General features: G+C 46.0%; 56 protein-coding genes, 1 tRNA gene and 1 pseudogene (1 of these 58 running past the window's edge). 43 read left to right on the top strand and 15 right to left on the bottom strand.

Going from position 1 to position 57,671, the window contains the following annotated elements; genetic code table 11:
- Together NA59_RS06205 and lpdA are read left to right on the top strand one after the other, a co-directional pair.
- On the top strand, nucleotides 1–250 hold the 3' end of the coding sequence (locus NA59_RS06205; protein ID WP_044409621.1) for a dihydrolipoyllysine-residue acetyltransferase. It extends 1,088 nt beyond the left edge of the window; 250 of the gene's 1,338 nt are visible here — the last part of the coding sequence; its start codon lies off the left edge, out of view; its stop codon occupies nucleotides 248–250.
- Nucleotides 251–264: 14 nt separating this feature from the next.
- Complete coding sequence (gene lpdA, locus NA59_RS06200) at nucleotides 265–2,028, top strand: dihydrolipoyl dehydrogenase (RefSeq protein ID WP_044409618.1); 1,764 nt, start codon at nucleotides 265–267, stop codon at nucleotides 2,026–2,028.
- Nucleotides 2,029–2,106: 78 nt separating this feature from the next.
- Here lpdA and NA59_RS06195 read toward each other — a convergent pair whose 3' ends face one another.
- Nucleotides 2,107–2,370, bottom strand: a complete 264-nt coding sequence (locus NA59_RS06195; RefSeq protein WP_044409615.1) for a helix-hairpin-helix domain-containing protein — start codon at nucleotides 2,368–2,370, stop codon at nucleotides 2,107–2,109.
- 300 nt (nucleotides 2,371–2,670) lie between these two features.
- On the opposite strand from NA59_RS06195, the gene NA59_RS06190 reads away from it, so the two are divergent.
- From NA59_RS06190 to NA59_RS06155, 8 genes are all read left to right on the top strand, one after another.
- Nucleotides 2,671–3,156, top strand: a complete 486-nt coding sequence (locus NA59_RS06190; RefSeq protein ID WP_096777590.1) for a CinA family protein — start codon at nucleotides 2,671–2,673, stop codon at nucleotides 3,154–3,156.
- A gap of 131 nt (nucleotides 3,157–3,287) precedes the next feature.
- The gene (gene recA, locus NA59_RS06185; protein WP_044409608.1) at nucleotides 3,288–4,334 is read left to right on the top strand and encodes a recombinase RecA; all 1,047 of its coding nucleotides are present in this window, start codon (nucleotides 3,288–3,290) and stop codon (nucleotides 4,332–4,334) included.
- Nucleotides 4,335–4,342: 8 nt separating this feature from the next.
- Complete coding sequence (locus NA59_RS06180; RefSeq protein WP_044409605.1) at nucleotides 4,343–4,816, top strand: regulatory protein RecX; 474 nt, start codon at nucleotides 4,343–4,345, stop codon at nucleotides 4,814–4,816.
- Between the two features lie 69 nt (nucleotides 4,817–4,885).
- A complete protein-coding gene (gene alaS / locus NA59_RS06175) occupies nucleotides 4,886–7,477 on the top strand; it encodes an alanine--tRNA ligase (RefSeq protein WP_044409602.1) in 2,592 nt (863 codons plus the stop codon).
- Between the two features lie 246 nt (nucleotides 7,478–7,723).
- Nucleotides 7,724–8,941, top strand: a complete 1,218-nt coding sequence (locus NA59_RS06170; protein ID WP_044409599.1) for an aspartate kinase — start codon at nucleotides 7,724–7,726, stop codon at nucleotides 8,939–8,941.
- 71 nt (nucleotides 8,942–9,012) lie between these two features.
- Nucleotides 9,013–9,105: transfer RNA gene (locus tag NA59_RS06165), tRNA-Ser, on the top strand.
- 206 nt (nucleotides 9,106–9,311) lie between these two features.
- Nucleotides 9,312–9,518, top strand: a complete 207-nt coding sequence (locus NA59_RS06160) for an Arm DNA-binding domain-containing protein (RefSeq protein WP_044409596.1) — start codon at nucleotides 9,312–9,314, stop codon at nucleotides 9,516–9,518.
- 26 nt (nucleotides 9,519–9,544) lie between these two features.
- Entirely contained in the window at nucleotides 9,545–9,715 is a 171-nt protein-coding gene (locus NA59_RS06155) for a hypothetical protein (RefSeq protein ID WP_232504045.1), read from the top strand.
- A 93-nt stretch (nucleotides 9,716–9,808) separates the two neighbouring features.
- On the opposite strand, the gene NA59_RS15065 is transcribed toward NA59_RS06155, so the two are convergent.
- Both NA59_RS15065 and NA59_RS15060 read right to left on the bottom strand, forming a co-directional pair.
- The gene (locus NA59_RS15065; protein WP_157792558.1) at nucleotides 9,809–9,982 is read right to left on the bottom strand and encodes a hypothetical protein; all 174 of its coding nucleotides are present in this window, start codon (nucleotides 9,980–9,982) and stop codon (nucleotides 9,809–9,811) included.
- Between the two features lie 130 nt (nucleotides 9,983–10,112).
- Nucleotides 10,113–10,280, bottom strand: a complete 168-nt coding sequence (locus NA59_RS15060) for a hypothetical protein (RefSeq protein ID WP_157792557.1) — start codon at nucleotides 10,278–10,280, stop codon at nucleotides 10,113–10,115.
- Nucleotides 10,281–10,971: 691 nt separating this feature from the next.
- On the opposite strand from NA59_RS15060, the pseudogene NA59_RS15805 reads away from it, so the two are divergent.
- From NA59_RS15805 to rfbD, 12 genes and pseudogenes are all read left to right on the top strand, one after another.
- A pseudogene (locus NA59_RS15805) lies at nucleotides 10,972–13,385 on the top strand (type I restriction-modification system subunit M).
- A 209-nt stretch (nucleotides 13,386–13,594) separates the two neighbouring features.
- Nucleotides 13,595–13,813 (top strand): antitoxin MazE family protein, encoded by a 219-nt coding sequence (locus tag NA59_RS06145; RefSeq protein WP_044409590.1) that lies wholly within the window; start codon nucleotides 13,595–13,597, stop codon nucleotides 13,811–13,813.
- Nucleotides 13,804–14,139, top strand: a complete 336-nt coding sequence (locus tag NA59_RS06140) for a type II toxin-antitoxin system PemK/MazF family toxin (RefSeq protein WP_232504042.1) — start codon at nucleotides 13,804–13,806, stop codon at nucleotides 14,137–14,139. Before NA59_RS06145 ends, NA59_RS06140 begins: the two co-directional genes overlap by 10 nt.
- Nucleotides 14,140–14,262: 123 nt before the next feature.
- Nucleotides 14,263–15,138, top strand: a complete 876-nt coding sequence (locus NA59_RS06135; RefSeq protein WP_044409584.1) for a PDDEXK nuclease domain-containing protein — start codon at nucleotides 14,263–14,265, stop codon at nucleotides 15,136–15,138.
- Complete coding sequence (locus NA59_RS06130) at nucleotides 15,138–16,469, top strand: restriction endonuclease subunit S (RefSeq protein ID WP_052501498.1); 1,332 nt, start codon at nucleotides 15,138–15,140, stop codon at nucleotides 16,467–16,469. The genes NA59_RS06135 and NA59_RS06130 overlap by 1 nt, the downstream gene beginning before the upstream one ends.
- Before the next feature lie 397 nt (nucleotides 16,470–16,866).
- The gene (locus NA59_RS06125) at nucleotides 16,867–18,087 is read left to right on the top strand and encodes an RNA-binding domain-containing protein (protein ID WP_044409581.1); all 1,221 of its coding nucleotides are present in this window, start codon (nucleotides 16,867–16,869) and stop codon (nucleotides 18,085–18,087) included.
- 47 nt (nucleotides 18,088–18,134) lie between these two features.
- Nucleotides 18,135–19,607 (top strand): ATP-binding protein, encoded by a 1,473-nt coding sequence (locus tag NA59_RS06120; RefSeq protein ID WP_044409579.1) that lies wholly within the window; start codon nucleotides 18,135–18,137, stop codon nucleotides 19,605–19,607.
- Between the two features lie 155 nt (nucleotides 19,608–19,762).
- Complete coding sequence (locus NA59_RS06115; protein ID WP_044409577.1) at nucleotides 19,763–22,861, top strand: type I restriction endonuclease subunit R; 3,099 nt, start codon at nucleotides 19,763–19,765, stop codon at nucleotides 22,859–22,861.
- A 9-nt stretch (nucleotides 22,862–22,870) separates the two neighbouring features.
- Entirely contained in the window at nucleotides 22,871–23,608 is a 738-nt protein-coding gene (locus tag NA59_RS06110; RefSeq protein WP_232504041.1) for a M48 family metallopeptidase, read from the top strand.
- Nucleotides 23,580–24,329 (top strand): biotin--[acetyl-CoA-carboxylase] ligase, encoded by a 750-nt coding sequence (locus tag NA59_RS06105; RefSeq protein WP_083944989.1) that lies wholly within the window; start codon nucleotides 23,580–23,582, stop codon nucleotides 24,327–24,329. The genes NA59_RS06110 and NA59_RS06105 overlap by 29 nt, the downstream gene beginning before the upstream one ends.
- Nucleotides 24,319–24,903: a dTDP-4-dehydrorhamnose 3,5-epimerase gene (rfbC, locus tag NA59_RS06100; protein ID WP_044409569.1), complete on the top strand. Its 585-nt coding sequence runs from the start codon at nucleotides 24,319–24,321 to the stop codon at nucleotides 24,901–24,903. The genes NA59_RS06105 and rfbC overlap by 11 nt, the downstream gene beginning before the upstream one ends.
- On the top strand, nucleotides 24,896–25,819 hold the full coding sequence (gene rfbD / locus NA59_RS06095) for a dTDP-4-dehydrorhamnose reductase (protein WP_044409567.1): 924 nt from the start codon (nucleotides 24,896–24,898) through the stop codon (nucleotides 25,817–25,819). The genes rfbC and rfbD overlap by 8 nt, the downstream gene beginning before the upstream one ends.
- Nucleotides 25,820–26,000: 181 nt before the next feature.
- On the opposite strand, the gene NA59_RS06090 is transcribed toward rfbD, so the two are convergent.
- Entirely contained in the window at nucleotides 26,001–26,648 is a 648-nt protein-coding gene (locus tag NA59_RS06090; protein ID WP_044409564.1) for a DUF5610 domain-containing protein, read from the bottom strand.
- A gap of 154 nt (nucleotides 26,649–26,802) precedes the next feature.
- On the opposite strand from NA59_RS06090, the gene prfB reads away from it, so the two are divergent.
- A protein-coding gene (gene prfB / locus NA59_RS06085; protein WP_096777589.1) for a peptide chain release factor 2 occupies nucleotides 26,803–27,898 on the top strand; the annotation gives its coding sequence in 2 pieces (ribosomal slippage) (nucleotides 26,803–26,874 and nucleotides 26,876–27,898; 1,095 coding nt in all).
- A 20-nt stretch (nucleotides 27,899–27,918) separates the two neighbouring features.
- Nucleotides 27,919–29,427: a lysine--tRNA ligase gene (lysS, locus tag NA59_RS06080; RefSeq protein WP_044409561.1), complete on the top strand. Its 1,509-nt coding sequence runs from the start codon at nucleotides 27,919–27,921 to the stop codon at nucleotides 29,425–29,427.
- Between the two features lie 163 nt (nucleotides 29,428–29,590).
- On the opposite strand, the gene NA59_RS06075 is transcribed toward lysS, so the two are convergent.
- From NA59_RS06075 to purM, 6 genes are all read right to left on the bottom strand, one after another.
- The gene (locus tag NA59_RS06075) at nucleotides 29,591–29,974 is read right to left on the bottom strand and encodes a hypothetical protein (protein ID WP_044409558.1); all 384 of its coding nucleotides are present in this window, start codon (nucleotides 29,972–29,974) and stop codon (nucleotides 29,591–29,593) included.
- On the bottom strand, nucleotides 29,961–30,170 hold the full coding sequence (locus NA59_RS06070) for a hypothetical protein (RefSeq protein ID WP_044409555.1): 210 nt from the start codon (nucleotides 30,168–30,170) through the stop codon (nucleotides 29,961–29,963). Before NA59_RS06070 ends, NA59_RS06075 begins: the two co-directional genes overlap by 14 nt.
- A gap of 123 nt (nucleotides 30,171–30,293) precedes the next feature.
- A complete protein-coding gene (gene dcd / locus NA59_RS06065; RefSeq protein ID WP_044409552.1) occupies nucleotides 30,294–30,875 on the bottom strand; it encodes a dCTP deaminase in 582 nt (193 codons plus the stop codon).
- Nucleotide 30,876: 1 nt separating this feature from the next.
- Nucleotides 30,877–31,593 carry a DUF3108 domain-containing protein gene (locus NA59_RS06060; RefSeq protein ID WP_044409548.1) on the bottom strand — a complete coding sequence of 239 codons (717 nt, stop codon included), beginning with the start codon at nucleotides 31,591–31,593 and terminating at the stop codon, nucleotides 30,877–30,879.
- Nucleotides 31,586–32,248 carry a phosphoribosylglycinamide formyltransferase gene (purN, locus tag NA59_RS06055; protein ID WP_044409704.1) on the bottom strand — a complete coding sequence of 221 codons (663 nt, stop codon included), beginning with the start codon at nucleotides 32,246–32,248 and terminating at the stop codon, nucleotides 31,586–31,588. The genes NA59_RS06060 and purN overlap by 8 nt, the downstream gene beginning before the upstream one ends.
- A gap of 7 nt (nucleotides 32,249–32,255) precedes the next feature.
- Entirely contained in the window at nucleotides 32,256–33,302 is a 1,047-nt protein-coding gene (purM, locus tag NA59_RS06050; RefSeq protein WP_044409545.1) for a phosphoribosylformylglycinamidine cyclo-ligase, read from the bottom strand.
- 127 nt (nucleotides 33,303–33,429) lie between these two features.
- Here purM and NA59_RS06045 point away from each other — a divergent pair, with 127 nt between their 5' ends.
- From NA59_RS06045 to NA59_RS06010, 8 genes are all read left to right on the top strand, one after another.
- Nucleotides 33,430–34,491 carry a DUF2066 domain-containing protein gene (locus tag NA59_RS06045; RefSeq protein ID WP_083944988.1) on the top strand — a complete coding sequence of 354 codons (1,062 nt, stop codon included), beginning with the start codon at nucleotides 33,430–33,432 and terminating at the stop codon, nucleotides 34,489–34,491.
- A gap of 8 nt (nucleotides 34,492–34,499) precedes the next feature.
- Nucleotides 34,500–35,219, top strand: a complete 720-nt coding sequence (locus tag NA59_RS06040) for an HdaA/DnaA family protein (RefSeq protein WP_232504040.1) — start codon at nucleotides 34,500–34,502, stop codon at nucleotides 35,217–35,219.
- 29 nt (nucleotides 35,220–35,248) lie between these two features.
- Nucleotides 35,249–35,776, top strand: coding sequence for a peroxiredoxin family protein (locus NA59_RS06035; RefSeq protein WP_083944987.1), 528 nt, complete (start codon nucleotides 35,249–35,251; stop codon nucleotides 35,774–35,776).
- A gap of 70 nt (nucleotides 35,777–35,846) precedes the next feature.
- Nucleotides 35,847–36,365 carry a thioredoxin family protein gene (locus tag NA59_RS06030; RefSeq protein ID WP_052501497.1) on the top strand — a complete coding sequence of 173 codons (519 nt, stop codon included), beginning with the start codon at nucleotides 35,847–35,849 and terminating at the stop codon, nucleotides 36,363–36,365.
- 9 nt (nucleotides 36,366–36,374) lie between these two features.
- The gene (locus NA59_RS06025) at nucleotides 36,375–37,667 is read left to right on the top strand and encodes a TolC family protein (RefSeq protein WP_044409539.1); all 1,293 of its coding nucleotides are present in this window, start codon (nucleotides 36,375–36,377) and stop codon (nucleotides 37,665–37,667) included.
- Between the two features lie 13 nt (nucleotides 37,668–37,680).
- Nucleotides 37,681–38,175, top strand: coding sequence for an efflux RND transporter periplasmic adaptor subunit (locus NA59_RS06020; protein WP_157792555.1), 495 nt, complete (start codon nucleotides 37,681–37,683; stop codon nucleotides 38,173–38,175).
- Nucleotides 38,175–38,444: a hypothetical protein gene (locus NA59_RS06015; RefSeq protein WP_198401062.1), complete on the top strand. Its 270-nt coding sequence runs from the start codon at nucleotides 38,175–38,177 to the stop codon at nucleotides 38,442–38,444. Before NA59_RS06020 ends, NA59_RS06015 begins: the two co-directional genes overlap by 1 nt.
- Nucleotides 38,445–38,460: 16 nt before the next feature.
- Nucleotides 38,461–39,303, top strand: a complete 843-nt coding sequence (locus NA59_RS06010) for a PilZ domain-containing protein (protein ID WP_044409533.1) — start codon at nucleotides 38,461–38,463, stop codon at nucleotides 39,301–39,303.
- A gap of 40 nt (nucleotides 39,304–39,343) precedes the next feature.
- Here NA59_RS06010 and NA59_RS06005 read toward each other — a convergent pair whose 3' ends face one another.
- From NA59_RS06005 to nadB, 3 genes are all read right to left on the bottom strand, one after another.
- On the bottom strand, nucleotides 39,344–41,056 hold the full coding sequence (locus tag NA59_RS06005) for a proline--tRNA ligase (protein ID WP_044409530.1): 1,713 nt from the start codon (nucleotides 41,054–41,056) through the stop codon (nucleotides 39,344–39,346).
- A 121-nt stretch (nucleotides 41,057–41,177) separates the two neighbouring features.
- Nucleotides 41,178–42,248 carry a CAF17-like 4Fe-4S cluster assembly/insertion protein YgfZ gene (gene ygfZ / locus NA59_RS06000; RefSeq protein ID WP_044409527.1) on the bottom strand — a complete coding sequence of 357 codons (1,071 nt, stop codon included), beginning with the start codon at nucleotides 42,246–42,248 and terminating at the stop codon, nucleotides 41,178–41,180.
- Nucleotides 42,249–42,259: 11 nt separating this feature from the next.
- On the bottom strand, nucleotides 42,260–43,852 hold the full coding sequence (gene nadB / locus NA59_RS05995; protein WP_083944986.1) for an L-aspartate oxidase: 1,593 nt from the start codon (nucleotides 43,850–43,852) through the stop codon (nucleotides 42,260–42,262).
- Between the two features lie 307 nt (nucleotides 43,853–44,159).
- On the opposite strand from nadB, the gene NA59_RS05990 reads away from it, so the two are divergent.
- From NA59_RS05990 to acpS, 10 genes are all read left to right on the top strand, one after another.
- On the top strand, nucleotides 44,160–45,143 hold the full coding sequence (locus tag NA59_RS05990; protein WP_044409524.1) for an RpnC/YadD family protein: 984 nt from the start codon (nucleotides 44,160–44,162) through the stop codon (nucleotides 45,141–45,143).
- A 386-nt stretch (nucleotides 45,144–45,529) separates the two neighbouring features.
- Nucleotides 45,530–45,973 (top strand): SoxR reducing system RseC family protein, encoded by a 444-nt coding sequence (locus tag NA59_RS05985; protein WP_052501496.1) that lies wholly within the window; start codon nucleotides 45,530–45,532, stop codon nucleotides 45,971–45,973.
- Nucleotides 45,970–47,400, top strand: coding sequence for a DegQ family serine endoprotease (locus NA59_RS05980; RefSeq protein ID WP_052501495.1), 1,431 nt, complete (start codon nucleotides 45,970–45,972; stop codon nucleotides 47,398–47,400). The genes NA59_RS05985 and NA59_RS05980 overlap by 4 nt, the downstream gene beginning before the upstream one ends.
- Before the next feature lie 144 nt (nucleotides 47,401–47,544).
- Nucleotides 47,545–49,356 carry a translation elongation factor 4 gene (gene lepA / locus NA59_RS05975; protein ID WP_044409521.1) on the top strand — a complete coding sequence of 604 codons (1,812 nt, stop codon included), beginning with the start codon at nucleotides 47,545–47,547 and terminating at the stop codon, nucleotides 49,354–49,356.
- On the top strand, nucleotides 49,353–50,123 hold the full coding sequence (lepB, locus tag NA59_RS05970; protein ID WP_044409518.1) for a signal peptidase I: 771 nt from the start codon (nucleotides 49,353–49,355) through the stop codon (nucleotides 50,121–50,123). The genes lepA and lepB overlap by 4 nt, the downstream gene beginning before the upstream one ends.
- On the top strand, nucleotides 50,123–50,818 hold the full coding sequence (gene rnc / locus NA59_RS05965; RefSeq protein ID WP_044409516.1) for a ribonuclease III: 696 nt from the start codon (nucleotides 50,123–50,125) through the stop codon (nucleotides 50,816–50,818). Before lepB ends, rnc begins: the two co-directional genes overlap by 1 nt.
- Entirely contained in the window at nucleotides 50,815–51,768 is a 954-nt protein-coding gene (gene era / locus NA59_RS05960) for a GTPase Era (protein ID WP_083944984.1), read from the top strand. The genes rnc and era overlap by 4 nt, the downstream gene beginning before the upstream one ends.
- A gap of 33 nt (nucleotides 51,769–51,801) precedes the next feature.
- Nucleotides 51,802–52,518 (top strand): DNA repair protein RecO, encoded by a 717-nt coding sequence (recO, locus tag NA59_RS05955; protein ID WP_044409513.1) that lies wholly within the window; start codon nucleotides 51,802–51,804, stop codon nucleotides 52,516–52,518.
- A 48-nt stretch (nucleotides 52,519–52,566) separates the two neighbouring features.
- Nucleotides 52,567–53,316 carry a pyridoxine 5'-phosphate synthase gene (gene pdxJ, locus NA59_RS05950; protein WP_044409511.1) on the top strand — a complete coding sequence of 250 codons (750 nt, stop codon included), beginning with the start codon at nucleotides 52,567–52,569 and terminating at the stop codon, nucleotides 53,314–53,316.
- Complete coding sequence (gene acpS, locus NA59_RS05945) at nucleotides 53,282–53,698, top strand: holo-ACP synthase (protein ID WP_322785781.1); 417 nt, start codon at nucleotides 53,282–53,284, stop codon at nucleotides 53,696–53,698. Before pdxJ ends, acpS begins: the two co-directional genes overlap by 35 nt.
- A 21-nt stretch (nucleotides 53,699–53,719) precedes the next feature.
- On the opposite strand, the gene NA59_RS05940 is transcribed toward acpS, so the two are convergent.
- The gene (locus tag NA59_RS05940; protein ID WP_052501494.1) at nucleotides 53,720–55,735 is read right to left on the bottom strand and encodes a cache domain-containing protein; all 2,016 of its coding nucleotides are present in this window, start codon (nucleotides 55,733–55,735) and stop codon (nucleotides 53,720–53,722) included.
- A gap of 47 nt (nucleotides 55,736–55,782) precedes the next feature.
- Nucleotides 55,783–56,973: a sensor domain-containing phosphodiesterase gene (locus tag NA59_RS05935; RefSeq protein ID WP_044409508.1), complete on the bottom strand. Its 1,191-nt coding sequence runs from the start codon at nucleotides 56,971–56,973 to the stop codon at nucleotides 55,783–55,785.
- Between the two features lie 439 nt (nucleotides 56,974–57,412).
- Here NA59_RS05935 and NA59_RS05930 point away from each other — a divergent pair, with 439 nt between their 5' ends.
- Entirely contained in the window at nucleotides 57,413–57,628 is a 216-nt protein-coding gene (locus NA59_RS05930; RefSeq protein WP_044409505.1) for a hypothetical protein, read from the top strand.
- Nucleotides 57,629–57,671 lie beyond the last annotated feature (43 nt).

The following is a 57,671-nucleotide window of genomic DNA, read 5'->3' as shown; positions in this document are numbered from 1 at the left end:
CAGTATTTCTAGTTTAGGCGGCATTGGCGGTACACAGTTTACGCCGATTGTGAATGCGCCTGAAGTGGCGATTATGGGTGTGTCCAAAGCGGCCATTCAGCCGGTTTGGGATGGTGCAAGTTTCCAACCTCGTTTGATTATGCCGTTCAGCGTGTCTTATGATCACCGTGTGGTTGATGGTGCCGAAGGGGTTCGCTTTACCCAGTTTGTTGGCCAGCATTTGGCGGATATTCGCCAATTATTACTCTAAGCAAAGGAGCAGGTATGAGTCAGGTTGTTGAGATTCGTATTCCCGATATTGGCGACTTTGCTGATGTGGATGTGATTGAAGTGCTGGTGTCAGCCGGTGATGAGGTGTTGCAAGATGATTCGATGCTAACCTTGGAGTCGGATAAGGCCACAATGGAAGTACCTTCACCTTATGCGGGTAAGTTGGTTGAGTTGAGTGTCGCCGTTGGCGATAAGGTGCGTCAAGGCACTGTCATTGGCAAAATGGAAATTGCTGATGAAAGTCCAGCTAAGTTAGCTGACGCGCCGGCGGCTAAAAAAGAAGTGCAAGTGCAAACAACCCCAACGCCACAAGCGGTATCCGCCAGTGATCTTCCACCGGCTGATAAAACCGCTGAAGTCGTGGTTTTGGGCGGTGGGCCAGGTGGATATACAGCGGCTTTTCGTGCGGCAGACCTGGGTAAAAAGGTTACTCTGATTGAGCGTTACCCCGTGATCGGTGGTGTGTGTTTGAATGTCGGCTGTATCCCGTCTAAAGCCTTATTGCATATGTCGGTCATTTTGAATGAAACCCAAGAAATGGCGGCGCATGGTATTGATTTTGGTAAGCCCAAAATTGATTTGGATAAAATGCGCGATTATAAAAACAGTGTCATTAAAAAACTCACCGGTGGCTTAGGTGCGCTTGCTAAGCAACGTAAAGTTGAGGTGGTGACCGGTTACGGTAAATTTACCTCGGCTAATACCATTAGTGTGACAGCTGAAGACGGTTCCGTTCAAACGGTGGCATTTGAAAACGCGATTATTGCCGCCGGCTCGCGTGTGATTAAACTGCCGTTTATCCCGCACGATGATCCGCGTGTGATGGACTCAACCGATGCGCTGGAGCTTGAAGAAGTGCCTAAGCGTTTGCTGGTTATTGGTGGTGGTATTATCGGTTTAGAGATGGCTCAGGTTTATGATTCCTTGGGGTCAAAAGTAACTGTAGTGGAGCTGGGCGATAACATTATCCCAGGTGCCGATAAGGATTTAACCCGCCCGCTATTAAAGCGAATCAAATCACGCTATGAAAATATATACCTTAAGTCCAAGGTTACCCATGTTGAAGCGGCAAAAGGCGGATTGGTCGTATCGTTTGAAGGTAAGGATTGTCCAACTCAAGATACCTTTGATCGGGTATTAGTCGCGGTAGGGCGTACACCGAATGGTAAGCTCATTGATGCCGATAAGGCGGGTGTGGCCGTTAATGATTGGGGCTTTATCGAAGTCGATGAGCGCCAAAAAACCAATGTCGATCATATTTATGCGATTGGTGATCTAGTGGGTCAGCCGATGCTCGCCCATAAAGCGGTGCATGAAGGTAAGGTAGCGGCGGAAGTCATTTGTGGTTTGCCGAGTGCCTTTACACCTATGGGCATTCCATCGGTTGCTTATACCGACCCGGAGGTCGCGTGGGCGGGTAAAACCGAAGACCAGCTTAAAGCCGAAGGCGTTGAGTACGAGAAGGGTGTCTTCCCTTGGGCGGCTTCGGGGCGCAGCTTAAGTATTGGTCGTGATGAGGGAATGAGTAAATCCTTGTTCTGTGCTAAAACCCATCGCCTATTGGGTGCGGGTATCGTTGGGCCGAATGCGGGCGAGTTGATTGCTGAGGCAATGTTGGCGATTGAAATGGGGGCGGATATGCAAGATATCGGTCTAACCATTCACCCTCATCCTACTTTAAGTGAAACCTTTGCTTTTGCGGCGGAGATGGCTGAAGGGACCATTACGGATTTAATTGCACCTAAGAAAAAGAAATAGGTTTAAGTCGAAGATTTCAACTTGTTTATGTCAAAAAGCCAGATAATTATCTGGCTTTTTTGTTGGTGATGGCCATTTTTACTCGTCACTAAACTTAATTTTGTCTGCATTCCGTTCTAGTGTTCTTGGGCCGATTCCTTTTACACGCGCTAAGTCTTTTAATGTTTTAAACTCGCCATGCTCTTCGCGATGTCGAATAATATCCTCTGCTTTGCCCATGCCTATTCCAGAGAGGTTGTTTGCCATAAGTCTGGCGTCAGCGGTATTGACATTAATTTGTACCGACCAAGCACTAAATGAAAGTAGCATTGAAAATATAAAAGTCATTAATTTTTTTCTCATGTGTATCTCCTTATTTAAATAAGATTAATTACCTTGGTTTTAAGGTGTGTATTAATTTAGTGGGTTTTAATTGAGGTGTAAAATAAAACTTTTTTATGTTTTATTTATTAGCATAAGTATTTATTATGGTGTTCTGTTTTTTATTGAAAGGTATTTAGTCGGGTGTATAAAAATTATATATATTTTGACGGGGATCGAGTTAAGAGGCTCTCGTAGGGAGGAAATTATGCGGTTGATGCAATTATGTTTAAAAAAAGGTATTCTATACAAACTTTATAAGACATGTTGAAGGATGGGTATATGGAAATGTCAGCCTTAGTTAAGCAGGTGGGCAGTGTGTTAAATCAGCACAAAACCATGGTGGTGACAGCGGAATCCTGTACGGGGGGAATGATCGCCGAAGCGTTGACGTCAGTAGCGGGTAGTTCAAGCTGGTTTGATAGAGCTTATATCACCTATAGTTATGAGTCGAAAAAAGAAATGTTGGGTGTCCATGAAACTACCATACAGCATCATGGCTCTGTAAGTAGAGAGTGTGTAACTGAAATGGTGCTGGGTGCTTTACAGCAGTCACATGCGCAAGTTAGTGTGGCTTGTAGTGGTATCGCAGGCCCTGGTGGTGGGTCAGCCGATAAGCCGGTTGGTACGGTCTGGTTAGCATGGGCAAAGCAAGGCCATCCTGATATCGTGACTAAATTGGTGCATTTTGCCGGTGATCGTGAAGCTGTGCGTGAGCAAACAACGATAGCCGCTTTAGAAGGTATTTTAGCTATACTCAAAGCCTAAAATCGCTGTTATGTCATTTCTAATTATGAGATAATCATTTACCAAAATTTTATTAAAGAGCTTTGTTTGACTTATCAAACAAAGCTCTTTTGTTGTAAAGATTTGTTTGTAATACAAAATAAGGAATCCTAATGGACGAGAATAAGCAAAAAGCATTGGCAGCGGCATTGGGCCAGATTGAAAAGCAGTTTGGTAAAGGCTCGGTGATGCGCATGGGCGACTCCACAGCGTCGCGGGATATTGAGGCTATTTCGACAGGTTCATTAGGATTGGATATTGCGCTTGGTATTGGTGGTTTACCAAAAGGCCGTGTGGTTGAAATTTATGGCCCGGAGTCATCAGGCAAAACAACCCTGACCCTTCATGCGATTGCTGAAGCGCAAAAAGCAGGCGGAGTGGCGGCTTTTATTGATGCAGAACATGCGCTGGATCCCGGTTATGCTGAAAAGCTAGGTGTTGATGTCGATAACCTTTTAGTCTCACAACCGGATACCGGTGAACAAGCGCTGGAAATTGCCGATATGCTAGTGCGTTCTGGTGGCGTTGATATCGTGGTGATTGACTCGGTGGCTGCCTTAACACCAAAAGCCGAAATTGAAGGCGATATGGGTGACTCACACATGGGGCTTCAAGCTCGCTTGATGTCTCAAGCTTTGCGTAAACTAACCGCCAATATCAAACGTACCAATACGCTTGTTATTTTCATCAACCAAATTCGTATGAAAATTGGCGTGATGTTTGGCAGTCCTGAAACCACAACCGGTGGTAATGCCTTGAAGTTTTATGCCTCTGTGCGTTTGGATATACGTCGTATAGGTGCGATTAAAAAAGGCGACGAAATTTTAGGTAATGAAACCCGCGTTAAGGTGGTAAAAAACAAGGTTGCGCCGCCATTTAAACAAGTTGAATTTGATATTCTATACGGTCAAGGTATTTCGCGAGAGGGCGAGATTGTTGATTTAGGCGTACAGCAGAAGTTAATTGATAAGGCCGGCGCTTGGTATAGCTACAATGGCGAAAAGATTGGCCAGGGTAAGGATAATGCGCGTCAATTCTTGCGTGACAATCCACAAATTTCAATTGATTTACAAAAACAACTCAAAGAATTGCTAATGCCAAAACCAGGTAGCAAAGCTTCGTCGAAAGCGGAGTTTGATTTGGATGAAGTGGCTGATTAGTTTTATCTATGATTGAACAGGATGATCTCCAGCGCTTATTTAAAGCGCTGGTCAATCGGGCGCAATATCTGTTAGCGATGCGTGAGCATGGTGCGAAAGAATTAAAAGCTAAGTTAGAGCAAAAGTTTCCAGAAGCCCTATCACAACCAGGCCTGGTTGAAAAAGCGGTAGAATTTTGTCAACAACAAAATTGGCAATCTGATGCGCGCTATATTGAATCCTATGTGCGCCAGGCGATTGAAAAAGGTCAGGGTGCCTTGAAAATACGCCAAGCTTTAATGCGGGCTTGTGATGATACATTGCTGATTGCGGATGCTTTGGCGTTGGGTGATGATGTTTGGATTGAAGTGGCGCGGGCCCTTCTGGATAAAAAATACGGTGAAACGGCCAAGCCTGCCGAATCCAAAGAACAGGCGCGGCGTTTGCGATTTTTACAAAGTCGAGGCTTTAGCGCCTCGCAATGCTATAAAGCATTTTGCTAAATAGATGAATATAACTGAGGCTCGTTATGAGTCAACTAACAAATTTTGATTAATTAGGTTTATTTGAAGATGACCAGTGCAGAACTAAGACAGGCGTTTATCGATTTTTTCGCTGAAAAAAACCATACGCCGGTACATTCCAGCCCAGTAATACCGGCTGAAGACCCTACGCTTTTGTTTACCAATGCCGGCATGGTGCAATTTAAGGATACCTTTTTGGGTCTTGAGCAACGTGACTATCATCGCGCGGTGAGTGTGCAGCGCTGTATTCGTGCGGGTGGTAAACACAATGATTTGGAAAACGTGGGTTATACCGCACGTCACCATACCTTTTTTGAGATGTTGGGGAACTTTAGTTTTGGTGATTACTTTAAGCGTGAAGCGATTGCGTTCGCTTGGGAGTTTCTAACCCAGCGTCTCGGTCTGCCGGAAGATAAATTATGGGTCACCGTCTTCGAAGAAGATGATGAAGCAGCGGATATCTGGTTAAAAGAGTTGGGTGTCAGTGCGCAGCGTTTTTCACGTTGTGGCGCGAAGGATAATTTCTGGTCAATGGGCGATACCGGGCCTTGTGGGCCGTGTACCGAAATTTTCTATGATCATGGTGCGGATGTAGCGGGCGGCCCGCCCGGCTCACCGGATGAAGATGGCGATCGTTATATCGAAATTTGGAACTTGGTCTTTATGCAATTTGATCGTTCTGCCGATGGCACGCTAACGCCTTTACCTAAACCGTCAGTTGATACCGGCATGGGCCTAGAGCGTTTAGCCGCGGTATTGCAGGGCGTTCACAATAACTATGATATTGACCTGTTCCAAAGCCTAGTTAAAGCCGCATCAGACGCGACAGGCGAAAAAAATCTATCAAATAGCTCATTGCGTGTTATCGCAGACCATATTCGTTCTTGCGCCTTCACGATAGTCGATGGGGTGTTGCCGTCGAATGAAGGCCGTGGTTATGTATTGCGTCGTATTATTCGTCGCGCGATTCGCCACGGCTATAAGTTGGGTCAGAAGGGCGTGTTTTTCCATAAATTGGTTGCGCCTTTGGTGGCTGAAATGGGCGAGGCTTATCCAGAGCTTAAAGCCAAGCAAGCCGAAGTGGAACGTGCCTTATTGTTAGAAGAAACCCGTTTTGCCGAAACCTTAGAAAATGGTATGGGGTTGCTTGAAGAGGTTATTGCAGGATTAACGAGCCAAGACATTCCCGGTGAAGCGGTGTTTAAGCTTTATGATACTTATGGTTTTCCACTGGATTTAACCGCCGATATTGCGCGTGAGCGAGATTTAAAGCTCGACGAAGTTGGGTTTGAGCGTGCGATGGAAGCACAGCGTGAACGTGCGCGTGCTGCCAGTAATTTTGGTTCACAAGGACAGGCACGCGTTAATTTTGAGGGTACGACCTCGTTTATTGGCTATGACCAAGACAGTGCTTCAGTTAATATTTTGGCGATCTATCAAGACGGCCAAGCGGTTGCGCGTTTAGAAGAGGGTCAACCAGGCCTGGTTATTCTTGATAAAACGCCTTTTTATGCGGAATCGGGCGGTCAGGTCGGCGATAGCGGCTCATTGACAGAAGGCATGCACAGCTTCCATGTTAATGATGTACAAAAGCAAGGCGGTTTGTTTTTGCATTTTGGCGAAATGACAGCGGGGCATTTGACAGTCGGTCAAACGGTTGAAGCGAGAATTGATATTCAAGCACGCCGTGCATCGGAACGAAATCACTCTGCTACGCACCTGTTACACGCGGCCTTACGTCAAGTGTTAGGAACGCATGTCGCTCAAAAAGGCTCGTTAGTCGCGGCGGATCGTTTGCGTTTTGACTTTGCCCATTTTGAACCCATCAGTGCTGACCAATTGCGTCAAATCGAGCAACTAGTTAACCATAATATTATGCTCAACTTGCCGGTAGGCACTCAGCAAATGGATATCGACTCGGCCAAACAAATGGGTGCGATGGCGCTGTTCGGTGAAAAATATGGCGACGTGGTGCGTGTTGTCGATATGGGTGAGTTCTCGATTGAGCTGTGTGGCGGAACGCATGTTAAGTCAACCGGTAATATTGGGCCATTCCGTATTCTATCTGAAGGGGGCGTGGCTTCGGGTGTGCGACGTATCGAAGCGATTACCGGCGAAGGCGCTTGGCAAACCATTTATCAGCTTGAATCGGTGATAAACGCTGTCGCCTCAAACATCAAAGCCGATAAAACGCATGTTGTTGACAAGGTGACCCAATTAGTCGCTAGTCAAAAAGAGCTTGAAAAACAATTGCAACAGTTGCAATCTAAGCTCGCGGCGAATCAAGGTGAAGAAATTCTGCAACAGGTCAAGCAGGTTAACGGTATTAACCTCTTGGCGGCTGAAATGACTGGGGCGGATGGTAATTTGTTACGTGAAACCCTAGACAAATTAAAAGATAAACTGGAACCGGCTGTTATTATTTTAGCCGCGGTTGATGGCGAAAAAGTTAGCCTAGTAGCAGGTGTCAGTAAATCGGCAACCAGCCGTTTTAAAGCGGGTGAGCTAGTGAATCATGTCGCTCAGCAAGTGGGCGGTAAAGGCGGCGGTCGTCCAGATATGGCGATGGCTGGCGGTAAAGAACCTCAACATCTTGCAGCGGCGCTGGCGTCGGTGCAAGCATGGGTGGAATCCAAATAAACTCTGTTTAAGCTGTCTTGGGTTCCAGTAAACCCGGATGTTTCATAAATTCGCGTGATGATCGCGCAGGATATTGGTTTCCCAGTGCTTTTTTCGAAGGAGCGCTGTAGTTATTCATACAGCCGACTGAGAAAAAAGTGCTGGGGAATCAATAGACAAGCGAGGGCGCGTGAACTTTATGAAATATCCGGGTTATATGAAATAAAGGCAGTGAAAACAATAAAAAAAACGAAGGGCATAGATAATATGGCTTTAATTGTCCAAAAATACGGTGGCACCTCGGTTGGCTCGTTGGAACGTATCCAAAATGTAGCTAAAAAAGTGTCAAAATTTGTTGATGAAGGTCATCAGGTCGTGGTTGTTTTGTCGGCTATGTCGGGCGAAACCAATCGCTTAACGGAAATGGCGAAAACCATGCAAGCGCGGCCTTCAAAGCGTGAAATGGATATGTTGCTCACGACGGGCGAGCAGGTAACGATTTCACTGCTTAGCATGGCATTGCAAGAAAAGGGCTATGGCGCGATTTCTTATACCGGTTGGCAAATTCCCATCCAAACAGATGAAGTGCATACCAAAGCACGTATAGATAGCATCAATGCGGATAAAATTCATGACCAGCTTAACCAGGGTAAAGTGGTGGTGGTGGCTGGATTTCAGGGAGTCACCGCTAATGGTGATATTTCTACCTTAGGGCGTGGTGGTTCAGATACCACAGCTGTGGCTTTAGCCGCCGCGCTTAAAGCCGATGAATGTCAAATTTACACCGATGTTGATGGTGTGTACACAACCGATCCGCGTGTAGTGCCTGAGGCGCGTCGTTTAGATACGATAACCTTTGATGAAATGCTAGAAATGGCAAGCTTAGGCGCGAAAGTATTACAGATACGTTCGGTCGAGTTTGCCAGCAAATATAAAGTGCCGTTGCGCGTTTTATCCTCGCTAACCGAAGGCGGCGGTACACTAATCACTTCTGAGGACAACAACATGGAAAAACCACTGATTTCAGGAATTGCGTTTAATCGTGATGAATCAAAATTACAAATTCGCGGTGTGCCGGACAAGCCAGGGATCGCGTTTGCCTTATTAGGCCCTATCGCGGATGCTAATATCGAAATTGATATGATTATCCAAAATCAAGGTCAAGATGGCACCACCGACTTTACCTTTACGGTTCCGCGTGGTGATCGTGCTCATGCGCATGAGATTTTGGAAGGCATTGCGCAAGTGTTAGGTGCGCGTGAAGTTATTTTTGATGACAGTATCGCGAAGGTTTCGCTAGTGGGTGTGGGAATGCGTTCACATGTCGGTATCGCTAGCCGGATGTTTAAAGTCTTAGCAGACCAAAACATCAATATTCAAATGATTGCGACCACTGAGATTAAAATATCAGTGGTCATTAAAGAGTCAGAGCTGGAGTCCGCGGTTAAAAGCTTGCATCAGCAGTTTGAGTTAGACAAGGTCTAAACTTTTAGCGCGTATATTCATATTTAAGCTTTACATAAGCCTAAATAAATTGTAATATACGCGCACTAAATGGAGACGTGGCCGAGAGGCTGAAGGCGCTCCCCTGCTAAGGGAGTATAGGGTTTGTAGCTCTATCGAGGGTTCGAATCCCTCCGTCTCCGCCATATAGCTAATTAAACCCGTATCAAGCGGGTTTTTTTACGCCCCTTGTAATGTAAAATCAATAACTTAGCGTCTTATGTGGTGTCATGCGTCTATTGCAAGCGCAAACCAAAGGGGGTATTACTGGGGGTATAAAAAGGGTTTGGGGGTATCGGATACCCTCAACGATACCCCCAGTTATCTGACTAAGTACCCGTGGAGGTGATCTATGACAACAGGCATTAAGCGCGTATTAACCGATGCAGCAGTTATAACGGCCAAGGTCGAACCGAAAGCACGCAAGATACACGATGGGGGAGACCTTTATTTATTTGTAACCCCCACAGGCTTAAAATCATGGCGTTATAAATACCGATTGACACCAAGCTTTTTTGAAGAAGTGCCTGTTTTAGTCTTGCGTGATATCCAAACCTAGTCCCCCATTACAAGATGAAGCAAACCTTGCTTCAAGCGAAAGCCAATCAGGATAACCAGCTATTCCAGCAACTACGCATTGACGGCAAAGCAACGCGAAAAAGTTTGACCGACACGCTAAAGGCATTCGCAACTTATGCCACCGATCAGGGAAGCAAGGGCGCGGCTGGAAGGTTCACACGCTACCCGAAGTGGTAACGACCCGATACGGCAACACCACACGGGCGGGGCGGTATGAATTGGATTCAAGCCAATATGACTATGCGCGGGAAGCGATTCGCTTGTTTAAGGCTAAACAAACAGGGTTTTGAGGTAAGGCAGAACCAGCACGGCAAATATAAGCAATAGGCTAAAGCGGGTTATTTTAGCGTCTGAATCAACCGATGATTGAAGTCGATCAAGTTTTGAATCAAGCGTGATTAAATCGGCATTAACTTTTTGAATATCGGCCTTGGTTGCGAGCATGGTTTCAACCGTGTTTGTGTTTATTTTTAGGCTTGATCAGGTACAGCCAAACAACAACAGGTGTTAAGGCAACGGCAAGCGCAATAATGAACCAGTCGTAATAACTAAGGGATTCCATAACTAAACCTCATTATCTAAATTGAACGCGATTAAAAAAATAAAGGGCAATAAGCAGATGAACTAGGAATACGAAGCCTGGCAATTTATCGGCAAAGTATCCGACAACCCCAGCCAGAACAAATCCTTTGCTGAGGTCGTAAAGGTATTTGCCCGAATTTTCCCGCTGGTTTGTTGTCATCTAACACCCCCAAAACAGAATAGGATATGAATAATATGAATAATATGAATAATATTATGACACCGTATAGGAGGCTATACAACAATAATGGCTTGCATTATTCCCCAAAAACTGGGGAATAATAAATGCACTACTAAAACACCAGCGGTATCTTGCACAACCGTAAATCGTGCTTTTTTTTGTGTCTAAAATAAAGCGGGCTTGCTTGTTGAATGGCCGTTTATTGAACACAAAACCAAGCCCTATTTTTAATATGGGCGGGTTGATAGGACGTAATACAAGACCCGATAAGGAGAATATAGTAGTAAGCACGAAATACGCTATGTCTAATAATACAAGAATCAATAGTTTAAAACCAACAGGTAAAATGTATCGTGTGGCTGATAATGGGGGGAGTGCAAATTCTCCAGCCACGCCCTCTAAGCTTGCATGCAATATCATTCGGATTATTAAACCCTGCACCAGATTGCCAAGGACTTCGGCCTCGCCGCGTGATTTTTTATATTATTTAGATACGTTTGCCCTGGCTCCTAGCACTTCCAATTGCATTCAGATGTAAGTAGATTTTAAAAAAAATTAATAAGTGTCGCTATAATGTGCAGTGTAAAGCGTAAGAAACCATTTGTTTTTCTACTCAGTTGTTGTGCATGCATCAACTTTTTCACCTTGAATTTACGGAATCGATTGTTAAATGGCCATTAAAAAAACCGAACTTTATTCTTCACTTTGGGCGAGCGCCGACAGCTTGCGCGGCGGCATGGATGCGAGTCAGTACAAGGATTACGTGCTGACCTTGCTGTTTATGAAATACGTGTCCGACAAGTATAAGGGCGATCCGTATGGCATGATTGTCGTGCCGGAAGGCGGCAGTTTTGACGACATGATGCGCCTCAAAGGCGATAAAGAAATCGGCGATAAGCTGAATAAAATCATCGGTGCGTTAGCCGAAGCCAATGACCTCAAAGGCGTGATTGACGTGGCGGACTTCAATGATGAAGAAAAGCTCGGCAAAGGCAAAGACATGGTCGATCGCCTCAGTAACCTAATCGGCATTTTTGCAGGCCTGGATTTGTCCTCCAACCGTGCCGATGGCGATGATTTGCTTGGCGATGCTTACGAATACCTAATGCGCCACTTTGCGACCGAATCCGGTAAATCAAAAGGTCAGTTCTACACTCCGTCCGAAGTGTCGCGCATTTTAGCGAAAGTGGTCGGCATCAACCAAGCGACGTCACAAGATGCCACGGTGTACGACCCGACTTGCGGCTCGGGTTCGCTGTTGTTAAAAGTGAGCGACGAAGCGCCGCGCGGCTTAACCATTTACGGTCAAGAAATGGATAACGCCACCAGCGCCTTAGCGCGGATGAACATGATTCTGCACAACAACGCCACCGCCAAAATCTGGAAGGGCAACACACTGGCCGACCCGCAATGGAAAGACGGCAACGGTCAGCTTAAAACCTTTGATTTTGCGGTGGCCAATCCGCCGTTCTCCAGTAAAAACTGGACCAGCGGTTTAAATCTGACCGATGACGAGTTTACACGCTTTACTTGGGGTATGCCGCCGGAAAAAATGGCGATTATGCGTTTTTACTGCATATCCTTAAATCGTTAAAAAGCACCGGCAAAGCGGCGGTGATTTTGCCGCACGGCGTGTTATTCCGTGGCAATGCCGAAGCGCGTATTCGCGAAAACCTGATTAAACAAGGCTACATCAAGGGCATTATCGGCTTGCCCGCTAACCTGTTTTACGGCACCGGTATTCCGGCCTGTATTATCGTTATCGACAAACAACACGCTAACGCCCGTAGCGGCATTTTTATGATCGATGCCAGCAAAGGCTTTATCAAAGACGGCAACAAAAACCGTCTGCGCGCGCAAGACATCCACAAAGTGGTCGATGTGTTTAATAAACAAATCGAACTGCCACGCTACAGCCGCATGGTCACCTTGTCCGAAATCGCCGACAATGACTACAACCTCAATATTCCGCGTTATATCGATTCCTCCGAGCCGGAAGACCTGCACGACTTAACCGCGCATTTACAAGGCGGCATCCCGAATGCGGACATTGATGCGCTGGATAAATACTGGCAAGTGTTCCCAACCCTGCGCCAAAGTTTGTTTCAAGCCACCAGGCCGGGTTACAGCGAAGGTTTGGTCGAAGCGAATCACGTTAAAGCCACCATTCTGGCGCATCCGGAATTTATCGCCTTTGCGGACAAAAGTCTGTTGCCCTTCAAAGCTTGGGCAGACAGCGCACCGCTAAGCCAAATACAAATCGGCGACAGCCCGAAAACGCGGATTTTTGAACTTTCCGAAGCCTTGCTCACGGCCTATGCCGACAGCCCACTGCTCAGCAAATACGACATTTATCAAATCCTGATGGACTATTGGGCAGAGGTGATGCAAGACGATGTGTACGTGCTGGTGCAAGACGGCTGGGCGGCGGGCAATCGCTTGCGGGAATTGGTGGTCGCCAAAGGCGAAAAACTCAAAGAAACGCCGGATTTAATCATCGGCAAAGCCAAATACAAAGCCGAGTTGATTCCACCAGGCCTGGTGGTGGCGCGATATTTTGCCGAACAACAAGCGCAAATCGACCAACAGCAAACCGAACTCGATGCGATCAGTCAGCAACTCGAAACGCTGGTTGAAGAACACAGCGGCGAAGAGGGACTATTAAACGACGCGATGAACGACAAGGACAAGGTGACTAAAGCCAGCGTCACGGCGCGGTTAAAACACGCCACTGATGCCGAAGAAATCGCGCTACTCAAACAAGCTAGCCGTTTGTATGAAGACGAAGCTAAAGCCAAAAAAACACTCAAAGACAGCCAAGAAACGCTGGATAAGGCGGTGTTGGCGCAATATGCAGGCCTGGTGGAAGCGGAGGTTAAACAATTGGTGACTCAAGACAAATGGCTGGCAACACTTGAAAGCAATATCATCGCTGAAATCGAACGCGTCACCCAACAACTCGCCAATCGGGTAAAAGAATTGGAAGAACGTTATGCCGAACCCTTGCCGCAGATTGAAGACAAGGTAAACGCCTTGAGTGCCAAAGTCGCCGAACACCTCAAAGCGATGGGGTTGCGGGTATGACAGCCGAAGAATTCGTGCCTCTTGATCGACTGGTTCGAGGCATTGCATAGATTATTAGCCAAGCGCGTGGGCAGGTGCGCCAAGCCGTCAATAGTGCGATGGTGCAAAGCTATTTGGGTGTTTTATGTTGGAGCTGATAAAAATCTGGATAAAAACTTCGTTGATAATGTTACTATAGTTACATGTAACTAAGTTTAAGGAGAATCATCATGGCTACCTCTGTTGCTGTTCGTGTTCAAAATTATCGTGATCAACTGCGTGCTGCTGGTTATCGTCCCGTTCAAATTTGGGTTAAAGATACCAGAACAGAAGATTTCGTGCGGGAGTGCCAACGTCAGATGAGGATTGTGGCTGCGGCTGATCAGGCTGATGGTGAGCTGCAAGATTTCATGAATGATGCCCTTGATGATGCAAGTGCATGGCAATGAATCGAGGCGATTTTGTGTTGGTTGCGATGTCTGGCGATTTTGGCAAGCCTAGACCTGCGTTGATTATTCAATCGGACAAGTTTTTGAGCGATGCTTTTGCGAGCGTTACGGTATTGCTGATGAGTAGTGAGATTGTCGATGCTCCCTTGATCAGATTGACGGTTGAGCCAGATGAAAACAATGGACTATTCAAGTCTTCTCAAATCATGATAGATAAGCCAATGACGGTGTTGCGTTCAAAAATAGGTGGCAAAATTGGCTTTGCCAATAAAGCAACATTGAAAGAAGTTGATGCGGCTTTGGCCGTCTTTTTAGGTATTGTATGATGACGTTTTTCCAACAAGCCTTGGAGGCACAACCATGAGCCAACAAACGATACCGGCAGGGTACAAACAGACGGAAATCGGCGTGATTCCGGAGGATTCCCTTAAAGCTGTGGAGTTGCGGGTATGAGTTTGCAAGACAATGCGTATCAAACCTTGATTCAACAGGTGTCGCAAACCTATTTGAATGGGCAGACGCAAGCCCTCCAAGCGGTAAATTATCAACTGATAGAAACCTATTGGTGCATTGGTCAGCATTTGGTGGAGTTTGAACAAAAAGGACAACAGCGTGCGCAATACGGTCAAGCACTGCTCAAGCAGTTAGCACAAGATTTAACTCTGCGTCACGGCAAAGGGTTTAGTCGTAGCAACCTGATCAGAATGCGACAGTTTTATCTGGCCTATCCAATAAGTGCGAAGCCTTCGCACAAATTGAGTTGGTCACATTATGTGGAGTTGTTAAAACTCGATGATCCGCAAGAGCGGGGTTTTTACCAACAGCAAGCCATTGCAGAAAACTGGTCTGTACCCGAGCTTAAACGCCAAAAACAAGCACAGCTTTTTTTACGATTGGCCGCCAGCAAAGATAAAGCAGGCCTGCTTTGTTTAGCGCAACTTGGGCAAGTCGTTACTCAACCGACAGACTTACTGCGCGAACCTTATATTTTCGAGTTTTTAAAAATCCCAGAAGCGCATCAGATCTCTGAAACCCAACTGGAAACCGCGCTTTGTGATCACTTGCAACCGTTTCTACTCGAACTCGGTAAAGGTTTTACTTTTGTAGGTCGTCAATATCGCATCACCCTAAACAACCGTCATTACAAAGTCGATTTGGTGTTTTATCATCGCATCCTGCGCTGTTTTGTATTGATTGATTTAAAACTCGGCGAAGTGCAACATCAAGATATTGGTCAAAAGTATCAACTGTATTTGCCAGACCGTGAAAGCCTTCAACGCGAACTCGAACTGGCTTTGGCGCAGACACAAGCAGGAGAAGAATAATGAGCCAACAAACGATATCGGCTGGGTACAAACAGACAGAAATCGGCGTGATCCCGGAGGATTGGGAGGTTTGCTCGATAGGTTCATTGATTACTGGTTTGCGTGGTGGTGCTCCATTAAAACCGTCTGATTTTACAAAAAGTGGGGTAAAAGTTCTTCCCAAGGGCGGTGTTACATTTGGCGGCATATTAAAAATTAAAGAACATGAGCAACAGTTTTGTAGTAAAAATTATGCAAATGCGCATTCAATGAATTGTATTAATAGTTTGTATACAATTGTTGTTTTAAGGGATCTAGTGCCAAGTGGTCCAAGTATTGGGCTTATGGTAAGAATGATTGAAGATGATTTTTTTGTTCTTGCTCAAGGTGTTTATGGGTTTTTAGCACTTTCAGAAAATGTAGCTAATTACTTGATTCATTATTCAAATTCTTCAATATATAGAAAGCTTGCTAATGCAGCAATGGTTGGGAGTACGCAAGTTCATATTACGAATGATGCTTTTCAATCAATAAAGGTTTCTATCCCTCCCAAACACGAACAAACCGCGATTGCGGAGGCGTTGTCGGATGTGGATGCGTTGATTAGCGAGCAGGAAAAGTTGATTGCCAAAAAACAAGCGATTAAAACCGCCACTATGCAACAACTGCTCACCGGCAAAACTCGTTTGCCGCAATTCGCCCACCACCCCGACGGCACCCCAAAAACCACCAAGCACACCGAACTCGGCGAAATCCCAGAGGATTGGGAGGTTGATTCTTTATCATCAATATGTGATGTGAGGGATGGAACTCACGAGTCGCCAAAATATAGAGACAAAGGCATTCCGTTAGTAACATCTAAGAACATCATTAATGATATCTTAGATTTATCTACTGTCTCACTTATATCAATTGATGATGCCTATGAGATTAATAAACGCTCAAAGGTTGATAAAGGCGACATAATTATGTCGATGATTGGAACAGTAGGAAGTGCGGTTTTACTGAAAGATGATCCAAGCTTTTGTATAAAGAATGTTGCATTATTTAAACCTAAATGCGTGCTTGGCGAATTTCTTGTTCAGTTAATTAGGTCTAAGCACTTTCAGGAATATCTAGCGGATAGCATGGATGGAGGGATTCAAAAGTTTGTTTCATTAGGAACGCTTCGGAATATGTATGTTGTTATGCCATCCAAAGAAGAACAAACCGCCATCGCTCAAATCCTCTCGGATATGGACAGCGAAATCCAAGCCCTTGAACAACGCCTCAACAAAACCCGCCAAATCAAACAAGGCATGATGCAACAACTGCTAACGGGTAAAATCCGCTTGGTTAAGGGCGTGTCATGAAGTATGGCGAGGATGTTTTTTGTTCCCGTTTTGAGAGGTAAAGGATTATCAGCCACTAAACCGGCTGATGGCAGATATTTTAACTCGCTCCCACGCTGTGCGTGGGAGCGCTGTTGCTGGTGTGTAAAATAGAATTTCTGGTAATTTACAGTGCTAAAAAGTTACACAGTCAGTTTAATTTACTCGTTACTGTCTTGAATGGGCTGGCATTCCCACGCACAGCGTGGGAACGAGAAAACGAGAAAAGAAGTGTGCATACGTTAGGTATGACTGGAAGTGGTTTTTTGAGGTTTTAATGCCTTATTTTTGTTTTTAACTTGCTGAATTTAAAGCTATAAATTTGTATGACCGTTGCTTGATTGATGGTTGATTGATGAAATTGCCTTGGGGGAGCGGTATGTTTAAAGCGGAATTGTTGGAACTGATTGCCAATGGAGAAAACTCCGGTGTTGAGTTTAAGCGTGACGATATTCGCCCGGAACAACTGGCAAAAGAAGTGGTGGCATTAGCCAACTTTCAAGGCGGGCGGATACTGCTGGGTGTTGAAGATGACGGAACGATTAGCGGGGTTCAACGAGATGATCTTGAAGAATGGGTGATGAACGTTTTTCAAAGCAAGATTCATCCAATGATGTTGCCGTTTTACGAAGAGGTTACGTTGGATGATGGAAAAGCGGTTGCAGTTGTGAGTTTTCCGATGGGGATTTCAAAACCTTATGTCGTGCGCCACGGTGGAAAGGAAGAGATTTATATTCGTGTCGGAAGCACGTCGAGATTGGCGACAAGAGAACAGCAAATGCGGCTGTTTGAGTTGGGCGGGATGTTGCATACCGAGGTGATGCCCGTTCCACGCACGGATAGGCGTTGTTTGGATGAGGCGAGATTGTTGAATTATGTTAGAGATGTTTTACAGGATCCGGATATTCCTAACACAGCCGAACAGTGGCAGGCAAGATTGCTTGGTATGGGCTTTTTAACCGAAGCGGCGGGAAGCGTTTGTTGCACCATCGCAGGGTTGGTGTTGTTTGGTAAAAATCCGCGCCGTTATTTGAAGCAAGCGGGTTTGCGCGTGATGGCGTTTGCGGGGGACGATAAAGAATATCAGGCGCAATTGGATCAGATTCTTGATGGGCCAATGGTCGGCCGTTGGGATTTTGATAACGGCGACAAGCGTTTGATTGATGGCGGTATTATTGAACGCTTTATGGATGCCATGACGCCCTTCTTATCAAAAGAGTCTGGTGAGGTTGGTAAGGGTTTGCGGCGTGAAACCAAATGGTTTTATTCGCTTGAGGCGGTTCGTGAGGCGTTGTTGAATGCGTTGGCACATCGAGATTGGACACGTTTTGTTGAAATTGAAGTTTCGGGTTATGCAGATCGTCTTGAAGTTATAAGTCCGGGTGCCTTGCCGAATTCGATGACGGTGGAAAAGATGAAAGCGGGGCAACGTTCGCCAAGAAATACGATTATCATGGAGGTGTTGCGTGATTACGGTTATGTTGATTATCGTGGCATGGGCGTTCGAACTAAAATTATTCCCTTAACCATGCAGTTGAGTGGAAAACAGCCTGATTTTGTTGTAACGGAAGATTATTTGAAAACGGTTTTGTATCGTTAACAGCCGTTTTATTAAGCCAGAATCCCAAACTATGGAGGGCGCACATTATGCCGGTTGAATTAAGCTTGGAGCACCTGCGCAGTTTGTTGCGCGAGTTGTGTCATCTGTCAGCAGAAACCGAATGGGTAGAGTTTAAACATAATGCCGATATTTTAATGATCGGTGAATACATTTCCGCCCTAGCCAATTCTGCCGCTTTGTTGGGTAAGCAGAGTGCGTATTTGGTTTATGGCGTGGATGATGCGACCCATCAAGTGATTGGTACTACATTCAAACCATCGGTTGAGAAATACAAACAGCAGGAACTGGAAAGCTGGTTGTTGCAAAAACTGTCGCCCAAGATTCACTTTCGGTTTTATGAATTTAACGCCGGTGAAAATGATGATTTACCGGTTGTGATTCTGGAAATTCAGCCGGCTACCCATAACCCGGTGCAGTTTGATGGTGTTGAGTATATTCGAATTGGTTCGTATAAAAAGAAGCTGAAAGAGTTTCCTGAAAAAGAACGTGCCTTGTGGCGGGTGTTTGATAAAACGCCGTTTGAACAGCAGTATGCCGCCTCAAATGTGAGCGCAGACGAGGTGCTCAAGCTGTTGGAGTATCCGGCTTATTTTGATTTAACCGGCCTGCCGTTGCCGGATAATCGTGCGGGTATTTTGAGCGCATTAAAAGCAGAGCGTTTGATTAAAGAAGCGCAGGGCGGCTTTTGGCATATCACCAACTTGGGTGCGATTTTGTTTGCCAAAAAACTGCAAAGCTTTGAGCATTTAGGGCGAAAAGCGGTGCGCTTAGTGCAGTATAAAGGCAATAGCCGTGTGGAGACCATTCGTGAGCTTGAAGGCAACAAGGGGTATGCGGTTGGCTTTGAAGGCTTGATTGATTATTTAAAAACCCTGTTGCCGTCGAATGAAGAAATTGGACGTGCATTTCGTAAAGAAGTACCGATGTATCCAGAGTTGGCGATTCGTGAGTTGGTCGCAAACGCGATTATTCATCAGGATTTTTCGATTAGCGGTACGGGGCCGATGATTGAAGTGTTTGAGACGCGAATGGAGATTACCAATCCGGGTGTGCCTTTAGTGGCCGTTGAGCGTTTTTTGGATTCGCCACCACAAAGCCGAAATGAGGCGTTAGCCTCGTTTATGCGCCGAATCAAGATTTGTGAAGAACGCGGATCGGGCATTGATAAGGTGGTGTCGCAAACGGAGTTGTATCAACTTCCTGCACCGGTGTTTGAAGTAACCGATAAACATACACGCAGTATTTTGTTTAGCTATAAAACGTTCGCGGACATGAACAAGGAAGAGCGGATACACGCGTGTTATTTGCATTGTTGCTTGCGTTATGTGAATCGTGAGCCGATGAATAACAGTTCTGTTCGTGAGCGATTTGGAATTGAGCAGAAAAACCAAGCGCAAGCCAGTCGCATCATAAGGGATACGGTGGATGCAGGGCTATTGAAGCCTTATGACTCTGATGCGGGTACAAAAGCCATGCGTTACATTCCTTGGTGGGCATAATTTGCATGATCGTTGTATGACTGGAAGTGAATTTCTGAGGTCTTTAGGCCTTGTTTTTGTTTTTAAGTTATTGAATTTAAAGTTATAAATTTGTATGACCGTTGCTTGATCGATGGTTGACTGAGTGTGAGAAACTTGGATAAAAGGAAGGCGGGATGAGTAATGTCGGCCAGCGTGAGCGCGCTACCCAAAATCGGATTGTGAAGTTTTTTCAGGATGAGCTGAAGTATCGCTATTTGGGCGATTGGCAGGATCGTGCAGATAACCGCAATATTGAACCAGGCCTGGTGACCGACTGGTTGCGGGGTCGTGGCGTGTCGGATGCGTTGATTACGCGGGCATTACGCCAGCTGGATAAGGCCGCCGCCTTGGGCGAGGGCAAAAATCTCTATTACGCTAATAAAGATGTTTATCAACTGCTGCGTTATGGGATTAAAGACAAAGAAGGTGCAGGGGAGCAGAACCAAACGGTTTGGTTGATTGACTGGGAAAACCCAGAAGCTAATGATTTTGCGATTGCGGAAGAGGTGTCGATTCAAGGTGAGCACAAAAAGCGCCCGGATATTGTGCTGTATGTGAATGGGATTGCGTTGGGTGTGCTGGAGTTGAAGCGTTCGTCGGTGTCGGTGACGAAGGGTATTCATCAAAACCTAGATAATCAGAAAAAAGACTTTATCCGCAGTTTCTTTACCACCCAGCAATTAGTGATGGCCGGTAACGATACCCAAGGTTTGCGTTATGGCGTGATCCAAACAAAGGAGAAGTATTACCTAGAATGGAAAGAGCCGGTTGAGAACCCCTATGCGTTTTTGCTGGATTTTCATTTAAGCTGTGTTTGTTCTAAACAACGCTTTTTGCAGATTATCCACGATTTTATGGTGTTTGATGCGGGGACGAAAAAGACCTGCCGCCACAATCAATTCTTTGGCATCAACGAGGCCAAACGTTTTATTGCGCGGCGTGAAGGCGGTATTATTTGGCATACCCAAGGCTCAGGCAAAAGCTTAACGATGGTGTGGTTGGCGAAGTGGATTCGGGAAAATGTGCCGAATGCGCGGGTGTTGTTGGTGACCGACCGCACCGAATTGGATGAGCAAATCGAAAAGGTGTTTAACGGGGTGGATGAGGCGATTTATCGCACCACCAGCGGTGCAGATTTGATTAACACCTTGAACGAGCCCAATCCTTGGTTATTGTGTTCGTTGGTGCATAAGTTTGGACGCTCCACAGAAGATGAAGAAAATGATCGGCCAACGCAGGAGTTTATTGTTGAACTGCAAGCGAGTTTGCCATCGGATTTTGTGCCAAAAGGCAATCTGTTTGTGTTTGTCGATGAGTGTCATCGCACCCAGTCCGGCAAGTTGCACGAGGCGATGAAGTCGATTCTGCCGAATGCGCTGTTTTTGGGCTTTACCGGTACGCCCCTGTTGAAAAAGGATAAGAAAAAATCGGTGGAGGTGTTTGGGCGTTATATCCACACCTATAAGTTTGATGAAGCGGTGGCCGATGGTGTGGTGTTGGATTTGCGTTATGAAGCACGCGATATTGATCAGCATATCAGTTCGCAAAAGAAAGTGGATGAGTGGTTTGAGGCCAAAACACGCGGTTTATCGAACTTGGGTAAAATGCAGATTAAGCAGAAATGGGGTTCGATGCAGAAGTTGTTGTCGAGCAAGGCGCGATTAGAAAAAATTGTCGCGGATATTTTGTTGGATATGGAAATCAAGTCTCGGCTGAAGGATGGCGGTGGTAACGCGATGTTGGTGTGCGCCAGTGTTTACCAGGCCTGCAAAGCCTATGAGCTATTTAGCCAAACGGATCTGGCGGGTAAGTGTGCGATTGTCACCAGCTACAAACCCAGTGCGGCGGATATTAAGGGTGAGGAAACCGGCGAGGGGTTAACCGAAAAGCTGTTCAAATACGATTTGTATCGCAAGATGCTGGCGGATTATTTTGAGCAACCGGAGGAGGAAGCCGCTAAGCGGGTTGAAGAGTTTGAAAAGGTTGTTAAACAGCGTTTTATCAAAGAGCCGGGTCAAATGCGGCTGTTGATTGTGGTGGATAAGTTGTTAACCGGTTTTGATGCGCCCTCAGCGACCTATTTGTATATTGATAAACAAATGGCCGACCATAATCTTTTTCAAGCGATTTGCCGAGTGAATCGGTTGGATGGCGATGATAAGGAATACGGCTATATTGTTGATTACAAGGATTTGTTTCGTTCGTTGGATAAGGCGATCAGCGATTACACGGTGGGCGCGTTTGCCGATTACGATCAGGACGATGTTAAAGGCTTGTTGAAAAACCGCTTGGAAGAGGCGCGTAAGGATCTTGAGGATGCGTTAGAAATGGTCAAGAGCTTGTGCGAGCCGGTGAGAGCGCCAAGAGATACCGCGGATTATCTTCATTATTTTGTTGCACCGGCTGATGCAACTCAAGATGCGATTACTGAAAAAGAAGCCTTGCGCTTAAGTTTGTATCAGTTGGTTGCCAAGCTACTCAGAGCCTATGCGAATGTGGCGAATGAAATGCCCGCCGCCGGTTTTACGCCTGCGGAAATTGAGCAGATTAAACAAGACGTGATGCATTTTGAAAAAGTGCGCGATGAGATCAAGCTGGCCAGCGGTGATTTGGTCGAGATGAAGCGGTTTGAACCCGCGATGCGCCATCTATTAGATATGTACATTCGTGCCGATGACAGCGAAAGGATTATCGACTTCGAAGAGTTGGGCATGATTGAGTTTGTCGTTGAAAAAGGCACGGATGCGTTAGTTGAGGCGTTACCACCAGGCCTGCAAGGAAAGGAGGCGATGGCGGAAACGATTGAAAACAACGTGCGCAGAAAAATTGTTGATGAAAACCCGGTGAATCCGCGTTACTACGAACAGATGTCGGTGTTGTTGGATGAATTGATTCAACAGCGTCGCCAGCAGTCAATCGATTACCAAGATTATTTGGAGAAAATCCGTCAGCTTGCCAAGCAGGTTTTAAAACCGCAAGCCTCTGCCGATCATCCCTACCCCAGTTCGGTGGATTCAGACGCAAAACGTGCGCTGTATGATAACTTTGGGCAGGATGAAGTGCTGGTCACAAAGCTGGACGCGGCCATTCGTTACACAAAAAAAGCCGATTGGGTGGGCGACCGCTTTAAAGAGCGTGAGTTGGCGAATGCGATTCGGGAGGAAGCGGGTGGCTATGATTTGGATATTGCGCGAGTGATGGATTTGGTGAAGGCGCAAAAGGAATATCATTAGGTGACGAGTGTGAGTAGCAGTGATTTAGTGATTGGCAGTTTGGCTTTAACCTTGAATCGTAAGGCAATTAAGAATTTGCATATCAGTGTGTTACCGCCGGATGGACGCATTCGCGTCTCCGCGCCGGAGAAAATGACCGACACGGCGATTCGGATGGCGGTGATAAAACGCATTCCTTGGATCAAAAAACAAAAGCAGAGTTTTATCAATCAGCCCCGACAATCAGCACGTCAAATGGTGAACGGCGAAAGCCATTATTTATGGGGACAGCGTTATCGTTTAGACGTGATCGAGCAACACGGTCGGCACGGTCTTGAGGTGAAGGGATTGAGCAAGTTGGTGTTGCGGGTTTCGCCCAATACATCAACTGAAAATCGCTTGCGGGTGCTGGAAGACTATTATCGTGCCGAGTTGAAACAACGTATCCCGGTGTTATTGGAAAAATGGTTGCCGAAATTGGGCGTGACGCTGGCGGATTGGCGGGTGCAAAAAATGAAAACCCAGTGGGGCAGTTGCCATATCGAAAACAAGCGGATTCTGTTGAATTTGGAATTGGCAAAAAAGCCGCCGGAGTGCTTGGAGTATATTTTGGTGCATGAATTGGTGCATTTGCTAGAAAGAAAGCACAGCGACCGTTTCAAAGCGTATATGGATCAATATTTACCGAATTGGCAAGAGGTTAAACAGCGTCTTAACCGTTCATATTTGAGGGTGATGGATGAAGGTTGTGCGAAACGTGTTGAGTAGGCCAACGTGTGATTGGATTAAGCTAGATGAAGTGGATTCTACTAGTACTTTTTTAAAGCGTTATATAAAAATGCATAGGCTTGTACGTCCGCTGGTGTGTCTTACACAGCGGCAAACGGCAGGTTATGGGCAGCGTCAGGCCGTGTGGTTGACCAATGCGCATGCTTGCATTTTTTCTATGGCTTGGCCGATGAGCTCTCACGTTATCGCGCCTCACTTGAGTTTGCAGGTTGCCGTTGCCTTGCATCAGGCGTTATGTGAATGCACGCCATCGCGTTTGTGGCTGAAATGGCCTAATGATCTTTATAATCAACAAGGTAAAGTATCGGGTATTTTGATTGAAGTGGACAAGGATAAAACTGGGCAGGTTTGTTTGGTAATAGGTATTGGAGTTAATCGTTTACCCTTGGCACCCGAACAGTTAGCCATCGGGGCCGGGGGGGTGGACGCGTTTAATTCTGAAGAGGTTGTGTTAGCGCTGATTAAGCGTTTGAGTTTGAGTGGCTTTGCGCATTTTGATGGTGATTACTGGCGGCAGTATGATTTTTTTGCACTCGGTGAATCGGTTGATTTAGTGTGTCATCAAGCAGGAAGAGAACCTGTTATTTATCAAGGCATTTCGCCAAAGGGTGAGGCGATGTTGCAGGCTTCGACGGGGCTCGTTAAACTGGTTTCTGCACAGAAGTCTTTGCGTAAGCGGCGGGTGTCGAGTGAAGTTTAGTCCTCAAACGCTAGCGGGTCTGGTACTTATTGAGCCACAGGTGCATGCCGATACGCGAGGGTATTTAATGGAAACGTTTCGTCAAGATGCTCTTGAGCAAGCATTGGGCTATGCGGTGAATTTTTGTCAAGACAATGAGTCGCAATCTGTTAAAGGGGTGTTGCGAGGCTTGCACTTTCAATTACCCCCGTTTGCGCAGAGCAAGTTGGTGCGTGTAATCGCGGGCGAGGTGTTGGATGTATCGGTCGATATTCGTCAAAACAGTCCAACCTTTGGTCAGCATGTCGCGGTAGTGTTAAATGATCGTAATAAACATCAGTTGTATATTCCGCGTGGATTTGCGCATGGTTTTGTGGTGCTAAGCGATAAGGCGACCTTTGCTTATAAGGTAGACAACTATTACTCGGCGGCGCATGAGCGCGGGTTGGCGTTTGATGACGCGAGTTTAGCGATAGACTGGTCATATCCAAAATCAGATTTAAAGGTTTCAGCAAAAGATCAAAACCAACCAGGCCTGGTGGATATCTCAGCCGAATCGGCTCGATTTAACATTGATTTGGATTTGTATGCTTAAGCCTATCCCAAAGCGTGTTCTGGTAACCGGTGAAAATGGGCAGGTGGGTCAAAGCCTGAAGGCGATGGCACAAAATTATCCGCAGTTTGCGTTTTATTTTGCGGGGCGTGAGCAGTTCGATTTGGCGAGTGATGACACCATTAAGTTATTTTTTTCGGCACAGGTTTTTGATGCCATTATTCATTGTGCCGCTTACACGGCGGTTGATAAAGCTGAATCAGAGCCCGCATTGGCAAACCAGATTAATCATCTGGCTGTTGCCCATATCGCGAAGTTAGCTAAAGAGCAAAATGCCTTGTTGATTTATCTAAGTACCGATTATGTGTTTGATGGGCGCGCCTCTCAACCTTATGATGAGGCGGCACAAACCTGTCCGATTAATCTGTATGGACAAACAAAACGAGATGGCGAACGGGCGATTATCGCCGCCAACCCGAGCGCCTTGATTGTGCGCACCAGTTGGGTTTATACAAAATACGGGCACAACTTTGTGAACACTATGTTGAAGCTGGGCAGACAGCGTGATGAATTAAACGTGATTTATGATCAAATCGGCACGCCAACCTATGCGCCCGATTTAGCGGCGGCGATTCTAGTGATGTTGAATGCGGAGCTTGTTGGTTCAAGCCTAGAGGGTTTACAGTCTGAAAAACGCACTGATAAAAACGTGTCGATTTTTCACTATACCAATGAAGGTGTCTGCTCATGGTATGACTTTGCGCAGGCTGTTTTTGAAATGGCCGCCATTCCATGCCGCCTACAGCCTATTGAAAGCCTGGCTTATCCAACGCCGGCACAGCGTCCTGGTTACAGTTTACTGAGCAAAGCCCGCATTAAGCAGGCTTATGGACTGCAGATTCCTCATTGGCGTGAAAGTTTAGCCAGGTGTTTGCTGTATCAGGGCAAACGCATCTAAATAATAAAAAAATCATAGCGATAGGCATGATTAACCTCGTTCCCACGCTTTGCGTGGGAATGCAGCCCGATTTAACCTATGAAACAGCGCTTAAACCCAAGTCCAAGGCGCTCCCACGTTCAACGTGGGAGCGAGATCTGATTGTAAGCTATTTACTTTAGATGCGTTTGCCCTGTCTGGGTTAAGCTAATCCCATTTTTTCCATCTGTTGTTCTCTAAACTCTTGCAGGCCTTTTTGTACTAGGTCATAGGTTTTTTCGGCATTGTCTTTTACTGAGCCTTCATACACGCCAAACCCCTTGAGCATGTCGGTGGCATCTTTAAAACCCGATTCAATCCCGCCGCCAATCACGGTTAAAAACTTATCGAGCAGGGCTTCTCCTTCAAGGTTTGGGTTGGATTTTTGGTAGGCTTCAAAAAAAGCCGTGGTGCCTTGCACAATACGTCCCGCGGTGTTTTCCGGCGACCAATAATCCATGCCACCTTGTTCGGCGAGTTTTTCTGCGCTAATCGCGTTAGGCCCCAAGTCGGCTTCAAGCGCGTGATTGATTTGATCAATCGCTTCTTGAAATAGAATTTTTAACGCATTTTGATCCTTGGGCGCGCCTTCGCCAAATAGATGCTGGATAATGCTGGCTTGCGCTTGAATTTTCATCGTTTCTTTCGAGGCGTGTTGTTCAATACCGCCGACTTCAACAACCAGGCCTGGTTGTTTATCTTGGCTATTTTGGGTTTTATTTTCTACTTTGTTTTCAGCCTTGTTTTGGTTTTCTATTGGTGCATTGCGCTGATAGGCACTCGCGCTGCCATCGATGGATTGAATGGGCATGGGGAACTCTCCTGTTTTGGTGATTCGATTTTAGAATAATCGTTATCTTTTTATATTATCTTGATTAGGTTATCGGCTGTTTAGGTGCAAACCTTTAGGACAAAATCGCTGAAAAGTGCTATGATTCGCGCTTTAAATTTTGATGTGAAAAGCCATGGAATTAAACCCAATTTATAATCGAATTGAAGATTACGCTGCCCGCAGCCTGGTGCTTAGGGGGTATCTTTGACTATGAAATCAAATCCGAGCGGCTTGTTGAAGTAGGGCGTGAGTTAGAAGATCCCAAAATTTGGGATAATCCTGAGCGCGCACAAGCCCTGGGTAAAGAAAAAGTTCAGCTAGATAAAATTGTCGGCACGCTTGATGATTTAGCGGGCGGTTTGGATGCCTGTAAGGAGTTGCTGGAAATGGCCGAGGCCGATAACGATGAAGCGATGGTTGAGGAAGTCGAAGCCGAATTGGCCGATTTGCAGAAAAAGCTTGATGAACTTGAGTTTCAACGCATGTTCTCAGGCGAAATGGATGCCAATAATGCCTACCTTGAAATCCAATCGGGTTCAGGTGGCACCGAAGCGCAAGACTGGGCGAGTATGCTGTTGCGGATGTATTTGCGTTGGATTGAAGCTAAGGGCTTTAAGGCCGAGGTTCTAGAAGTATCCGATGGTGAGGTGGCCGGGATTAAAGGCGCGACGATTCATGTGGTTGGTGATTATGCTTATGGTTGGATGCGAACTGAAACGGGTGTGCATCGCTTGGTCAGAAAGTCGCCATTTGATTCAGGCAATCGTCGTCATACCTCATTTGCATCGGTGTTTATTTCACCGGAGGTCGATGATAATGTTGAGATTGACATCAACCCTGCGGATTTACGCATTGACGTCTATCGTGCCAGTGGCGCCGGTGGGCAGCACGTTAACAAAACCGAATCGGCTGTGCGCATCACCCATTTGCCAACCAATACCGTGGTGCAATGCCAAAATGGCCGCTCACAACATCAGAACAAAGATGAAGCGTTTAAGCAGTTACGCGCCAAGTTATATGAACTCGAAATGCATAAACGTAACAGCGAAAAACAAACGCTAGAGGATTCAAAATCAGACATAGGGTGGGGTAGCCAAATCCGCTCTTATGTGTTGGATTCAGGGCGGATAAAAGATTTGCGCACCAGCGTTGAAACCGGCAATACCGCCGCCGTTCTTGATGGCGATTTAGATCAGTTTATTGAAGCAAGTTTGAAAGCAGGCTTGTAATTAAGTTAATAGGAACCAAGATGTCAGACCAAAACACCACTCCAGAAATCGATGAAAACAAAATTATTGCTGAACGACGTGCCAAACTAGACGGCTTGCGTAAAATCGGTCAGGCCTACCCCAACACCTTCCGCCGTGACGTTTTAGCGATGGATTTGCAAAACGAATACGCCACTAAAACTAAAGAAGAATTGGCTGAAATGCAGCCAGTACGCGTCAAGGTCGCTGGTCGAATGATGACCCGCCGTATTATGGGTAAAGCCAGCTTTGCTACCTTGCAAGACATGTCAGGCCGTATTCAAGCTTATGTAACACGTGATGAGTTACCTGAAGGGTTTTACAACGAGCAGTTTAAAAAATGGGACTTGGGTGATATTGTCGGAGTCACTGGCTATTTATTTAAAACCAATACTGATGAGTTGTCGATTCATGTGGAATCAATTGAACTCATTACTAAAGCCTTGCGCCCGTTGCCTGATAAATTCCACGGTTTACAAGATCAGGAAGTGCGTTATCGTCAGCGTTATCTTGACTTGATTATGTCAGAACAAAGCCGTAAAACCTTTGAAACCCGCTCAAAAGTGATTCAGGGTATGCGTGAGTTTTTTGTGCGCAAAGGCTTTATGGAAGTGGAAACCCCGATGATGCACGTTATTCCGGGTGGTGCGGCCGCCAAGCCGTTTGTGACCCATCATAATGCGTTGGATATGCCATTGTTTTTGCGAATCGCACCGGAATTATATTTAAAGCGTTTGTTAGTCGGTGGCTTTGAAAAGGTGTTTGAGATTAACCGTAACTTCCGTAACGAAGGCTTATCCACCCGTCATAATCCAGAATTCACCATGGTTGAGTTTTACGAAGCCTATGCCGATTACATCGACATGATGGATTACACTGAAGACATGTTCAAAGAACTCGCCCAGATGGTGCTCGGTTCGGGTGAAGTGCCTTACCAAGGTCAGGTGTTCCATTTTGACAAGCCGTTTGCACGTATTACGCTGAAAGACTCGATTGCCTTGTATAACGAGGGCGTCAAGGCTGAAGACCTTGATGACATCGAATACTGCATCAGCCTAGCGGAAAAGTTAAAAATTGATATTCGTCCTGGCTATGGCTTAGGCAAAATCCAAACCGAGATTTTTGAAGAAACCGTTGAACATCGCTTGATGGACCCGACCTTTATCACTGAATATCCGGCTGAAGTATCGCCTTTGGCGCGCCGTAACGATGCCAATCCGTTCGTCACCGATCGTTTTGAATTATTTATCGGTGGGCGTGAATTGGCGAATGGCTTCTCCGAGCTAAACGATGCCGAAGACCAAGCCGAACGCTTTATGGAACAGGTACGCGCCAAAGACGAAGGGGATGACGAAGCGATGCATTATGACGCGGACTTTATCACTGCATTAGAGCACGGTATGCCACCCGCAGCTGGGCAGGGTATAGGCATTGATCGTTTAGTAATGCTATTTACCGATGCCGCCAGCATCAAGGATGTTCTGTTATTTCCGCATATGCGTCACGCCTAAAACCTATTTTTACTATCCATCAGGAAGCCCCGTTCTTCCGGGGGTTTTTATTTTTGTGTTGCTAGGAGTCTGTCGGACTCAATCAGTCGAAGCGAAAAAAAGTCTGGTTTAGCCTCGCTTTCCTCGATTCATAAATTCGCGTGAAATTTATGAAATATGCGGGTTAGTTGTTTGTTTTGCTTTTGCCATAGAAGTAAGCACCAAAGGCAGGACCAAGTATGGCTGCAATGGTTTTAAAGACTTCAGTGACCATGTCTTTTTCACCAAAGTAGAAAGCGGCGACAATGAATATGATTAGCGCGGCTATGCCGATTCTTAGGGTAAGGTGGTTGGCTTTTAGTGTTTTCTCATAAGCATCCTTTCTTGCGCGCTCAACCTCTAGGTTGGCTGCAATGCTTTTGTCAGCAATATCGGCATTGCGATTAATTTCTAGCTGCTTGGTTTGAGCGTCTTGTTGAGCTCTAACTCGGTTGATTTCGAGTTCGCTAGAGCGCAATTCGAGGTCTTGCTTGACTAATTGTAAAGCATTGTCGTCAATGGTTGACATAGCGTTCAACCTCTATTGAATAAGGATTGGATGAGACTTGCTTTAAAACCGGTGTACGGTAGGTTATTTCAAAACTGCCAAAGGTACCATCGCCAACTTGTGGAGCAATAAATTTAGCTCCACTGATGTTATTGTCTTGTGCAAGCCGTTTGAATTCTACCGGGCTGATACGCTCTGTTTTTATTGGCTTTAACATATTGTCCGTCCTCATAGTTATAAACCTAATTTAGTAGTTTAACCGATTTTTGGCGTTTTTTGCAAAATAGGTTAAACATCCGGGCTAGCTTGCTAACCGCTCAATCCATCAACTAACTAGGTTTTAATCTTGATTGATTCGGCTTGATGTGGGGCCAGATTGGTTTTGATATTTGGCATCGGTTCTTTTGTTATAGGGTTTTTGTGCGGGACTTGAAAGGGTTTCAAAGTTAATCGCACAGATATCCATCCCTGGGCGCAATGCGAGTGGGAGCTTTCCGCTGTTAAATATTTCAAGCACAATTTGTCCTTGCCAGCCCGGATCGATACGGTGAGCCGTGACATGCACCATTAGCCCAAGTCGTGCTAGACTAGAGCGACCATCTAACCAGCCCACCAAATCATCAGGAATCGTGATAGATTCAAGCGTTGAAGCCAAGGCAAGTTCACCGGGGTGCAAGAAAAAAGCCTGATCTTGTTCAATAATAATTTCATTGCCCATCACTTTATCGAGTAGCGCTTGCACCTGTTCGCGCGGACCGCTTAAGTCGATAAAAGGCGCGGTATGGTCATTGAAAACGCGAAAACGATTGTCTAGCCGTAAATCAACACTAATCCCTTTAATTTTATTATCGGTTGGCATGGGTTGAATGTTGATGCGTTGTTGCTGGAGGGCAAGGGTAATATCTCGGTCGCTTAGTTTCATTTTATTTCTCTTTTGTATAATCAGGGCGTTCGTTGAGGCTTAGCATGAGGCCGCGCCGACGTTTTTTATCATAAATTTCAACCTGTACAGGGAAAAAGTTGAGTTCAGGTGCCAGCCAAACCGATACACGGTAGTCAGCCGCATCGGCGATAAAATGCCGTGTAATCAGTCGAGCTTGAAAGGGGGTGTTAAGCGTGCCGAGTGTTTGAGGGATGAAGCTCAGTGGTCGCTGTTGTTTTTCTTCCTGTAGTATCATGTTGTTAATTGGTTGTTGGTGAATAAGGCGATGTTGTAGTGCATAGGCCATAGATAAGGTATCAAAGGTATCGTGCGTGTATTCCCAGGTTTGGTTGCGTTGTACATTGATGATGTGATGGCTTTCTTTATCGAGCTGAAGATTAAATTGCTCTTTAATCGACTGGTTACGCATTTTTTTGATAATGGCGTCATAACTTAGCCAGCTAAGGTGATGCTGGTTTAGCTCCAGTGTTGAGGTTTCATGGCTTTGTTCGCCAATTAGGCGGCGTGCTAACCCAATAGGTGTTGCATTACTGGTGAGCTCGCATAGGGTGTCTTGGCAGCGTAATTGGTGTTCGGCATAGCCAATATGAATGCCGAGTGCTTCTACTTTAAAGGTTGCCGAAAAAGGTTGGAGGCTGTGTGCTTGGGGCGAAAAGAGCAAGGTAAGGTAAGCAAACAGCAGCAGGGGTTTAAACATGCTGTAAATCGGATAGCTTTAGCGGTTGGATTAAGGCTTGATGGTTTAACCATGCTTGGTTGTCTTGCAAGCTTAGTTGACCTTGTGCAAATAGGTTGACCGCTAGTGGGTAAGCTTGATGTTCAAGCTGATGAACCTGTTGTTGTAACATTTGTGCGTCCATCTGTGGCTCGATTTTTAGCGACGCTTGGAGGATCACTGGGCCACCATCGAGTTCAGCGGTGACGAAGTGAATGCTGAGTCCGTGTTCGGTGTCACCTGCATCAATCGCACGCTGGTGGGTATCAAGTCCTGGGTATTTGGGAAGCAAGGAGGGATGGATGTTGAGCATTTTCCCTAAATAGTGTTCGGTAAATAGAGGGGTTAAGATGCGCATAAACCCAGCAAGCACAACCAGGCCTGGTTGGGCCTGGTCGATGTGTTGGATTAATGCACGCTCAAAATCTTCACGAGTTGCATAATCTTGGTGATTTACTAATGAAGCGGGAATATGGTGTTGCTTTGCGCGCTCTAAGCCGAAAGCGTTAGGGCGGTTAGCAACTACTTTCACAATTTTATATGCACAATCGGCGCGTTGCTGAAAATCAATCAGGGCTTGTAGGTTGGAGCCGTTGCCGGATAACACCACCACCACGTTGGTTAACTCTCGCACCATTTGCAATTTACTCGCTTACTAGCTCAACAAAAGGCTCAGCTTGATCGGTTGATTTGATTTCGCCAATAACAGAAACCTGTTCGCCTAATGATTGTAAAATCTCAATGGTTTTTGCTTGATCTTTTGGATCAACAACAAGCACCATGCCGATACCACAGTTAAAAGTACGGTGCATTTCAATAGGGTCAACGTTGCCGCGATCTTCTAGCCAATCGAATACCGCAGGGCGCTGCCACGTTGAGGTGTTGACGCGCGCGCAGGTGTTGGCCGGCATAACGCGAGGTAGATTTTCTACTAAACCGCCGCCAGTGATATGCGAAAGTGCTTTGACTTCAACTTGCTTGAAGAGTTCCAGTAAGGATTTAACATAAATACGTGTGGGTGCCATGAGCGCATCGACTAGCGGTTGACCATCTAGGTCCTGCATCAGGCTTTCACCGCTTACTTCAATGATTTTACGAATCAGTGAATAGCCATTCGAGTGCGGGCCAGAAGAAGCCAAGCCTAAAAGCACATCGCCTGCTTTGACTTTCGTGCCGTCGATCAGTTGGTCTTTCTCAACGATGCCGACACAGAAACCAGCTAGATCATAATCACCAACAGGATACATGCCAGGCATTTCAGCCGTTTCACCACCGATTAGCGCACAGCCAGATTGCAAGCAACCTTCGCCTATACCCTTGATGACATCTTTAGCAACATCGATATCCAGCTTGCCAGTGGCGTAGTAGTCTAGGAAAAATAGTGGCTCTGCACCTTGAACAATCAGGTCGTTGACACACATGGCAACCAAATCAATACCAACTTGATCGTGTTTGCCGGTATCAATCGCCAATCTAAGCTTGGTACCCACGCCATCTGTGCCGGAGACGAGAACGGGGTTTTTGTATTTTCCGATAGGCAGCTCAAATAGCGCCCCAAATCCACCCAATGAAGCCATTACTTCTGGGCGCGCAGTGGCTTTTGCAATCGGTTTGATAGCTTGTACGAGGGCATCGCCGGCATCGATATCAACACCGGCGTCTTTGTAACTGAGAGAGGCTTTATTTGTCATAGATACTTTAACTTCTGTTAGCGTTTAGAAAGTAAAACACTCGGTGATGGAATATCTATTTGAAAACAAACCATCACGCGAGCAAAAAAATATTATGATATTGTAACCAAAAAACAGTGAGGCGGGTATGAGAAGTTTGCTACTTCGGGTATTAATTAGTGTAATTATGTGTTTGCCAGCGGCGCAGGCGCAAGAAACATTGGATTTATTTGTTATTGAAAAGCCTGTTGAGAGTTATGATGCGAGTCAGTTAAGCACTTATTTGGCGCAGTCTATGTCTGATTTGTTGGTTCGAATGGTCGGGGATATTCGTTTTTCTGAGACCCAGGAGGCAAAAAAATATATTCAAACGGCACGCCAATGGGTACAGCGGTTCCAGCTGGTTAATCGTGAAATCGATGGCGTGATTGTCGGGCAAAGTTTGCGTGTTGAGTTTGATCGAGACAGGTTAATGGCGGCGTTTCAAGAGGAGAGCTTGCCTATTTGGCCGCTTAACTACCGGCCAAATACCTTGGTTGTAGGTCAGTGGGAACAGCGTGGTTTGTTAGAAAACATTTCGCAACAGAGTTTAGCGTATCGGGTCGATTTGGATTACCGACCCTATGGTCGCCTGCTAGGTTTGCCGATGACCTTGCCTGCGGATCTTGGTTTTTTTGAACAGTTTGATATTGTACAATTAACGCAGCAAGAGCGGGGTCTGGATGAGGCTTTGTTGAGTGCGTTAACGCATCAGGCACATTATGTGTTGCTGTATAAGGCAGATCTGATCGGTGAAGTGGTGAGTTGGACGTGGGGGTTGTATTCGCTTGAAACAGGTCAGCCATTGTTGCGTGGTCAGGAGGTTGGCGAATCATTTTTAGAGCTGATTGAATCAACCTTGAGTCGATTGCTCGATCTGTACTCGACGCCCTATCGTCAAGCACTCGGTAGCCTGGGTCTTCTTGAAGTAGAAATACAAAATGTGGGTGACTACGAGGTGTTAAAACAGATTGAGGAGGCTTTAACGCGCTTTAGGCCAACGATTAATGAGGTGAGGCTGACAGAGGTGGAAGGCAGGCATGTCCGATTTGAAATCATTTATAATGGACAGTTTTCTAATTTACTTGACCATTTAGAACGCTTAGAGAGGGTAGAATGGAATGATCAAGGTTTTTTTCAAGGCCAACTTAAAGGGCGTTATACGCAATGAATGATAGCATGAGTACAAATTCAATGCTGGTACAGCTGCCATTGAAAATTAATTTGCGTAATGATGCAAGTTTCAGCACCTTTGTAGCGGAGCAGGAGTTAATTGCTCAAACGCTCAGTAGTTTACAGCAGCCAGATAAGCCGCAATATGCAGGTTGTTATTATTTCTTCGGCCCTGATGGTGTCGGTAAAACCCACCTCTTGCAAGCGGCTTGTCGATTCTATAGTTTAAAACAAATGCAAAGTGTATTTTTTCCATTAATGGATAAAGGTTTGCCGCTTATTCCTGATGTATTAACAGGCTTAGAGGTCACGGATTTAGTCTGTCTAGATGGTGTGGAAGCGATAATTGGGCATGAAGCATGGGAAAAATCTTTGGCGAGCTTGATTGCAAAGTCAAAAGTGCAAGGGCATCGAGTGTTATTAGCTGGACAGATGCCGATAGCCGATTGGCCGATGGTGACCGATGCATTGCGATCAGAAGTGTTTTCAATTATGCCGATTCCACTCACACCCATTAAGGATAAGGATTCATTGGTGCTGGCTTTGCAACGTCATGCACTTAATCGCGGATTTGATGTATCGATTGAGGTGGTGAATTTTATTATCAAGCGTTTTTCGTTGGACCTTCAGGAGTTGTTAGCCGTGTTAGAAGTGCTTGAACAAGCAAGTCTGGCTGAAAAAAGACGACTAACCTTACCCTTTGTCAAAGATGTTTTGGCGAGATAAATTTAAATAAAAACACGATAGGAATGATGATGACTAAACAAGTAAATGGTTACATACAGCGCTTTAAAATGATGATGGCGCTTTTGGTGCTGCTAGCGTTGGTGTCGATGTTAAATATCGCACAGGCTAAACAAGATATTGCCTTTGTAGATATGGAGGGTAATTCTGTGATGTTGTCAGACTTTAAAGGTCAGTGGGTGGTGGTCAATATTTGGGCGACCTGGTGCCCTCCTTGTATCAAGGAAATGCCGGATTTAACGTTTTTTCATGAACAGAATAAGGATAAAGGCGCCATTGTTCTGGGTGTGAACTTTGAAAATATTCCGGTAGAGAAGATTAATAATTTTACCGAAGAGCTCATGATTTCATTTCCAATTGTACGGTTTGCGGATGTGGATTTGAATGCTAATCGTACCCCATTTGGCCCGTTACGCGGTTTGCCAAGCACTTATATGGTGGCGCCGAATGGTGAGATTGTGGCAGGTCGTGCCGGTTTAGTTAATCAAGAAATATTGGAGGCATTTATTAAGTCTTATGAAGCAAAACACATGAATTAAACATCATAAATTATTAAAATATAGCTCAATAAAAAGCGTCTAAACGCTTACCAGAGCAGGAGGAAAAATCATGAAAACAATCAAAAGTATAAAAACACTGTTGCTGAGCATGCTGCTGTTATTCAGTTACCCGACCTGGTCAACGGAGTTTTTTGATGACAGTTTTGGTAACTTTCAAGAGGAGTTAGCGCTGGCGCGTGATGAAGAAAAAATCGGTGTGTTCATCTTTTTTGAGATGGATGATTGCCCGTTTTGCCATCGAATGAAAGAAACGATCTTAAAAGAAGCCGATGTCATTGAGTATTATCATCAGTATTTTAAAGTTTATCGCTTTGATATTGAAGGCGGTAGTCCGGTGACGGATTTTGATGGTACTGACTATGCCACCGGCAAGGACATGGCTGAGCGTAAGTACCGTGTGCGGGCCACGCCGGTTATGATGGCATTTGATCTTGAAGGCAATCCAATGGCACGCTATACAGGGCCTACGCACACTAAAGAGGAGTTTCTGTTATTTGGGCGTTATGTGGTGGATGGGCATTATAAAGACATGCCCTTTAATCGCTTTAAACGTGCGCAAGCACAATAGGTGGTCAGTATGAAACCAACACTGTTTGCCACCTTGTTGTTATCCGCTAGTTTTGCACTACAGGCGGCAGACAAACCGCCTTTGCCCGTTCCCTTGACGTTGGATTATCTATTTTCTTTACCCGCTGAAATGAGTCCTCGTGTGTTGGCAAGCCAAGCGCAGCAGTATAAAGCGCTTGCGTCGCAGGCAGAAAATCAGGCCAAAGACAATTTAGCCATCGGTTTTCAAGCACGATTAGGTCAGCGCGAATTTAATAATGAAAAACAAAACCATCATTTAGCAGCACTGCACTTTGGTTTGCCGCTTTATGATTTTGGTCAAACCGCTAAACTTAACCAGGCCTGGTTGATGGAGGGCGAAGCACGCGCCGCGCAAATAAAAGCCGCAGAAAATGAGTTTCGTTTGATATTAATGCAGGCCTATTTTAATGTCTTGCTGGCGGATTTAAACTTTCGTGTTGAAAATGAAGCGATGGCGATAGCTTTTGTGACCTTAGATAAGGTACGTGAAGACCACCTGTTAGGACGCGTATCGGATGTCAAGCTCTATGAGCATGAAAAAGATTATCAGCAAGCTTTTGTAAAACGTCAGGCCGCGCAAGCGGATTTACGTCGTTCGAGAATGTTGCTGGCGAATGCGATGGGGCGTTCAGATGCAGTCGTTTCCAGGGTAAGCTTACCTGCGTTTAATCTGTTGCCTACTCAACTAAAGTCGATTGAGCATTATCTAGAACTGGCCTTGACACAAAACGCCGAAATCAACGCCGCAAAACAGTTGGAGCAAGCGAGTCAATATCGTATTCAAAGCGCGCGTGCGGCCAATAAACCGACTGTGCGAGCGGATGCGTGGGTAGGGCAGTTGTCCAGTTACCCTGAAGTGCGCGAGGGACATTGGCACGCTGAAATCTCGTTGTCGATGCCTTTGTTTGATAGTGGCTTAACCAAGTCTCAAATTGACCAACAGCGTGCGCAGGCTTTGCAGGCAAAGGCTGAGTTGAATGCGATAGAACAGCGCTGGCGTGAGCAGGTAACAAACCTTTATTTTCAGTTGAGTTTATTGAATGTTGAGCAGCAGGCGGTCGAGGCCTCGCAAACCTTTGCAGTGTTTAATATGGATTATAAGCGTGCACTGTATGAAAATGAACAGCAGTCTGACTTTGGTGATGCGTTGGTAAGCATATCGCAGGCGGATTATGATGCATTGGCTTTTGAATTGAAGCGCGCGTTGTTATGGGCGCAAATGCTGTTTGCAACCGGCGGCGATCTGGTGAGTATAATGCCAGCACAAAATAAAAATGATTAGGGGAGTAAACAAGATGAAACGTGTAGCATTAGTTTTAACAGGCTTAGCCCTTTCCGTTAATCTGATGGCGGCGGAGATTAAAATCGGCGCGCTCGTCAGTGGTCAGGTAAGCAGTATTGAGGTTAAAGTCGGGCAGCAGGTACGCGCAGGGCAAAAAATAATGACGATTGATGATCGTCGTTATCAGGCTAAATTGGCCTTGCTTGAAGCCGAGGTGGCTTATCGTCAGGCCGCGTTGGCCGATGCGAAAATTGAGTTTGAGCAGGTTGAGGATTTATATGACCGTACGGTGATTGCGCGCCGACCCTTCGAACGCGCTAAGGTCGATTTAGCGTTGGCACAGCAAGCCCTAGCCAAAGCACAAGCTGAACTGGCGATGCACCAGGCCTGGGAAGACTATGTGTATATTAAAGCCCCACAAGCCGGGCGGATTAAATCTCTGGCGGTGAACCAAGGCACAACCGTATTTAATGAAAATCAACTGTTATTTATTCTGGAGACTCCATAATGGCGGGCATAGCGACAAAAATGCAGTACGGCATGAAGTATTGGCGTTTAGCGATTCACCTGATATTCAAGACCAAACGTTTTGGTGTGAACAACCAATGGTGGGCGCGCCAGCCTTCACCAATTGGTTGGGAATGGTATCAGATTGTTTGGGGTGTATTGAGCGTAATGCCCATAGTAAGAAATTACCAATCCATGAAGGTGCGCAGCTGTATCGGTTGGATGCCACAGGCGGAGTGTGAAGCCCTGTTTGGCTCGAAAAAAGCCTAAAAAGGAGCGATGATTTATGCAAGCTGAGCAACGTCAATCTGCGCGATTTCAGCGCCAGTTTTTTGTTACAGATTATCAAGATGAACAGTTTGAGTTTGCTTTTGAAGGCGCGGATGTCAACTTGACAGGGCTTAGCTTTTGGTTGCCCGATGCCGAGCTTTTGAGGCCGGGGCAACCCTTGGCGTTGCGGGTGAGAGCGGATGAGGTGGGTGAGACCTATGCATTGGATAGTGTGGAGGTTGTTCATATTCGTCCACTTGAAAAAGGCGTAATGTGTGGGTGTCATATTACCCAGGTAAGCAGCGACCAGTTATTAGCCCATCATCGCCTTGTGATGCTGAATGAGCAAGAAGCGCAGCAGGCGATGTCGGCCTCTCAGTTGCATGAGTTTGATTTTAATAATCAAACCTCGCCCTTGTCTACTCAGTTGGCTGATTACCAACAAGCAAGCTTTGCGTTGAATTTAGCGGTTGAAGAACTCACCGCAGGGGTTCAGCAAGACGAACACCACTGGCAAAAGCTTGAGCAGGGACTAGGTCATTTGATGCAGAAATTGTCGGATGATCAACAGCAATCTGTGTTGCAGTTATTAGAAATGGTTTCAGGCTTTCAGCGGCAGCAGGAGGGACGTAATCAACAAGTTTTAGCTTTAAGTTTGTTAGCTAAAATGATGGTTCACAGTCCGCAAGAGGCGCAGGCGAGGCTTGATTGGCAAACGCTGGTGCGTGACTTTGAAACTAACTTTTTAGATGAGCGCGTGTTATTGGCGTATGACTTAATGCATCAGGGCTTAGAGGCAGGCGAGGCGCTTGAACGTGCGAAAGAGCAAATGGATGATGAATTAGTCAGTCCCCACTGAATGACAGTGGGGACTACAGTGGGAATTTAATTTGGTGCAATTAACTTAGTTGCTGCAAAAGAAAGTCCATAAACACCGCTTGATCCATGTTTTGGCTGTCTTTATCGCGGCGATGCTTGTATTCGATTTTGCCTTCATCTAATCCGCGCTCACCAATAACGATACGGTGCGGAATGCCCATTAATTCCATATCATTAAACATCACACCTGGGCGCTCATTACGGTCATCAAACAGTACTTCGATACCTTGGGCCGTCAACGCCTGATAAATCTGCTCTGCCGCGTCTTTTACTCGCGGTGACTTGTGCATTTGCATCGGTACGATACACACCTGAAACGGTGCAATCGCATCAGGCCAGATAATGCCTTTTTCATCATGGTTCTGTTCAATCGCCGCCGCTACGACGCGGGTGACGCCAATGCCATAACAGCCCATTTCAAGAATCTGCGCACGACTATTTTCATTCAATACGTTCGCATTTAACGCCTTTGAATATTTATCACCCAACTGGAAAATATGCCCAACCTCTATACCACGACGAATAAGAATCGTGCCCTTACCGTCAGGGCTGGGATCGCCTTCAACCACATTACGAATGTCGGCCACCAGGCCTGTTTGACCATCACGCACCCAGTTAACGCCTGTTAGGTGAAAGCCTGTTTTATTTGCGCCGCAAACAAAATCGCTACAATGAGCAGCGGCACGATCAACAATCACAGGAATCGTTAAACCAATAGGGCCAATAGACCCCGCATCACAGTTGGCTACAGCTTGAACTTGTTCAGCAGTCGCAAAGGTCATTGGGTTGGCCACCATCGCAAGTTTCTCAACCTTAATATCGTTGATTTCATGATCACCGCGTAAAACAAGAGCCACAACAGGTTGTTCTTTGCTAGCACCTTGAACCAACAAGGTTTTAAGTGTTTGTGAAGGCTCAACCTTAAGGAACGCGCAAACCTCATCAATCGAATGGACGTTTGGCGTGGCGACTTCGCTCATCGCTTGACTCGGCGCAGCACGCTCACCAGCCGGCGCCATCGCCTCGGCCAGCTCGACATTCGCCGCAAAATCACTCTCAGTAGAAAACGCAATCGCATCTTCACCTGAATCCGCAAGCACATGGAACTCATGCGAACCATCGCCACCAATCGAGCCTGTGTCGGCTTGCACTGCGCGGAAATTCAAGCCCATGCGCTCAAAAATGCGGTGATAGGTATCGTACATCACCTGATAGGTCGCCTCTAAACTTGCGCGATCCAAATGGAAAGAATAGGCATCTTTCATAATAAACTCACGCGAGCGCATCACACCAAAACGCGGGCGGATTTCATCGCGGAACTTGGTTTGGATTTGATAAAAATTAATAGGCAGTTGTTTATAGCTGCGAATTTCTTTGCGCACCATGTCGGTAATGACTTCCTCGTGCGTTGGCCCTAAACAGAAATCGCGCTGATGACGATCTTTGATGCGTAATAACTCCGCGCCATACTGTTGCCAGCGCCCTGACTCTTCCCAAAGCTCCGCAGGTTGGACCACCGGCATCAACACTTCCTGAGCGCCCGCACGATCCATCTCCTGACGAATAATGCCCTCAACCTTACGCAGCACCTTTAGACCCAGCGGCAACCAAGTATACAAGCCACCGGCCAAACGGCGAATTAGCCCAGCACGCAGCATGAGCTGATGACTAATAACTTCCGCATCAGTTGGAGTTTCACGGGTGGTGGCGATTAAAAGTTGCGAGGTTTTCATGGTGTATTTAATCCTGTTGTTAAGGCTGTCTAAAAATGCGGCCTATTTTAGCACGCCTCGCACAGGGATTGAGAGGCGGTGTTGCGGTTTACTGCATAGCACAGTCAAATAAGTCTACGGGTTAGGCTTCATCGACCAACAAATAAGGTAGAGGTTCGATTTTTGCTAGGCCACCCGTGCTGGCTAGTTTTAAATCCCCTTCGGCTAGATCGAGTGATTTAAGCGTGCCGATGGCTAAGCATAGCGTGCCTTCAAAGATATCCGGATTTGACATCACGACATCTAGTTTGTAGGTTTTTTCGTTGTTGTCAATCAGCTCTAATGTGTCAGCTGGCTGGAAGCTCAGTAGATTATCAAGGTGAATGCGTAGCATGCGTTTGGCGGCTTTGCCACGATAGTGGGTGCGGGCAATCACTTCTTGACCTGGATAACAGCCTTTTTTGAAGTTAATCACATCAGTTTTGTCGAGGTTAAGGCTTTGCGCCAGATGTTGGCCGGAAAGGGCGGCGTTGACTTCAGCGCGACCTATGGCAATATTGAGCAAGCGCCAATCATAGGCATTGGTAATGTCGCCGTTTAAGCGCAGCTTCGTCCAGGTATCTATCGCTTGGTTTACTGGCGCAAAAATCTCATAACGGTGGAAGGGGCCGGGTACTTTTATAATGATAGTTTGTTCCAGGCCTGGTTCTTTGGATAGGGTAACGGTCATCTCTTTTTTTAGCTTGGTATCCAAGCGACGTTGCACATCCAGGTCGGCAAACTGCCCCGCAAACCCAAAGCGAATCCATTCATCAGCGACCGCGCTAATCGTTACTTTTGAGCGCATAACGAACATTTGCAGGCGTTTTTGAATGCTATCCGCTAAGCTTGCATCAAAGCTTAAATAATAATCTCCTTGGTGCATGAAGATCAGAAATAGGGCTAATACATTCCCTTTTGGATCACAGTAAGCTGAATACTGGGCGGATTCTTCAGTGACTAGCTTGATGTCATTGCTGAGCTGTCCCTGAAGAAAGCTTTGCGCCTCTTCGCCCGATACTTTAAGCAACGCATGATGCGCCAGACTGGTCATGACCGGACCATGCTTGATTAGCATACGCTCCAGTTCTGGAAACTCAAGTTGCTTAATGGCACCTTGTTCATCAAGCTGTGCGTGTTGTTGCTGTAAAAAATTTTGCCATTCTGTATTCATTTCATTAGCCCTTATGCAAAGTTTTTAGGTTTTAAAAGTGTCGGTTTAGCCCGTCGCTTGGTCTGCGGATGGTCAAGGTTATAGTGTAATCCACGGCTTTCTTTACGTTTTTGCGCTGAAGCAACCATCAGCGAGGCCACCTGCGCCAGATTGCGAAGCTCCAGTAGATCACTGTCCAAACGATGTTGACGGTAAAACTCATTGATTTCTTTTTGTAGGTTCCGAATGCGTTGCGCGGCACGGTTAAGTCGCTTGTCTGTGCGCACGATACCTACATAGTCCCACATAACACGGCGTAACTCATCCCAGTCATGCGAGACCAAAACGCGCTCACGTGCTTCACTCACGCGGCTAGTATCCCAGTTGCGAATCATTTCTGTAATGGGGATGATTGCGGAGGATTCAATAGATTGATAAGCGGCTTGTGCAAAAACCAACCCCTCTAGCAATGAATTACTGGCTAGTCGGTTCGCGCCATGCAAGCCGGTGTAGGCGGTTTCACCAATCGCATAAAGACCCGCTAAATCGGTTTCTCCTTGCAAGTTGGTGACGATGCCGCCGCAGGTATAGTGGGCGGCAGGTACGACCGGAATCGGTTGTTGACTAATATCGATACCTACTTTTTTACAGCGGCCATAAATGGTTGGGAAGTGGGTTTTTAGATAGTCTTTGGGCTTATGTGTGATGTCGAGGTAAACACAGTCGATCCCATGCGTTTTCATTTCTTGGTCAATCGCGCGAGCCACAATGTCGCGCGGTGCCAAATCAGCACGCTCATCATAACGTGACATAAACGCCTCGCCATTCGGAAGTCTTAAAATACCACCTTCACCCCGTACCGCTTCGCTAATTAAAAACGAACGGTCTTGGGGGTGAAACAAGCAGGTAGGGTGGAACTGATTGAACTCCATATTAGCCACACGGCAACCAGCACGCCACGCCATCGCAATCCCATCGCCGGTTGAAGTGTCTGGGTTACTGGTGTATAAATAAGCTTTACTTGCCCCACCGCTGGCTAATACCGTAAAGTTAGCCTGTATCGGCAAAACCTGACGGCTTGATTTATTCAGTACATACGCCCCTATGCAGCGACGACTTTCAGGGCTGACTATCAGATCAACCGTCATGTGGTTAGGCAGTAATTTGATGTTAGGATGTTCTTTAACGCGTTTTAATAGGGTCGATTGCACCGAATGGCCCGTGTGGTCGGCCGCATGAATAATGCGTCGATGGCTATGACCGCCTTCTTGGGTCAAGTGAAACGGGAAGGGCGGTGAATCTTCGGTGGCGCGACTAAATGGCACGCCTAGGTCAATTAGCTCATTGATGGCTTGGCTGGCATGACGTGCGACAAATTGAACCGCCTCTATTTCACATAACCCTGCGCCTGCATTCAGCGTGTCATCGACATGGGCGTCAATCGAATCAAACGGGTCGAGAACTGCCGCAATCCCACCTTGCGCATAAATGCTGCTGTTTTCTGCAAGTGTGGTTTTGGCGAGCACGGTGACTTGAAAGTTATCGGCGAGTTTAATCGCCAAAGATAGTCCAGCAATACCGCTGCCGATAATTAAAACTTGAGTTGTATGGATGCTTGAGGACACTAAAATCGCCGCCTGACTCTTGAAAATGGTAATAATAGTAGCATATTGCTAACAGGAATTTTTTAATTTGAATAAAAGGTGAAAATCCAGGTGGATGACGTTTTATAAGCCGACTCCTACGCACCTCGTCATGACGGGCGGTGCGTCGCCCCGTGCGAAGTCGCAGGATTCAACCGCTGGCCGCCATAGACCCTGTGATTGCGGTCAGGGTGACAGGGCAGTGAAATACCCGGGATAAAGATGACGCTCACTTGCGAAGCATCACATAACTCACTACAATTGCCCTATTATCTACGAGGGTAACCGCATGAAAACCGCGTCACCGCAACCCAAATCCCCGTCAAGCAAAGCCGAAACCCAAGTGCACGATACGCCATGGAAAAATGCGTTAGATCGCTATTTTAAAGAAAGCATGCACCTGTTGTTTCCAACCGTCTACGATGCGATTAACTGGCAACAAGCGCCGGAGTTTTTAGACAAAGAACTGCAAAAAACCCTCGCCAAAGGTGAAAGACCCAAAACCGAAGCCGACAAACTGGTTAAAGTCCAACTCAACACCGGTGAAGAGAAGTGGTTACTGATTCATATTGAAGTCCAAGGCTCACCGCAAAAAGACTTTGCCGAACGAATGTTCCGCTACAACAGCCGTATCCGCGATCGATACAAAAAAGACGTGATCAGCTTAGCGGTACTCAGTGATACCAACAAACGTTTTCGACAGGATACCTATCGCTACAACGAACTGGGTTTTAAAATGACCATGCACTTTCCAATCTGCAAACTGCTGGATTTTATCCGAAGGCGCGAAGAACTATTGGTGAGTGACAATGTGTTCGGCTTCATTGTATTAGCGCAATTGGACGCCAAACAAATCAAAGACCCGCACCAGCGGATGAATGCCAAACTCAACCTAATTCGAGAGTTATTCAGGCGCGGATTAAACAAAGAGGACGTGATCCACCTGTTCAATCTGATTGACTGGTTTATCAATTTACCGCATAATTTAGAGCAAGCATTTATCGATAAAATCGAAGAGATTGAGGAGGAGCAAAAAGTGGAATACGTCAATACCGTTGAAAGGCTTGCGATGGAAAAGGGTGAGCAAATCGGCATTCAAAAGGGTAAGCTGGAGGGTGAGCAAATCGGCATACTTAAAACTCGTTTGGAAGATGCTAGGATTATGGTTAAAGAATTTAACATTTCGATTCAACAGGTCGCTGAAAAACTTAGCTTGCCACTCAATCAACTTAGGGATTACATCAACCAACATTCGGTTCAAACCAAATCTTGATCAGAACTAGTGACCCTCTCCGTTCTTACTCCGTGGGTGCAATGTCATTAAGTTAAAAAAACTTGTCATTGCGAGGAGCACAACGACGCGGCAATCTCTGGAGGGTGTGCACTGGTTCAAAAGATTGCTTCACTGCGTTCGCAATGACGTGGAAGTATGCTCGCAATGACGCGTAATTTTTTTGCTTCGCGTTGCAAGTTGGTTCGCTCCGTTGCACTACTAATTCCCTTGTATTGCGAGTATTATTGTAGGAATCTTGAAGATGATTTAACCTACATGTTTAACTTCCCTTTCTTCGATTCATATATTCACGCGCACCCGAAAGGACCGGTTTAGTCCGACAAGCTCCTAACTAGTTTTAATTTGAATAAAAGGTGGAAATCAAGGTGGATGACGTTTTACAAGCCCAAGGTTGGGTAGAATCTATCGAACAAGGTTATGCATGGGTTCGAACCGAGCGTGAATCGGGTTGCGGTTCTTGTCAGGGGCAGTCTACCTGTGGTACTAGTAGCTTATCGAAGCTTTTTGCAATGGGCGCTTCGCCTTTGCTTCGCTTGCCTAATGAACTGGGTGCCAAGCAGGGCGATAGGGTTGTGTTAGAAATGCCAGGTTCAAGTTTAATCAAGCAGGCTTTTTTAGCCTATGGTTTGCCTTTGGTTGGGTTGTTTGTTGGCGCTTTATCTGTCAATGTTATATTAACAGATGCGCAAGATTGGCAGATTGCGTCGGGTGCTTTGTTAGCCATGGTCGGCGCTTGGTTGTGGGTTCGGCTGAATCATAAACCGGTGCAGCCAGTCATTAAACGCATCATTAGGAGTACATCAGAATGAAAAAACAATTTTTAACATTTTTTACATGGCTATGTGTGGCGTTTGCACCGGTTTTGCTGGTCAAGGCTACGGCCGCACCCGTGGTGGGTTTTCCAGACTTTACCCAGTTGGTTGAACAGAATCATCAAGCGGTAGTGAATATTAGCACCACGCGCACCGAACGCGCGCCAAGCAATAGTGGTATTCCACCACAGTTTCGCGGTATTCCAGATGAGTTTTTGCGCCATTTTTTTGGACAGGATCCTCGGCAGGAGCGGCGTCAAGCGCCTGAGCGTCGAAGCCAGTCGGTGGGGTCTGGGTTTGTTATAACCCAAGATGGTTATATTTTAACCAATCACCATGTGATTGAAGGTGCGGATGGTGTCATTGTGCGACTAAGTGATCGTCAAGAGTATAAGGCCGAGGTGGTTGGCAGTGATCCACGTACGGATGTGGCGTTATTAAAAGTAGATGCCACTGGTTTGCCAACGGTTAGAATTGGCGATTCGGATAAGCTAAAAGTTGGGTCATGGGTTTTGGCGATTGGCGCGCCGTTTGGCTTGGATTATACGGTGACGGCTGGGATTGTCAGTGCGAAAGGTCGAAACCTGCCGGATGATACCTATGTACCGTTTATTCAAACCGATGTAGCGATTAACCCCGGTAACTCTGGTGGTCCATTGATAAACCTTAATGGCGAAGTCATCGGTATCAATGCACAAATTTATACCCGTAGTGGTGGTTTTATGGGCTTGTCGTTTGCGATTCCGATTGAGATTGCGATGAATGTGGTTGAACAAATCAAGCAGACAGGCAAGGTCGAGCGTGGTTTCTTGGGTGTGCAGGTTCAAGAGGTCACGGCTGAATTAGCCCGTTCGTTTAATATGGAAAAGCCGACAGGCGCGCTAGTGGCACAAGCCTATCCAGACACCCCAGCCGAAAAAGCGGGGATTGAATCGGGCGATATTATTTTAAAATTTGATGGCCGCTTAATAGAAAAATCGGCTGATTTACCGCCAGCGGTGGGGATTACACCGATTAACAAGCCGGTTGAGATTGAGATTTTGCGTCAGGGCGAGCGAAAAACCGTGATCGCCAGTTTGCAAGCCTTGAGTGAAAATAACGATGAACCCGCCCCCCAAGCCAAGCCTGAGGAGCCGGCAAAATTAACCAGCGAACGTTTAGGGCTTGAATTGGAAGAGTTGAGCAAAGAGCAGTTAGGTCGCGTTAATTTGCCCTTTGGCGTGGGTGTGACCAAGGTTGAAGAGGGGCTTGGGCGTAAAAATGGTATTATTCAAGGCGATATTCTGGTCAGTATCAATTTTCAACCAATTAGAAAGGCCAGCGATATTGATGCGGTGTTAGCCAAAGCCAGGCCTGGTCAATCCTTGCCGGTTAGAATTGTGCGCAATGGTCGTTCAATCTTCGTTGCGTTGGTTGTTGAATAATTTGGTCAAGCAAAACAAATTAGCGTAAAATAACGTTAATTTTTTATAGCCTTCGTTTTTCGCCTGCCTGTTGTGGCGCGAAAAACTTAAAAGGGTGCGAACGCACCCTTTTTTATTTATATTTTTGAGTTGTTTGGAGCCTTCATGTCACAACCCTTATCGTTAATCCGTAACTTTTCGATTATTGCTCATATTGATCATGGTAAATCCACGATTGCTGACCGTTTTATTCACCTGTGTGGTGGCTTAACGGATCGTGAAATGGAGAGCCAGGTTCTCGATTCGATGGATATCGAAAAAGAGCGCGGTATTACGATCAAAGCGCAGAGTGTGACCTTGATGTATCCGGCTGATGATGGCAATACTTATCAGCTTAACTTTATCGATACACCAGGGCATGTGGACTTTTCGTATGAAGTGTCGCGCTCGTTGGCCGCCTGTGAGGGCGCGTTATTGGTGGTGGATGCGTCGCAGGGTGTTGAGGCGCAAACCGTGGCTAACTGCTATACCGCGATAGAGCAGGGCTTGGAAGTGCTGCCGGTGCTCAACAAAATTGATTTGCCCGCCGCTGAACCCGAGCGCGTGGTGGAAGAAATTGAAGAAATTATTGGTATTGAGGCGCATGACGCGGTGCATGCCAGCGCCAAAGCCGGTATAGGTATTAAAGAAACCCTAGAGCAAATTGTTGCGCGCGTTCCTGCCCCCGTTGGTAATTTGGATGGCCCGCTAAAAGCCTTGATTATTGATTCATGGTTTGATAACTATCTGGGGGTGGTGTCCTTGGTGCGTGTGCTGGATGGTAAGATTGGCAAGAAAATGAAAATGCGCGTAATGTCGACAGGCGATGATCACGAAGTGACAGATGTCGGCATTTTTACGCCTAAACGTACCTCTCGTGAATGGTTGAGCGCTGGCGAAGTAGGGTATGTCATCGCGGGTATTAAAGATATAGATGGTGCGCCGGTTGGCGATACCCTAACCGATGCGAAAAACCCAGCGGCCGAGCGTATGCCAGGGTTTAAACCCGTGCAGCCTCGCGTATTTGCCGGTTTGTTTCCGATAAGTTCGGAGGATTATGAAGATTTGCGTGAGGCGTTGCGTAAGCTGCGCTTGAATGATGCAGCATTGCATTTTGAGCCAGAAACCTCTGAAGCGCTTGGCTTTGGTTTCCGTTGTGGCTTTTTGGGCATGTTGCACATGGAGATTGTTCAAGAGCGTTTGGAACGTGAATATAACCTGGATTTGATTAGTACGGCACCAACGGTTGTTTATGAGCTACTGACCAAAAAGGGCGAGGTATTAAAAATCGACAACCCGTCTGAGCTACCTGATGTGGGTACGATTGATGAAATCCGTGAGCCGATTATTCAAGCGAACATTCTGGTGCCACAGGATCATATCGGCGCGGTGATGAAGCTGTGTATTGATAAGCGCGGCGTGCAAAAAAGCATGACCTATGCCGGTAACCAAATCTCGATAAGTTTTGAAATGCCTTTGAACGAAGTGGTATTGGACTTTTTTGATCGCTTAAAATCGACCAGTCGTGGTTATGCGTCGATGGATTATGAGTTTAAACGTTTCCAAGCTGATGATTTAGTCAAGCTAGACTTCTTAATTAATGGTGAACCAGTAGATGCCTTGGCCGTGATTACCCATCGTTCAGTGGCGGTGCAGCGTGGCAAGGAAATGATTGAAAAACTCAAAGAGATTATCCCACGCCAAATGTTTGAAGTAGCGATACAGGCGGCGATTGGTGGCAAGATTATTGGGCGCACCAATGTAAAAGCCATGCGCAAGAACGTGTTGGCGAAGTGTTATGGCGGCGACGTGTCGCGTAAGAAGAAGTTGCTAGAGAAGCAAAAAGCGGGCAAAAAACGCATGAAAACAATAGGCCGTGTGGAGCTGCCGCAGGAAGCCTTTATGGCGGTGTTGAATACCGGAGGATCGGATAAGTGAGTTTTGAATTATTATTAGTATTGGTCACCGCGATTACTGGGGTGGTTGTGTTTATTGACAAGCTGGTATGGCGAAAGAAACGCGTTGAATCAGCGACCACTGAAAAAGAACCGCTCATCATTGAGTATGCGCGTTCTTTATTCCCGGTTTTTTTGATTGTTTTGGTGCTGCGGTCGTTTATTATCGAACCGTTTCGTATTCCTTCGGGCTCGATGTATCCGACCTTACAGATCGGCGACTTTATTGTGGTGAATAAATTTTCGTATGGTATTCGTTTACCGGTGGTGCAAACCAAAATTTTACCCTTTGGCGAAGTCAAGCGTGGCGATGTCGCAGTGTTTCGTTATCCACTCGATCCAAAAATTGACTATATTAAACGTATTGTCGGTTTGCCGGGTGACCGCGTGAGTTATATTGATAAGAAACTATTTATTAATGGCGAGCTAGTGGAACAACGTCCGATTGGACGTTACGAAGGTACCGAGTCGGGTTCGGTGATGACAGGGGCGGCCTTGCTTCAAGAATTACTTCGCGAGGGGGACCCGCATGAGATTTTAATTGACCCTAATCGAGCAGGCCAAAATATGATCGAAGTGATTGTGCCTGAGGGGCATTATTTTGCTGTCGGTGATAACCGAGATCATAGTGCAGATAGTCGGATGTGGGGCTTCGTACCAGATGAAAACTTAAAAGGCCGTGCATTTGGTATTTGGATGCATTGGGATAATGGTATCCAGTTTAATCGCATCGGCAAGGGGATTAACTAATGTCGTTGGATGTGGAAAGACAAGCAAAATTACGCGAGCTATCGCGTAAACTGGATTATGAATTTACTGATTTGACCTGGTTGAGTTTAGCCTTAACCCATCGCAGCCAGAACGCTAAAAATAACGAGCGCCTTGAATTCTTGGGCGATAGTTTGGTGAATTTTATGGTGGCGGATATTTTATTCCACCAGTTTACCAAGTTACCTGAAGGTGATTTAAGTCGTATTCGCGCGCATCTAGTCAAGGGCGAAACGCTGGCTGAAATTGGTCGAGAGTATGAGTTAAGTAATTATTTAATTCTCGGACCGGGTGAGTTAAAAAGTGGCGGTTACCGCCGAAGTTCGATTATTGCCGATGCGGTTGAAGCGATTATTGCCGCTATCTATAAAGATGGCGGGCTAGCCAAGTCGCGTGCGTTTGTTGAGCAAATTTATGCTAAAAGACTGAATGCCCTTGACCCCAAAAATGTCGGCAAAGATCCCAAAACCCGCCTGCAAGAAATTCTACAAGCGGATCAACAACCCTTGCCAGAATATAGTATTATCAGTGTCAATGGCGTGGCGCATGCGCAACACTTTACGGTGGCGTGTTATGTCGCCAAACTCAACACGAAATTTGAAGCGACTGATACCTCACGCCGTAAAGCGGAACAAAAAGCAGCTGAATTTGCACTGGATGCACTGGAACAATTATGAAATCGATACATATAGATTTAGAACAACCAGGCCTGGTTGAAGAAACCACGAATTTTAAAGCGGGTTTTGCCGCGGTTATTGGTCGTCCAAATGTAGGAAAATCCACGTTAATGAATGAGTTGTTGGGGCAAAAGCTCAGCATTACCTCACACAAACCACAAACCACTCGTCACCGTATTCACGGAATCTATACCGCTGATGATCACCAGATAGTGTATGTTGATACGCCGGGCATGCATTTAGGCGGTCAAAAGTCGATTAACCGCTATATGAATCGTGCCGCCAAAAGTGCGTTTGCGGGGGTGGATGTTATTTTATTCGTGATTGAGGCCGGTCGCTGGAGCAAGGAAGATCAGTCGGTTGCCGATCAATTAAAACATGCGGAAGCGCCGGTGGTATTGATTGTCAATAAAGTGGATAAGTTTAAGCAAAAAACCGATTTATTACCCTTTTTGCAGACCTTAAATGGCAAGGTGGAATTTAGCACGTTAATTCCTGTTTCAGCGCATAAGAAAAGTGGTCTTGATCTCATTCAGAAAGAAATATTAAAAGTCTTGCCCAATCAAACGCCGATTTTCCCTGAGGACTATATTACCGACCGTTCAACCAAGTTTTTGATCGCTGAAATTGTGCGTGAAAAATTGATGCGCATGCTAGGTGACGAAGTGCCTTACGGCGCCACCGTAGAAATTGAGCAGTTTGAACAAGAGGAAGGTACAGGGCGTTGGGCAATCAATGCGCTGATTCTGGTTGAACGTGAAGGCCAAAAACGCATAGTGATTGGTGATAAAGGCGAGAAAATCAAACAAATGGGGATTGACGCGCGTAAAGACATGATTGCGCTGCTAGAGAACCGCGTGCATTTGGAGCTGTGGGTCAAGGTAAAAGAAAACTGGTCTGATGATGAACGTGCATTGGCAAGTTTAGGTTATACCGAATCGCACAACTAATGTTAGGCTGACTGGCGGGGGCGGGTTTAATTGATGTTAAAAACACAGCCTGCTTTTATTTTACACAGCCGACCCTATCGTGAAACCAGCTTGTTATTGACCTTGTTTACGCCAGAAATGGGTAAGGTGAGCGCCAGTTTGCGCGGTGCGCGTTCGGCTTCGAAATCCGCGCGCCAAAAGCAGGCCTGGTTACAACCCTTTCAACCCTTGCTAGTCGAGTGGCGTGAAACACCTACTCAACAACTGGATTGGTTAACACCTAAAAACATGGAGCCACAGGGTTTAGCTTATGGGCTAAAAGCCGATGCCGCAATCTGTGGGCTTTATCTTAACGAACTGCTTTACCGACTAATTCAGCCCACCGAAGGATTGCAGGATTTATTTAACCATTACCAACAAGCACTTCAGGCTTTAGCGCAAACTGACCAACGAGAGCTCATGGCTTGGCACTTGCGTCAGTTTGAGTTGGTTTTATTGGCCGAATTAGGTTACGGCATCGATTTAACATTAGATGCACAAGGTCAGCCGATTGAACCCGCTATACTCTATGGTTATCAACCGCAAACCGGTTTTTATCAACTTAACCCAACGGCGCAGCCACGCGGGTCGATAACGGGCGGGTGTTTGCTTAAGTTGGCCGAACAAGAATTTTGTTTAGCCTGCTTGGCGAGTTGGAAACAGTTGATGCGTCGTATTTTACAGCCGCATCTTGGCATGAAACCCCTGGCCACGCGTGCACTATTTAACTAAATCAATATTTCAATTCTCATTTATTAATTTTAAGGACACCTCATTACCATGAATCCTATTTTTCTTGGCTTAAACATTGACCATGTGGCGACCCTGCGCCAAGCACGCGGCACACGTTACCCCGACCCCATTAAAGCCGCATTGGATGCGGAAATGGCCGGTGCGGACAGCATTACACTGCATTTGCGCGAAGATCGCCGTCATATCCAAGATGAAGATGTTTATCGTCTCAAAGCCTGTTACCAAACGAAAATTAATTTAGAGATGGCGGTCACCGAAGAAATGATTAATATCGCCTGTGACGTCGAGCCGGAAGATGTCTGTTTAGTGCCGGAAAAACGCGAGGAACTAACGACCGAAGGGGGCTTGGATGTAGCGGGGCAGCAGGCCTTGTTAACCCAGGCCTGTGCGCGTTTAGCGAAAGCAGGCTGTCGCGTGTCCTTGTTTATTGATCCAGACGAAACGCAAATTCGTGCGGCCAAAGCGGTGGGTGCGCCGGTGATTGAATTGCACACAGGTACTTATGCCGAACTCACTCGCCCCGCTGAAGTTAAAGCTGAACTAAAGCGTATTGCACAGGCCGCTGAGTTGGCACACAGCCTTGGTTTGGTGGTGAATGCAGGGCATGGTTTGCACTATCATAATGTCCAGCCGATTGCCGCGATGAAGGTGATTGAAGAGTTAAATATCGGCCATGCGATTGTCGCGCAGGCGGTCTATTCAGGCTTACCTGCGGCGATTGCTGAAATGAAGCGCCTCATGGTTGAAGCCCGTCAAAACGCCTATCTGGTCGATTAAAAACACGATGATTAAGGGTGTCGGTACAGATATCGTAGAAATTGCACGAATAGAGGCCTTGTGGCAAAAGCAAGGTGCTCGTTTTGCACAACGCTTGCTATCCGAATCAGAGCAGTTAGTTTTAAAAAGCCACAGCCAACCCGCACGATTTTTAGCCAAGCGCTGGGCGGCGAAAGAGGCCGTAAGTAAAGCGCTTGGTACCGGCATTGCGCAAGGGGTCGGCTTCGCGGATATTACAATAAGCCATACAGACCTCGGCCAGCCAAAAATAGAACTCAGCGGCGGTGCGCTCAATCGCGCCGCTCATCTAGGAATCACCCAATGGCAACTCTCCATCAGCGACGAAAAACACTACGCGGTTGCGTTTGTGGTGGCAAGTTAATTGATTTGAGCTAAATTTGAGCTAAATCGGTGTAAAACACAAACTGATCACCTCGTCTTGATAGCCATCTTGGGTTTTATATTCTCGATAGCCATCTGTCATATAAAACCCAACCAAATAGGCTTTTTGGTCTAATGTCCAATTTAAACTCCCCGCATCTCCAGGCTTAAACTGACGTAACCGATTAGGTAGCTGTATAACTCGGCCTGGCTTCATATCTGGCTGGGTAGATGAGATCACGACACCCTGTGTATTCACATAAAGGCTAAAGGATCCCTGCTGTATTGCTTCGAGCGTAAAATGCGGTTCACTGTCTTTCAGCATGGCATGAAACTGTGTCGCGCTATCAAAAACTAAAGCAATGCCGCCCACATTTTGATTGGGATGGTCGGTGCTTTTAATCGGTGCGTGATAAATAAAGCTCGGCTGTTGGTTATAAAGCGGGGTGCTTTCAAATTGAGACACCCAGTATTGTTGTGGATCTTTGATTTGAAGGCTATGTTTAACATCGTTTATTTGGCTAAGCGTCTGACCTACAAGTGACGAGGCATCTGGATTGGATACGGCCAAAACACGGCCTTGTAGATCATAAACCAAAATATTGGTATAGACGGTATAGAGTTGATTAATGTAGCTTAATTCGGTATAAAGCGTCTCTCGTTGCGTTTTATCTAACTTTTTATGTTGATGATAGTGTGTCAAGGTTTGACTGAATAATGGATTGAGCGCCCACCAGCGACAGTCATTGGCACGTTCGTAGAGGTTGCGATCGAGTATATCGGCCGCGAGTGCGGCACTAAAAGCGACCTTGTCTCTGACGGTTTCAACGCGTATTTGATGAATATGATGAATAAAGTCCGCAAAAATGCGCGCAATATCTTGACTGATATCTTGAAAACGATCTAGTATCGGTAAGAAATACTCCACATTCTGTTTCAGTGACGAAATTTTACCATTCAAAATAACAATCAAAAGCAGCGTGCTGACCTTGATATTCGTTCTTTCGAGTTGTTTGAGATACAGCGGTGAATCCGGTTTGACCTCGATCATGCTGTCCGTTTGCGTCTCATGGATACAAAATGCCGCTTGATTTTCAAGCTCTACATAAATATGCCAAGGCAAGCCTTGAAAGCCTTCATAGCCTTTGGTTTTAGTATGAAAGCAGAACTTATTGTTTTTATTGACCGGTTTAGATGATAACGGCGTTTGCTTGATCTGTTCCCCAATCGGAAAAGTCTGGGGGTGGTTAGTGGCTAAAGTTTCGCCTGACTCATGACACAATGCAATCCGATAGTCGGGTGAATTTCGGCCTATTTTTTTGAAAATCAATGCCATTTCTTGATCAAACTTAAAACTTAAACACAGGACACCCAGTAACTGGGTAGGGCGCCCATTTTGTGCTTTTTGCTCAATACGTTTAGCATAGATTAAGCTTTTGGTGTTTTGCGGAAAAAGATCGGACGCGCGATGAATTTCCTCAAAAGCCTGTTTGGAATTGATCGCTTGGCGAATAAGTGGGTCTGTCGACGAGAGGGTGTGGTTATTGGGATTAAGCTTAGCCATCACCTGGCCATTCGGTTTGACCAACACAATATCATCATACACTGAATACTTAGCGACATAGGCCTCTAATCGTCGCTCGATGCGCTGCCGTTGCGCATCGGCTGGCTGGTCAAGTGCCATAAACTCAACAATATCCGCATCAGTGGCCAAAAAACCGACATCAGCGGTGCGCTCAAATAGATTGCGAATAATTAAATCGACACTGGCTTGCGTTTTAAGCTTGATATCGCTTTCTGTTTTTCCCAGGTAGCTATCAATTAATGAATCAATCATTAAGTCTCTTAAATGTTGAAATTCTTTTTGGGTTTCAACTATCGAAGCAAGCAGCTGAGGGTGAAACGCTTCACTGTTGATTTTGCCAACCATTGCAACCGTTGTCCACCACATATTTTGCTCTTCGAGTTGATCAAGATAGGTTTTAACCTTGGGTAAATAGGTTAAAAAAGTTTGGCGTTGGGAGATGTTCGATGGCATGGTGAATCCTCAGCATAAATAAAGTAATACTCAAGCCGAACATTCTATCATTCATTTAAAAATTGCGCGTCAATATCAACGCACAAAACGTTTTTTTCACCCGAAAAAGTGCGGTAGATGGCTTTTGAAAAAGTAATATTTAGATTAGCATTCGGCAACCCTATATAAGGTGTCGATATTTGTACCTGTTCAGGGTACTCCATAGCATTGCGAAAATACGCCCGCCGCGCCCAGAGTGCACCATCGCTTCGGCTTAAAGGCGCATAAATTTTAGGTGACAAGGTTTGAGCGTGTTCGGGTGTTAAGCTCTCAATCGTTTGAACGCCTTCGGTATTCAATAGATAAATGCGCTCAACCGCGCAGTGTTGTAAAAGCTCACTTGTGGCGAGCTGAAACTCAATACCTTGTGCCACCGCCTTTGACGCTTCAAGCAACATATGTTTAAGCGCCAGCTTTTTATGTGTATGACCGCGCTGGCGTTCAGTTTGATCAAATAAGCTGCGATGGTGAAGCATGTGTAACTCGTTTAACAACCAGGCCTGGTCATGCTCACCCGTCGGATTGGGTCTTGCAAAAAAATAACCCTGTGCTAGATCCGCATCTGAATCCAAGGCGAGCAAAGCATCGTCTTGTGTTTCAACCCCTTCAAGTAGAATAATCGCCCCGGTTTCACGTAAGAGAGCAATACAGCGCGTTAACCACCGCTGTCGCGCACTGTCATTACGTGCATTAACCAGCATGGAACGGTCAAGTTTGACAATATTCGGTTTTAACTCCCAAATGCGGTCAAAGTTAGAATGCCCCGTGCCAAAGTCATCGATGGCGATTAAAAACCCCAGCTTTCGGTAATAATCAACAAAGGTTTTAAGTTGTTGGGTATTTCTAGCGCCATCCTCTAAAATCTCCAACACAATGTTCTGTGGGGCAAAGCCTAATTTTTTCAACTGGTGTTTGACAAGCTTTGCGCGCAAATTATCGGGTTTAATGGTTGCACTATTAATGTTGACAAATAGCCACTTGTCCTCGTTTTGAATGGAAGCGTATTTTTTGATATGGCTCATTAAACACCCACGATCAAATTTTTCTAAGCAACCTTTACGCTCCGCTTCCGCAAAGGCATCAAGGGGAGAGCAAGGTTGGCCGCTAGCTTGCTGGGCACGCAGCAAAGCCTCATAGCCGACTACACGTCTATGCGCTAAGCTGACGATCGGCTGATAATGTGAATTAATTCTATACATGAAAACCTTGATCTATAAAATGTTAAGCAATAAGTTAAACAATAAGTTAAGCAATAAAAAAATAATAAAAGCGGATTAATAATGTTTATACAGCAATTTTTGGGTGCAATTGAATAAATATTATTTTATTTCAATGATTTGGTTTTAGTGCCTCCCTTGTGTTTGACAAGCTTGATGCGTTTTTTGTCGCACCGTGCGCCGTATTGTTCCTTAGTGAACCAATCTGCACTAAAGTTGTGCAATAGGGCGTTTTGCAGCCGATAGACTTCAATCCGGCAACCGCAAAACCGACATACGTGCACAGTCGTTGACATCCTCCCCGCCGTGAACGACGGGGTTTTACGCGGGATTCGATAAAAAACTGTACCTAGGTACAATAGGCAGGCTATTTAAACTGCGATACTATCAAACTATCAAAACTCAAAAAGGATAGCTAGTCATGTCAATCGCAGTCGGAAAAATCATCAATGCAACCGGTCGAGTTCAAGTTTTAAACCCTGAAACCAATGAGATTCGAGAGATCGAAAACGGCCAAGAAATTTTCTTTAATGAAGTCGTAATCACCGCAGATGAAGCATCGTTAGCTATTGATATGATCGATGGACAGACTATTTCCCTAGGAGCCTGTCGGACTAATCAAACAATAATATGCTAAAAGACGATATGTGTTAAAATATGCCCATATTACTTATGAGATA

Source organism: Thiomicrospira microaerophila, assembly GCF_000934765.1.
In the GTDB taxonomy this organism is placed as follows: Bacteria; Pseudomonadota; Gammaproteobacteria; order Thiomicrospirales; family Thiomicrospiraceae; genus Thiomicrospira; species Thiomicrospira microaerophila.
The sequence above is the reverse complement of the archived record's forward strand: the minus strand, read 5'-3'. Positions and strand labels throughout refer to the sequence as shown.

Bases quoted from the DNA above. Each gene is read 5' to 3' on its own strand.
- lpdA (WP_044409618.1), top strand. From the start codon at position 265: ATGAGTCAGGTTGTTGAGATTCGTATTCCCGATATTGGCGACTTTGCT.
- NA59_RS06195 (WP_044409615.1), bottom strand. From the start codon at position 2,370: ATGAGAAAAAAATTAATGACTTTTATATTTTCAATGCTACTTTCATTT.
- NA59_RS06190 (WP_096777590.1), top strand. From the start codon at position 2,671: ATGGAAATGTCAGCCTTAGTTAAGCAGGTGGGCAGTGTGTTAAATCAG.
- recA (WP_044409608.1), top strand. From the start codon at position 3,288: ATGGACGAGAATAAGCAAAAAGCATTGGCAGCGGCATTGGGCCAGATT.
- NA59_RS06180 (WP_044409605.1), top strand. From the start codon at position 4,343: ATGATTGAACAGGATGATCTCCAGCGCTTATTTAAAGCGCTGGTCAAT.
- alaS (WP_044409602.1), top strand. From the start codon at position 4,886: ATGACCAGTGCAGAACTAAGACAGGCGTTTATCGATTTTTTCGCTGAA.
- NA59_RS06170 (WP_044409599.1), top strand. From the start codon at position 7,724: ATGGCTTTAATTGTCCAAAAATACGGTGGCACCTCGGTTGGCTCGTTG.
- NA59_RS06160 (WP_044409596.1), top strand. From the start codon at position 9,312: ATGACAACAGGCATTAAGCGCGTATTAACCGATGCAGCAGTTATAACG.
- NA59_RS15065 (WP_157792558.1), bottom strand. From the start codon at position 9,982: ATGCTCGCAACCAAGGCCGATATTCAAAAAGTTAATGCCGATTTAATC.
- NA59_RS15060 (WP_157792557.1), bottom strand. From the start codon at position 10,280: ATGACAACAAACCAGCGGGAAAATTCGGGCAAATACCTTTACGACCTC.
- NA59_RS06145 (WP_044409590.1), top strand. From the start codon at position 13,595: ATGGCTACCTCTGTTGCTGTTCGTGTTCAAAATTATCGTGATCAACTG.
- NA59_RS06140 (WP_232504042.1), top strand. From the start codon at position 13,804: ATGGCAATGAATCGAGGCGATTTTGTGTTGGTTGCGATGTCTGGCGAT.
- NA59_RS06135 (WP_044409584.1), top strand. From the start codon at position 14,263: ATGAGTTTGCAAGACAATGCGTATCAAACCTTGATTCAACAGGTGTCG.
- NA59_RS06130 (WP_052501498.1), top strand. From the start codon at position 15,138: ATGAGCCAACAAACGATATCGGCTGGGTACAAACAGACAGAAATCGGC.
- NA59_RS06125 (WP_044409581.1), top strand. From the start codon at position 16,867: ATGTTTAAAGCGGAATTGTTGGAACTGATTGCCAATGGAGAAAACTCC.
- NA59_RS06120 (WP_044409579.1), top strand. From the start codon at position 18,135: ATGCCGGTTGAATTAAGCTTGGAGCACCTGCGCAGTTTGTTGCGCGAG.
- NA59_RS06115 (WP_044409577.1), top strand. From the start codon at position 19,763: ATGAGTAATGTCGGCCAGCGTGAGCGCGCTACCCAAAATCGGATTGTG.
- NA59_RS06105 (WP_083944989.1), top strand. From the start codon at position 23,580: ATGAAGGTTGTGCGAAACGTGTTGAGTAGGCCAACGTGTGATTGGATT.
- rfbD (WP_044409567.1), top strand. From the start codon at position 24,896: ATGCTTAAGCCTATCCCAAAGCGTGTTCTGGTAACCGGTGAAAATGGG.
- NA59_RS06090 (WP_044409564.1), bottom strand. From the start codon at position 26,648: ATGCCCATTCAATCCATCGATGGCAGCGCGAGTGCCTATCAGCGCAAT.
- lysS (WP_044409561.1), top strand. From the start codon at position 27,919: ATGTCAGACCAAAACACCACTCCAGAAATCGATGAAAACAAAATTATT.
- NA59_RS06075 (WP_044409558.1), bottom strand. From the start codon at position 29,974: ATGTCAACCATTGACGACAATGCTTTACAATTAGTCAAGCAAGACCTC.
- NA59_RS06070 (WP_044409555.1), bottom strand. From the start codon at position 30,170: ATGTTAAAGCCAATAAAAACAGAGCGTATCAGCCCGGTAGAATTCAAA.
- dcd (WP_044409552.1), bottom strand. From the start codon at position 30,875: ATGAAACTAAGCGACCGAGATATTACCCTTGCCCTCCAGCAACAACGC.
- NA59_RS06060 (WP_044409548.1), bottom strand. From the start codon at position 31,593: ATGTTTAAACCCCTGCTGCTGTTTGCTTACCTTACCTTGCTCTTTTCG.
- purN (WP_044409704.1), bottom strand. From the start codon at position 32,248: ATGGTGCGAGAGTTAACCAACGTGGTGGTGGTGTTATCCGGCAACGGC.
- purM (WP_044409545.1), bottom strand. From the start codon at position 33,302: ATGACAAATAAAGCCTCTCTCAGTTACAAAGACGCCGGTGTTGATATC.
- NA59_RS06045 (WP_083944988.1), top strand. From the start codon at position 33,430: ATGAGAAGTTTGCTACTTCGGGTATTAATTAGTGTAATTATGTGTTTG.
- NA59_RS06040 (WP_232504040.1), top strand. From the start codon at position 34,500: ATGAGTACAAATTCAATGCTGGTACAGCTGCCATTGAAAATTAATTTG.
- NA59_RS06035 (WP_083944987.1), top strand. From the start codon at position 35,249: ATGACTAAACAAGTAAATGGTTACATACAGCGCTTTAAAATGATGATG.
- NA59_RS06030 (WP_052501497.1), top strand. From the start codon at position 35,847: ATGAAAACAATCAAAAGTATAAAAACACTGTTGCTGAGCATGCTGCTG.
- NA59_RS06025 (WP_044409539.1), top strand. From the start codon at position 36,375: ATGAAACCAACACTGTTTGCCACCTTGTTGTTATCCGCTAGTTTTGCA.
- NA59_RS06020 (WP_157792555.1), top strand. From the start codon at position 37,681: ATGAAACGTGTAGCATTAGTTTTAACAGGCTTAGCCCTTTCCGTTAAT.
- NA59_RS06015 (WP_198401062.1), top strand. From the start codon at position 38,175: ATGGCGGGCATAGCGACAAAAATGCAGTACGGCATGAAGTATTGGCGT.
- NA59_RS06010 (WP_044409533.1), top strand. From the start codon at position 38,461: ATGCAAGCTGAGCAACGTCAATCTGCGCGATTTCAGCGCCAGTTTTTT.
- NA59_RS06005 (WP_044409530.1), bottom strand. From the start codon at position 41,056: ATGAAAACCTCGCAACTTTTAATCGCCACCACCCGTGAAACTCCAACT.
- ygfZ (WP_044409527.1), bottom strand. From the start codon at position 42,248: ATGAATACAGAATGGCAAAATTTTTTACAGCAACAACACGCACAGCTT.
- NA59_RS05990 (WP_044409524.1), top strand. From the start codon at position 44,160: ATGAAAACCGCGTCACCGCAACCCAAATCCCCGTCAAGCAAAGCCGAA.
- NA59_RS05980 (WP_052501495.1), top strand. From the start codon at position 45,970: ATGAAAAAACAATTTTTAACATTTTTTACATGGCTATGTGTGGCGTTT.
- lepA (WP_044409521.1), top strand. From the start codon at position 47,545: ATGTCACAACCCTTATCGTTAATCCGTAACTTTTCGATTATTGCTCAT.
- rnc (WP_044409516.1), top strand. From the start codon at position 50,123: ATGTCGTTGGATGTGGAAAGACAAGCAAAATTACGCGAGCTATCGCGT.
- era (WP_083944984.1), top strand. From the start codon at position 50,815: ATGAAATCGATACATATAGATTTAGAACAACCAGGCCTGGTTGAAGAA.
- recO (WP_044409513.1), top strand. From the start codon at position 51,802: ATGTTAAAAACACAGCCTGCTTTTATTTTACACAGCCGACCCTATCGT.
- pdxJ (WP_044409511.1), top strand. From the start codon at position 52,567: ATGAATCCTATTTTTCTTGGCTTAAACATTGACCATGTGGCGACCCTG.
- NA59_RS05940 (WP_052501494.1), bottom strand. From the start codon at position 55,735: ATGCCATCGAACATCTCCCAACGCCAAACTTTTTTAACCTATTTACCC.
- NA59_RS05935 (WP_044409508.1), bottom strand. From the start codon at position 56,973: ATGTATAGAATTAATTCACATTATCAGCCGATCGTCAGCTTAGCGCAT.
- NA59_RS05930 (WP_044409505.1), top strand. From the start codon at position 57,413: ATGTCAATCGCAGTCGGAAAAATCATCAATGCAACCGGTCGAGTTCAA.